Source organism: Photobacterium kagoshimensis, from assembly GCF_050337045.1.
Classification (GTDB): Bacteria; Pseudomonadota; Gammaproteobacteria; order Enterobacterales; family Vibrionaceae; genus Photobacterium; species Photobacterium kagoshimensis.
Window position 1 is genome coordinate 1 of sequence record NZ_JAKJSO010000024.1, and the last position, 57,671, is coordinate 57,671.

Annotated in this window: 53 protein-coding genes (1 of these 53 running past the window's edge); 20 read left to right on the forward strand and 33 right to left on the reverse strand. The window is 44.9% G+C overall.

Translation table 11 applies throughout. The features are described from left to right. Nucleotides 1–406 precede the first annotated feature (406 nt). The 5 genes from L4C35_RS19895 to L4C35_RS19915 are packed head-to-tail and all read right to left on the reverse strand — an operon-like array spanning nt 407 to nt 6,376. A complete protein-coding gene (locus L4C35_RS19895; RefSeq protein WP_428464540.1) occupies nt 407–1,417 on the reverse strand; it encodes an ABC transporter ATP-binding protein in 1,011 nt (336 codons plus the stop codon). 2 nt (nt 1,418–1,419) lie between these two features. After that, nucleotides 1,420–2,406, reverse strand: a complete 987-nt coding sequence (locus L4C35_RS19900) for an ABC transporter ATP-binding protein (RefSeq protein ID WP_428464541.1) — start codon at nt 2,404–2,406, stop codon at nt 1,420–1,422. Then, the gene (locus L4C35_RS19905; protein ID WP_428464542.1) at nt 2,407–4,254 is read right to left on the reverse strand and encodes an extracellular solute-binding protein; all 1,848 of its coding nucleotides are present in this window, start codon (nt 4,252–4,254) and stop codon (nt 2,407–2,409) included. It lies immediately after the preceding gene. Nucleotides 4,255–4,305: 51 nt separating this feature from the next. Then, on the reverse strand, nt 4,306–5,346 hold the full coding sequence (locus L4C35_RS19910; protein ID WP_428464543.1) for an ABC transporter permease: 1,041 nt from the start codon (nt 5,344–5,346) through the stop codon (nt 4,306–4,308). 4 nt (nt 5,347–5,350) lie between these two features. After that, entirely contained in the window at nt 5,351–6,376 is a 1,026-nt protein-coding gene (locus tag L4C35_RS19915) for an ABC transporter permease subunit (RefSeq protein ID WP_428464544.1), read from the reverse strand. A gap of 416 nt (nt 6,377–6,792) precedes the next feature. On the opposite strand from L4C35_RS19915, the gene L4C35_RS19920 reads away from it, so the two are divergent. Next, a complete protein-coding gene (locus L4C35_RS19920; protein WP_428464545.1) occupies nt 6,793–7,608 on the forward strand; it encodes a hypothetical protein in 816 nt (271 codons plus the stop codon). A gap of 18 nt (nt 7,609–7,626) precedes the next feature. Further along, nucleotides 7,627–11,223 carry a zinc-dependent metalloprotease gene (locus tag L4C35_RS19925; protein WP_428464546.1) on the forward strand — a complete coding sequence of 1,199 codons (3,597 nt, stop codon included), beginning with the start codon at nt 7,627–7,629 and terminating at the stop codon, nt 11,221–11,223. 76 nt (nt 11,224–11,299) lie between these two features. Here L4C35_RS19925 and gmhB read toward each other — a convergent pair whose 3' ends face one another. Beyond that, entirely contained in the window at nt 11,300–11,854 is a 555-nt protein-coding gene (gene gmhB, locus L4C35_RS19930; protein ID WP_048899960.1) for a D-glycero-beta-D-manno-heptose 1,7-bisphosphate 7-phosphatase, read from the reverse strand. A gap of 288 nt (nt 11,855–12,142) precedes the next feature. On the opposite strand from gmhB, the gene metN reads away from it, so the two are divergent. The 3 genes from metN to L4C35_RS19945 all read left to right on the forward strand — a co-directional run bounded on the left by metN (nt 12,143) and on the right by L4C35_RS19945 (nt 14,782). Then, nucleotides 12,143–13,177, forward strand: coding sequence for a methionine ABC transporter ATP-binding protein MetN (gene metN, locus L4C35_RS19935; protein ID WP_428464547.1), 1,035 nt, complete (start codon nt 12,143–12,145; stop codon nt 13,175–13,177). After that, complete coding sequence (locus L4C35_RS19940) at nt 13,167–13,853, forward strand: methionine ABC transporter permease (RefSeq protein WP_428464548.1); 687 nt, start codon at nt 13,167–13,169, stop codon at nt 13,851–13,853. The genes metN and L4C35_RS19940 overlap by 11 nt, the downstream gene beginning before the upstream one ends. Nucleotides 13,854–13,966: 113 nt before the next feature. Next, nucleotides 13,967–14,782, forward strand: coding sequence for a MetQ/NlpA family lipoprotein (locus tag L4C35_RS19945; RefSeq protein WP_428464549.1), 816 nt, complete (start codon nt 13,967–13,969; stop codon nt 14,780–14,782). 117 nt (nt 14,783–14,899) lie between these two features. Here L4C35_RS19945 and ykgO read toward each other — a convergent pair whose 3' ends face one another. Together ykgO and L4C35_RS19955 are read right to left on the reverse strand one after the other, a co-directional pair. Further along, entirely contained in the window at nt 14,900–15,043 is a 144-nt protein-coding gene (gene ykgO / locus L4C35_RS19950; RefSeq protein WP_048899969.1) for a type B 50S ribosomal protein L36, read from the reverse strand. A 4-nt stretch (nt 15,044–15,047) separates the two neighbouring features. Further along, nucleotides 15,048–15,308, reverse strand: coding sequence for a type B 50S ribosomal protein L31 (locus L4C35_RS19955; RefSeq protein WP_428464550.1), 261 nt, complete (start codon nt 15,306–15,308; stop codon nt 15,048–15,050). 142 nt (nt 15,309–15,450) lie between these two features. Here L4C35_RS19955 and tsaA point away from each other — a divergent pair, with 142 nt between their 5' ends. The 6 genes from tsaA to L4C35_RS19985 all read left to right on the forward strand — a co-directional run bounded on the left by tsaA (nt 15,451) and on the right by L4C35_RS19985 (nt 20,707). Continuing rightward, nucleotides 15,451–16,167, forward strand: a complete 717-nt coding sequence (gene tsaA / locus L4C35_RS19960) for a tRNA (N6-threonylcarbamoyladenosine(37)-N6)-methyltransferase TrmO (RefSeq protein WP_428464551.1) — start codon at nt 15,451–15,453, stop codon at nt 16,165–16,167. 61 nt (nt 16,168–16,228) lie between these two features. Next, nucleotides 16,229–17,944: a proline--tRNA ligase gene (locus L4C35_RS19965; RefSeq protein WP_428464552.1), complete on the forward strand. Its 1,716-nt coding sequence runs from the start codon at nt 16,229–16,231 to the stop codon at nt 17,942–17,944. A 135-nt stretch (nt 17,945–18,079) separates the two neighbouring features. Further along, nucleotides 18,080–19,204, forward strand: coding sequence for a patatin-like phospholipase family protein (locus L4C35_RS19970; protein WP_428464553.1), 1,125 nt, complete (start codon nt 18,080–18,082; stop codon nt 19,202–19,204). Nucleotides 19,205–19,297: 93 nt separating this feature from the next. Then, on the forward strand, nt 19,298–20,152 hold the full coding sequence (locus L4C35_RS19975; RefSeq protein WP_428464554.1) for a GGDEF domain-containing protein: 855 nt from the start codon (nt 19,298–19,300) through the stop codon (nt 20,150–20,152). A 160-nt stretch (nt 20,153–20,312) separates the two neighbouring features. Continuing rightward, nucleotides 20,313–20,516 (forward strand): YaeP family protein, encoded by a 204-nt coding sequence (locus L4C35_RS19980; protein ID WP_428464555.1) that lies wholly within the window; start codon nt 20,313–20,315, stop codon nt 20,514–20,516. Between the two features lie 2 nt (nt 20,517–20,518). Continuing rightward, nucleotides 20,519–20,707 (forward strand): DUF4250 domain-containing protein, encoded by a 189-nt coding sequence (locus L4C35_RS19985; protein WP_428464556.1) that lies wholly within the window; start codon nt 20,519–20,521, stop codon nt 20,705–20,707. Between the two features lie 109 nt (nt 20,708–20,816). Here L4C35_RS19985 and L4C35_RS19990 read toward each other — a convergent pair whose 3' ends face one another. The 20 genes from L4C35_RS19990 to rpsB form a co-directional block, all read right to left on the reverse strand. Further along, entirely contained in the window at nt 20,817–22,028 is a 1,212-nt protein-coding gene (locus tag L4C35_RS19990; RefSeq protein WP_428464557.1) for an aromatic amino acid transporter, read from the reverse strand. A gap of 311 nt (nt 22,029–22,339) precedes the next feature. Further along, nucleotides 22,340–22,648: a c-type cytochrome gene (locus tag L4C35_RS19995; RefSeq protein WP_428464558.1), complete on the reverse strand. Its 309-nt coding sequence runs from the start codon at nt 22,646–22,648 to the stop codon at nt 22,340–22,342. A 73-nt stretch (nt 22,649–22,721) separates the two neighbouring features. After that, on the reverse strand, nt 22,722–24,044 hold the full coding sequence (gene tilS, locus L4C35_RS20000; RefSeq protein ID WP_428464559.1) for a tRNA lysidine(34) synthetase TilS: 1,323 nt from the start codon (nt 24,042–24,044) through the stop codon (nt 22,722–22,724). A gap of 148 nt (nt 24,045–24,192) precedes the next feature. Next, nucleotides 24,193–25,152: an acetyl-CoA carboxylase carboxyl transferase subunit alpha gene (accA, locus tag L4C35_RS20005; protein ID WP_428464560.1), complete on the reverse strand. Its 960-nt coding sequence runs from the start codon at nt 25,150–25,152 to the stop codon at nt 24,193–24,195. Between the two features lie 48 nt (nt 25,153–25,200). After that, nucleotides 25,201–28,680 carry a DNA polymerase III subunit alpha gene (gene dnaE / locus L4C35_RS20010; protein ID WP_428464613.1) on the reverse strand — a complete coding sequence of 1,160 codons (3,480 nt, stop codon included), beginning with the start codon at nt 28,678–28,680 and terminating at the stop codon, nt 25,201–25,203. Nucleotides 28,681–28,793: 113 nt separating this feature from the next. After that, nucleotides 28,794–29,396 carry a ribonuclease HII gene (rnhB, locus tag L4C35_RS20015; protein WP_428464561.1) on the reverse strand — a complete coding sequence of 201 codons (603 nt, stop codon included), beginning with the start codon at nt 29,394–29,396 and terminating at the stop codon, nt 28,794–28,796. 2 nt (nt 29,397–29,398) lie between these two features. Next, a complete protein-coding gene (lpxB, locus tag L4C35_RS20020; RefSeq protein WP_428464562.1) occupies nt 29,399–30,559 on the reverse strand; it encodes a lipid-A-disaccharide synthase in 1,161 nt (386 codons plus the stop codon). Continuing rightward, nucleotides 30,559–31,347: an acyl-ACP--UDP-N-acetylglucosamine O-acyltransferase gene (gene lpxA / locus L4C35_RS20025; RefSeq protein WP_428464563.1), complete on the reverse strand. Its 789-nt coding sequence runs from the start codon at nt 31,345–31,347 to the stop codon at nt 30,559–30,561. The genes lpxB and lpxA overlap by 1 nt, the downstream gene beginning before the upstream one ends. Next, on the reverse strand, nt 31,347–31,799 hold the full coding sequence (fabZ, locus tag L4C35_RS20030) for a 3-hydroxyacyl-ACP dehydratase FabZ (protein ID WP_428464564.1): 453 nt from the start codon (nt 31,797–31,799) through the stop codon (nt 31,347–31,349). The genes lpxA and fabZ overlap by 1 nt, the downstream gene beginning before the upstream one ends. 192 nt (nt 31,800–31,991) lie before the next feature. Then, a complete protein-coding gene (lpxD, locus tag L4C35_RS20035; protein ID WP_428464565.1) occupies nt 31,992–33,017 on the reverse strand; it encodes a UDP-3-O-(3-hydroxymyristoyl)glucosamine N-acyltransferase in 1,026 nt (341 codons plus the stop codon). 108 nt (nt 33,018–33,125) lie between these two features. Continuing rightward, a complete protein-coding gene (locus L4C35_RS20040; protein WP_428464566.1) occupies nt 33,126–33,635 on the reverse strand; it encodes an OmpH family outer membrane protein in 510 nt (169 codons plus the stop codon). A gap of 19 nt (nt 33,636–33,654) precedes the next feature. Then, nucleotides 33,655–36,072: an outer membrane protein assembly factor BamA gene (bamA, locus tag L4C35_RS20045; protein WP_428464567.1), complete on the reverse strand. Its 2,418-nt coding sequence runs from the start codon at nt 36,070–36,072 to the stop codon at nt 33,655–33,657. Nucleotides 36,073–36,108: 36 nt separating this feature from the next. Then, nucleotides 36,109–37,464, reverse strand: a complete 1,356-nt coding sequence (rseP, locus tag L4C35_RS20050) for a sigma E protease regulator RseP (RefSeq protein ID WP_428464568.1) — start codon at nt 37,462–37,464, stop codon at nt 36,109–36,111. Continuing rightward, nucleotides 37,461–38,657, reverse strand: coding sequence for a 1-deoxy-D-xylulose-5-phosphate reductoisomerase (ispC, locus tag L4C35_RS20055; RefSeq protein WP_428464569.1), 1,197 nt, complete (start codon nt 38,655–38,657; stop codon nt 37,461–37,463). Before ispC ends, rseP begins: the two co-directional genes overlap by 4 nt. Before the next feature lie 65 nt (nt 38,658–38,722). Beyond that, nucleotides 38,723–39,565, reverse strand: a complete 843-nt coding sequence (locus tag L4C35_RS20060) for a phosphatidate cytidylyltransferase (RefSeq protein ID WP_428464570.1) — start codon at nt 39,563–39,565, stop codon at nt 38,723–38,725. A gap of 24 nt (nt 39,566–39,589) precedes the next feature. After that, entirely contained in the window at nt 39,590–40,354 is a 765-nt protein-coding gene (uppS, locus tag L4C35_RS20065; protein WP_428464571.1) for an undecaprenyl pyrophosphate synthase, read from the reverse strand. Nucleotides 40,355–40,430: 76 nt separating this feature from the next. Then, entirely contained in the window at nt 40,431–40,988 is a 558-nt protein-coding gene (gene frr / locus L4C35_RS20070) for a ribosome recycling factor (RefSeq protein ID WP_048899939.1), read from the reverse strand. Nucleotides 40,989–41,047: 59 nt separating this feature from the next. Further along, nucleotides 41,048–41,776 carry a UMP kinase gene (gene pyrH, locus L4C35_RS20075; RefSeq protein ID WP_428464572.1) on the reverse strand — a complete coding sequence of 243 codons (729 nt, stop codon included), beginning with the start codon at nt 41,774–41,776 and terminating at the stop codon, nt 41,048–41,050. A 92-nt stretch (nt 41,777–41,868) separates the two neighbouring features. Then, the gene (gene tsf / locus L4C35_RS20080; RefSeq protein WP_428464573.1) at nt 41,869–42,714 is read right to left on the reverse strand and encodes a translation elongation factor Ts; all 846 of its coding nucleotides are present in this window, start codon (nt 42,712–42,714) and stop codon (nt 41,869–41,871) included. A 119-nt stretch (nt 42,715–42,833) separates the two neighbouring features. Beyond that, complete coding sequence (gene rpsB / locus L4C35_RS20085) at nt 42,834–43,556, reverse strand: 30S ribosomal protein S2 (RefSeq protein WP_048899936.1); 723 nt, start codon at nt 43,554–43,556, stop codon at nt 42,834–42,836. A gap of 318 nt (nt 43,557–43,874) precedes the next feature. Here rpsB and map point away from each other — a divergent pair, with 318 nt between their 5' ends. The 3 genes from map (at nt 43,875) to L4C35_RS20100 (ending at nt 47,921) form a co-directional block, all read left to right on the forward strand. Then, nucleotides 43,875–44,705 carry a type I methionyl aminopeptidase gene (gene map / locus L4C35_RS20090; RefSeq protein ID WP_428464574.1) on the forward strand — a complete coding sequence of 277 codons (831 nt, stop codon included), beginning with the start codon at nt 43,875–43,877 and terminating at the stop codon, nt 44,703–44,705. 72 nt (nt 44,706–44,777) lie between these two features. Continuing rightward, on the forward strand, nt 44,778–47,393 hold the full coding sequence (gene glnD / locus L4C35_RS20095) for a bifunctional uridylyltransferase/uridylyl-removing protein GlnD (RefSeq protein WP_428464575.1): 2,616 nt from the start codon (nt 44,778–44,780) through the stop codon (nt 47,391–47,393). Nucleotides 47,394–47,540: 147 nt separating this feature from the next. After that, on the forward strand, nt 47,541–47,921 hold the full coding sequence (locus tag L4C35_RS20100; protein WP_428464576.1) for a DUF3461 family protein: 381 nt from the start codon (nt 47,541–47,543) through the stop codon (nt 47,919–47,921). A 67-nt stretch (nt 47,922–47,988) separates the two neighbouring features. Here the strand turns inward: L4C35_RS20100 and L4C35_RS20105 are convergent, their stop codons facing one another. The 3 genes from L4C35_RS20105 to L4C35_RS20115 form a co-directional block, all read right to left on the reverse strand. Continuing rightward, nucleotides 47,989–48,444, reverse strand: a complete 456-nt coding sequence (locus L4C35_RS20105; protein ID WP_428464577.1) for a flavodoxin — start codon at nt 48,442–48,444, stop codon at nt 47,989–47,991. 96 nt (nt 48,445–48,540) lie between these two features. Then, nucleotides 48,541–49,284, reverse strand: a complete 744-nt coding sequence (truC, locus tag L4C35_RS20110; RefSeq protein ID WP_428464578.1) for a tRNA pseudouridine(65) synthase TruC — start codon at nt 49,282–49,284, stop codon at nt 48,541–48,543. A 5-nt stretch (nt 49,285–49,289) separates the two neighbouring features. Then, on the reverse strand, nt 49,290–49,610 hold the full coding sequence (locus L4C35_RS20115) for a YqcC family protein (RefSeq protein ID WP_428464579.1): 321 nt from the start codon (nt 49,608–49,610) through the stop codon (nt 49,290–49,292). Between the two features lie 101 nt (nt 49,611–49,711). On the opposite strand from L4C35_RS20115, the gene L4C35_RS20120 reads away from it, so the two are divergent. From L4C35_RS20120 to L4C35_RS20135, 4 genes are all read left to right on the forward strand, one after another. After that, on the forward strand, nt 49,712–50,749 hold the full coding sequence (locus L4C35_RS20120) for a DUF3549 family protein (protein ID WP_428464614.1): 1,038 nt from the start codon (nt 49,712–49,714) through the stop codon (nt 50,747–50,749). A 40-nt stretch (nt 50,750–50,789) separates the two neighbouring features. Then, the gene (locus L4C35_RS20125; RefSeq protein ID WP_048899930.1) at nt 50,790–51,095 is read left to right on the forward strand and encodes a DUF3301 domain-containing protein; all 306 of its coding nucleotides are present in this window, start codon (nt 50,790–50,792) and stop codon (nt 51,093–51,095) included. Between the two features lie 1,964 nt (nt 51,096–53,059). Next, nucleotides 53,060–53,290: a DUF2789 domain-containing protein gene (locus tag L4C35_RS20130; RefSeq protein ID WP_428464580.1), complete on the forward strand. Its 231-nt coding sequence runs from the start codon at nt 53,060–53,062 to the stop codon at nt 53,288–53,290. A 36-nt stretch (nt 53,291–53,326) separates the two neighbouring features. Then, nucleotides 53,327–53,599 carry a hypothetical protein gene (locus L4C35_RS20135; RefSeq protein WP_428464581.1) on the forward strand — a complete coding sequence of 91 codons (273 nt, stop codon included), beginning with the start codon at nt 53,327–53,329 and terminating at the stop codon, nt 53,597–53,599. A 125-nt stretch (nt 53,600–53,724) separates the two neighbouring features. Here L4C35_RS20135 and L4C35_RS20140 read toward each other — a convergent pair whose 3' ends face one another. Both L4C35_RS20140 and syd read right to left on the reverse strand, forming a co-directional pair. After that, nucleotides 53,725–54,498 carry a Zn-ribbon-containing protein gene (locus L4C35_RS20140; protein WP_428464582.1) on the reverse strand — a complete coding sequence of 258 codons (774 nt, stop codon included), beginning with the start codon at nt 54,496–54,498 and terminating at the stop codon, nt 53,725–53,727. A 2-nt stretch (nt 54,499–54,500) separates the two neighbouring features. Beyond that, nucleotides 54,501–55,055, reverse strand: a complete 555-nt coding sequence (syd, locus tag L4C35_RS20145) for a SecY-interacting protein (protein WP_428464583.1) — start codon at nt 55,053–55,055, stop codon at nt 54,501–54,503. A 63-nt stretch (nt 55,056–55,118) separates the two neighbouring features. Between syd and queF the strand changes: the two genes are divergently transcribed. Then, complete coding sequence (gene queF / locus L4C35_RS20150) at nt 55,119–55,964, forward strand: NADPH-dependent 7-cyano-7-deazaguanine reductase QueF (protein WP_428464584.1); 846 nt, start codon at nt 55,119–55,121, stop codon at nt 55,962–55,964. 116 nt (nt 55,965–56,080) lie between these two features. Continuing rightward, on the forward strand, nt 56,081–57,671 hold the 5' portion of the coding sequence (locus L4C35_RS20155; protein WP_428464585.1) for a tetratricopeptide repeat protein. 689 nt of this gene lie beyond the right edge of the window; only the first 1,591 of its 2,280 coding nucleotides appear in the window; its start codon is at nt 56,081–56,083; its stop codon lies beyond the right edge, outside the window.

Sequence of the window (57,671 nt, forward strand, 5' to 3'; positions counted from 1 at the left end):
TAGGCCTGCCGCCAGCGTTCAATCTGAGCCATGATCAAACTCTTCAATTTAAAGTTTTTGATGGCTCAATGAATACTGATTGAATATCGATAACTAGAAGCTAGTCATGATATTCGAATTGACTGTGCCAAATAATAAGTAAACTTGTTATTTGTACTGGTCACTCAGTTCATTGATGCCAAATTCATTCTTACTTAAAAAGTAACAATGAACAGTTTTGACTATTCATTTCACGAGTGCCCACACAGATTGCATGGTCAAATTGTTAAAGAACATACTGACAAATCATTCAGGCTCACCGCCTTATTCCGTGTCAGTGAGGACGCATTATAGGGAGTTCCAAAAAGCTGACAACCCCTAAATTCAAAAAAAAACACCAACCGCACACATTTTAATCAAAAGCGATTTAATCTGTACTTAAAACCTCTAACGTCTCACTTTCAATCGAATCTTGTGCCAATGGAAAGTGACAAGCAACAGTATGATTCGTTGATAAATTCCGTTCTTCAGGCTGGTTTGTTAGGCATTTATCTGTGACGTAACGACAACGGGTATGAAATCGGCAGCCAGGAGGAGGGTTTATCGGCGAAGGCAGCTCACCTTCGAGCATTATTCTGGTTTTATTGCGTAGCCTTGGATTGGGTATCGGTATTGCCGACAATAGTGCTTGGGTATAAGGGTGAAGGGGCTGGCAATACACACTGGCTGTCGGGCCTGTTTCTACAATCTTTCCCAAGTACATTACGGCGACACGGTCTGATATATGCTTCACAACGGATAAATCATGGGCAATAAAGATAATAGATAAATGAAGTTCCTGTTGCAGAGCCAGCAGTAAATTGATGATTTGTGCCTGAACAGAAACATCTAACGCTGATACTGATTCATCACAAACTAACAGCTTCGGCTTTAATGCGATGGCACGAGCAATCCCGATACGTTGCTTTTGTCCACCTGAAAACTCATGGGGGTAACGTTCAGCAGCACTTTCAGACAAGCCCACTTTCACAAGTAGCTCTTTTACCCAAATCTTACGCTCATTGGCTGTGCCGATATTGTGAATAATGAAAGGTTCTTCGATAATCATACCAATCGTGTGGCGCGCGTTAAGTGACTCAGTTGGGTCTTGAAAGACAATTTGCATGTCTTGCCTTAATATCCGCATCTCCTTAACTGATAACGACGTGATATCTTTACCTTCAAAATATATCTGCCCAGCAGTTGGCTCAAATAATTTCAGTAAGGTTCGTCCTAAGGTGCTTTTACCGCACCCAGATTCTCCGACCAGCCCTAGTGTTTCGCCTTTTTTTAAACTAAGGCTAACCCCATCAACGGCTTTTACCGAATAGCCTTTTCGTAATATGCCGCCCCCCGAATGAAAGTGCTTTTCAAGGTTTTCAATCTTCAATAATTCCATCGTTAATGTACCTCTCGCCAATGATGGCAACTCACACGGTGTGTTTTGTCTAACAACTCCCAAGATGGTTGCTGAGATTCACACTTATTCGTCATAAATTGGCACCGCGTACAGAAACGACAACCGTCAGGCATTTCATCTAACTGGGGAACATTACCAGGGATAGTTTGTAACGGCTGCTTATGTCCGACATTCAACGTAGGCATCGATTGCAATAGCCCGCGGCTATACGGGTGTTTAGGCTGTTCAAATAATGTAAACACATCACTGACTTCAACCGCCCTCCCTGCATACATCACCACAACTTCATCACACATTTCTGCCACTACGCCTAAATCATGGGTGATAAATATGATCGCCATTCCTGTCTCTTGTTGTATCTCTCGCATCAAATCAAGGATCTGCGCTTGAACAGTAACGTCCAGAGCTGTGGTTGGCTCATCACAAATCAACACATCAGGCTGACAGGCTAACGCAATCGCAATCATCACCCGCTGGCGCATACCGCCAGATAAGTTGTGTGGATATTCATAAATGCGTTGCTCAGGTGACGGAATACCCACTTTGGTAAACATCGACAACGCGTAATCAAATCGCTGCCGTTTATTAAGCTCTGGTCGATGAAGCTCTAATACTTCGTTAATTTGCTTACCTATGGTGTGTACTGGGTTTAGAGCCGTCATGGGATCTTGAAAGATCATCGAGATACAGTTACCACGCATTTGGTAAAGATCTTGCGGCGGTAGTCCAAGCAAGTCAGTTCCATCAAAAATCACTTCCCCATTAACGACTTGCCCATAAGGTCGTGGTAAAAGACCCATTATCGACATGGCCGTCACGCTTTTACCACAACCTGACTCACCAACAATACCCAATGTTTTCCCCTTTTTTACCTCAAATGACACACCATCAAGTACTCTAACTACACCATTATCTGTCGTGAACTCAGTCACGAGATCACGCACTGATAAGACTACCGAGTCCGTCATTTACTCTTTCTCCGGTGCTAAGCGCTTATAGGTTTCATCAACAACCGTCATAGGTTCAAATGTCTTGCCTTTTTTCACTGCTGCTTTGGTATTTTTGTATTCTACAGGGTCGATCCAAAACGTACCGTAATCACGGAAAGTGCCCGTCGTAAACAAGAACTTGGTCAATTTTGTCATGGCAGGTTTCGGGTATTTCAACCAACGCCAGTAACCTTCACGGGTATAAGGCACCATATAGCCAGGAATAATGACGTTAGCCTCATTAACTAACAGCTGAATTTGACGGGAGATCGCTTTTTTCTTTTCAAGATCGAATTCAGAACGGTAAGACATGATGAGGGTATCTAGCTCTGGCGAACTAAAATTAGTGAAGTTGTTGTTTTGAACTTTATTGGCGTTATCTGAGTGGAAGTACTCCCAATAAGCAGGGATCTCAGATGTGCCCATTCGGTGAAATGATAACTGGTGTTTTTTCTCTAACACATATTTAAATGCTGACGAACCATCGACAAGGTTTAGTGTTAGTTCTAGCCCTGCCTCTTTTGCCTGCTCTTTTAAATACGCAATTCGTGGTGTGTGTTGGGCATAACCATAGGTCACAGCAAAGGTTAAACGCTCACCTTTACTATTAATACGAATACCATCCCCACCGACTTTATCAAAGCCTGCTTTCGCAAACTTCTGGGCCGCCAGTTCAGGTGCAAATTTCGGTGCAGTAATCGCATTATTGGTATAGTCACCATGGCCAACACCCACACCGTTAGGTAGGCGGGTGTAGTCATCCCGAAGTAACTTGGAAATCATGCCGTCAAAGTCGATAGCATGGGCTATCCCATCTCGAATAATAGGGTTATCAAGCTTATCCTTCGCGGTGTTAATCCAAATCCCCCCCGCCCCTTCTGGCACTTGGTTATAGCCCCAGAACTTATGGATATAGCCCTGCTGATAAGGTTTAGTGTTTGATTTTTCATGCCAAAGCGATGGGATCAGCAAGGCGAACGTGTCGATGTTACCTTTCTCAAAGTGCTTTTTAGCTATATCGTTATCACGGATGACCTTGATACTGATTTTTTCAACGTTATAACGATTCTGAAAGTAACGATTAGAGTATCCCCACCAATCTTGCCCTATGTGTTTAAACGTCAGTGATTTTCCTTTTTTCACTTTGTCTAAGTAATAAGGCCCAGCAGATGGCTCAGCTTTAAAATTGTATTTGCGAACAAAATTATCATCAATGCCATCATTATTTTTATCATCTTTTGGCTGATAGAAGTGCGCTGGTCGAGGTTGAAAGTTACTGTAAATCATCAAATCTTCACGGTTTCGCGGTTTTGTCGACACAACCGCAAACGTATGATCATCGTATTTCACGACTTCTTTAATTTGCTCGGTGTAATGCTGGTTATACCATGGGTCAATGATGTCTTTTGAACGCATCAGTGTCAGTACAAAGACGAAGTCATCCGCTGTTATCGCTTTACCATCAGACCACGTCGCTTTCGGGTTTATTTTAAAATACACCGTCTTGTTATCGTCACCGTATGCCCATTCATCGGTGATTTCAGGGATCCATTTATTCGTGACAGGGTGGCGAGTAACAGAGGCTGGGCGATTATCCACCAGCCATGAACGAAATGCCCCATTTGAATCAGGGCCGATCACACGAAATGTCTGAGGGAAACTTTGGATATAAGTCCGAAATTTGCCACCAAACTGTGCCTGTTCAGAGGCAAATAATGGCTCATTTGCATTTGATATCCAGGTCAGGTTGTCAGGTAATTGCGCTGCCTGCACATTAAAATGAAAAGCTGTCGCAGCCAGTGCGGCAGAAAGCGTTAAAAACTTCATCGTTATACATCCTTGTGTTAGTGATGAATCACATTTTTGTATCAGCCTGATTTAAATATAGCGGGTGTATTTTTTAGGATCGAACGCCTCACGTATCGCTTCACCAATGAAAGTCACCATGACTAAAACCAATACGATGGCCGTAACAACAGATACCACTATCCATGGTGAATCAAGGTTTGACTTTCCTTGCTGTAATAAATCGCCCCAGCTTGGCGTAGGCGGCATTAGCCCCAGACCTAAATAATCCAGCGCCGTCAACGCAGTAATATTTGCTGCAATCGTAAAAGGCGCGAGTGTCACTATCATTACCATGGTATTAGGTAAAATATGCTTAAACATGATACGTGCCGTAGATGCACCTAAAGCTCTCGCTGCCATCACATATTCTCGCGCTGATTCTTTATAAGTCATGGTTCGCATATACCACGTCATTCCCATCCAACCAAAGAGCACATTGATAGCAACAAAGAGTGAGAACGTTGGCTGAGTGATCGATACCAAAATCATGATGACGTATAAAAATGGCACCATCGACCATATTTCAATCACACGTTGAGCAATAAGATCAAACTTACCGCCCCAAAATCCCATCGCACAGCCAACCGCGACCCCTATGGTGTAAGAAATAAGCATGGTGCTTAATGCAAATCCCATTGCAATACGAAAGCCATATACCAAACGCGCGACAATATCTCGCCCTATAGTATCTGTTCCTAAATAATGTTTATCGGCGAAGCTCGGCTCTGTCGGTGGGAAATCGCCACTAAAATCTTGTTCATACGGATCCCACGGTATAATTGGTAACAGTACCCAATTACCTTCATTTTGCTGCTGATATAAGACTTGAAGTTCACGGTAATTCGCTTCTTTTGCATAACCTAATCCAAAGTCAGTCCCCGCACGAACATCACTCAAAACAGGGAAAGACCACTGCCCGTTATAGCTCACCATTAATGCTTTACTGTTAATAAACAATTCAGCGACTAAAGAAAAAACCAGCAAAAAAGACAAGGCAACAAAAGAGTAATAACCGCGTTTAATTTGCTTAAAGCGAAGTAACTTACGGCGAGTCAGAGGGTTAATATTCATGAATTTACGCTCCAAACTTCACACGAGGATCAACCATAGCAACACACATATCCGACAGTATGTTGCCTATCATTAGCATGACTGCGTTTATCGCGACTATCCCCATCACAACGGGGTAATCGCGTTCCATGATGGCTTCATAGCCAAGCAACCCTATCCCATCAATATTAAAAATAACCTCTATCAAAAAAGACCCTGTCATAAAGAAAAGTAACGAATTACCAAAGTGGCTCGCGATAGGGATCAAGCTGTTGCGTAAAGCATGTTTACGGACTGCGACTTTGAATGGCAGTCCTTTAGCGATCGCTGTACGGACATAGTCTGCCGATAGGTTTTCCATCAGGTTATTCTTCATCGTCATGGTTAGGGTGGCAAAATCACCAATGAGATAACAGATTAACGGCAGCACTGCATGCCACATGATGTCTTTGAACTGTTCAGCAAAGGTCTCATAATCATCAAAATCATCGCCGACAAAGCCCCCCATAGGAAACCACTCGAGGTGATAACTAAATAAGGTTATTAATAAAATACCAACCACGTAACCAGGTAAGGCATAGCCAATAAAGATCAAAATTGAGGAGGATGAATCAAATACGCTGCCATGGCGCATTGCTTTAAAATAACCGAGAGGAATGGAAATAAAGTAGCTGATAAAGAAAGTCATACCACCATAAAAAGCGGAGACAGGAATACGCTCAGCAATCATATCCCAAACAGGTTCGTAGTAGCGGGTCGATTCGCCAAAGTCAAAGACAACAAGCTTACTCAACCAATCGCTATACGCTTCAAACACCGGCTTGTCTAAGCCATAAAATGCATTCAGCTCGGCAATTTGATCATCGGAAAGTGCATTACTCCCCCCTACTGCTGTGCTTGTGGCTTGTACATCGCCTTTCGCTTGCATACTCGCAAGCAAGCGCTCAACGGGGCCGCCGGGCACAAATCGAGTAATGGTAAATATCAGTAGGGTTACACCCAGAAAAGTCGGGATCACCAACATTAATCGGCGTAAAAAATATGACAACATCGACGACACTCCTTGTCGTTATTTATTTTGTCGCTCTGTATTAGAGTTTAATACTATATTAAAACCAATAACAAGGCTTATTACTCCTATCCAATATTTTCAACATAGATCACTCACTATATCTTAGGTGATTTATAGCTAACAATGACTAATAAATCATTTAGTACCGTGTCAATATCAACTCAATAACGACCCAAAAGTAAAATAATGCGCCTATAGCTAATTAAGTCAAATCATCAATAAACCATCAGCTTCACTAATCTTATACGCTACCACAAACCTTAAATCCGACATTTAACCCATGCAATTCCACCAGCACCCAGAATAATCAATAAAATATCAAGATTGACCATGCCACCGGCAAAACTGTAACAATATAAAAAAAGTACCGTCAATAATATTATTAATGGATGAAAATGATGGACATAACAAATATAAAGAGGAAAAGAATCCCCAAAAGGTATAACCCCCTACTATTAATTGCAGGATTACTAGTGGTTAATCATAGTTACGCTGATATAAATAATATTAATGGTTATTTGTCTCTTACATACACCTCAAATTATGTAGATAAAGATGATCATCGCAGCATTAGAAATTTAAATTGGTCAGGAAACCTTAATTATAAATTAAATGAAAATACTATTTATATCGACTCTGGCGGCTATCGTGTTTATGAAGATGAAACAGGCACGTATTTAACCGACACGATTATTGGCATTAAAAACAGTCAATACTACCAATGGGGAGAAACCGGTAATATTGGTTATGCCGCTCAGTTTACTTTACCCACCTCTGAATTATCAGAAAAAGATAAGCTCTATACCGCACTTCGACTTTCTATGCCTATTACCAATAAATGGGATAGCATTAATTATTTTTTTACCCCAAGAGTCAAAAAGAACTTTCATAAATATAAAACAGCAGGAGACAAAAATTTAACCGAGTGGGTGGCATCTATCAATACAGGTGTAGGCTATAGCTGGCATGATTTCACCGTCAATCTTTCGCTACTTGGCGGAACGGCTTGGAGCTACCATGGTACACGCTATGACTGGAATTACTCAGGCGCTCTATCTGGTATATGGCAAATAACCCCTCACTTTTACACCGCGCTATCAACCTCTAACTCTGGCGTATATTTTGATGCAGAGCGTGGAACCGTTGGCGATATAGATATATTCAACCTAAACACGGCAAGCTATTCCATTGCTGTTGGGTATTCATTTTAAATACAAAAAGGAGTTTGTATGAAACGATCACTGGTCGCATCAAGTATTATTTCTGCGTTATTTCTCGTAGGATGTGGTGCTGATGATCAAAGCTATGATCTTGTTGAACGAGACCCTCACCAAGTAACTAAAAGGGAGATAAAAACAGATCAAGTCTACCTTTATATGCCGTCAATGGCGAAAGCACCACGTTATGCTGTTAGCATGGCGCCATTCATGCAAGGTCAGGAAAAACTGGTTCGCTTTTTCTATACCGAAGAAGGATTAGAAGTTCGTCAATTAAGCCCTGATGTCATTAGCCAAGCACAAATAAATAATAATGATTTTGGACGTTGGTCTGATGTTGACACTAATTTAAGCCCATTAATAAAATTGCCAGGGACTTATCAGGATTATCGTTGTAAAGAAGATGCCTACGATGACTGTACTAACCAAGAAGAGGAAAATACAGACGAAAATGTCAATTGGAAAGATAAAAAATTCTTCACGCCGGATTATACCAAACTCGCCGTATTAGAGCGTGACTGGGATGATTTATTTACCTATTCAACAGGATGTTATACCGCAGTAGGTCCAGCCCGACTGGCGACTGATTGGGAAGGTTATGAGTTAAAAGATGGTGCGCTGAATATTGAATTGGAACAAGATTATCAAATATCTAATCAGTGGAGCTGTCTCGTTAATGCTTTATTCCAAGGCGATGATGGTCTCGACTTTAATAACCTGACTTTTACGGTTTCAAACTTTTATTCGTTTGTCCCTCTGAATGCCGTGCAGAGTCAAGATTATGAGCCTGTGCTTTACCCTAAAGGTGATGAAGATACTTTTGGTATGTTTGCCTCACAAGTCTCTCGCCCCGACCACCTAGGGAACAACACCCAAGATGGTAATCGTATTCACTACATGCACCGCTTCAACCCGACACAAGGAAATGTCGATTATCACTTATCCGATAGCTTCGATATAAACCCAGCAACCCAGTTTTATAAACAAATCACCATAGATGTGATAGACAGGATCAATCCGCAACTAACCAAAGTTGGCGTACCGAGTATTACTTTGCATCAACCTTCGGGTAAGCGCTCTGGCGATCTACGCTACAACGTGATCAACCTTATCCACGAGCCGCTACAAAATGGCTTAGCCGGTTACGGTCCATCCGCAGTCAACCCTGTGACTGGTGAAATCGTCCATGCCCATGTTAACCAATACTCAGGTGTATTAGAGAGCATCGCTTACCGTTTATGGGATCGCATCGCGATCCAATATAACCAAGGCAATGTTAAACCAATGCCAAAACAGGAAAACGAGCAAGTATCAGCAACACCCGTTGCTTTATCCTATTCCGCTATTGATGGTACCCGCCTCGAAAGCAATGCTGATTTAATCGCATCGATCGCCACAAATACCTTACCACCAGCGGTACAAACACAGGCAAGTGAACCGATTGATAGCGCCTTAAAAGCCTTGAACGAGCTCAATCAGATCCCACAAGAGACACTTACCCCCCTAGATTTAGTCAAAATTAACGAACTCGAAAAGCGCCTATGGGCCGAACACAATATGTTTCCTGTTTCGAGCTTATGGTCGAGTACCACCGAAAAAATGCTGCCCACGATGGTCGTGGCAGGTCAGTCAATCGATTTTACCTCTGAAGATGCCTATGTATGGTTAGATAATGAGCGCACCCAACTAAAACGCTGGGACCAGCTAACCATAGAGCAACAGACACATGTCGGTCGTATTTTGGCTGGTATTTACTATGCAAAAACCTTGGTTCATGAAATAGGCCATAACCTAGGTTTACGCCATAACTTTCAAGGCAGTAATGATGACAGTAACTTTTTCACTAAACAGCAAGCTCATCATCACGGCCTAAAATACATCCCAGCGTACAGCTCTATCATGGACTATAACCCGTCGATGATGGATGCATTACCTGTCTTTGGCCTCTACGATAAAGCCGCATTGCGCTTTGCTTACAAACGCCAAGTTGAAGTGTCCACATTCGGTTCAGCATCAAAGGCCGATACCGTATCACCAGAATACTTTGACTTAACGGCCTATGATAAAGAACTGAAAACCGCTTTCTTTGCTGAAAATACTCACTTAGATCCACGCTTAAGCGATGGTGTTTTAAGTGCAGCCGTTAATGATGCCGTATTAGACGATAAGTGGAGTGATAAAGTCCCAGGCGATAAAGTGCTGCGTGAATTCAAATACTGTACCGATGGCAATGTCAGCTTAAATACCGACTGTAATCGCCATGACGAAGGTCGAAATCATAGTGAGATCAACAATTATAACTGGCAGCGTTACTACGAACATTTCTCGCTAAGTACCCACAGAAATAATCGTAAAAACTTTGATGAATCAACACTGAGTGATTACGCCATTGGCCGCGTCAACACCTTCATGAATTGGCGTGAAAACATTCAAATGTTCGATCGTATGTCACAATACATAGGTTGGAGCGACGCCGACCGTTTATTCATTGCCCAAACGGATCCTGTCTGTACCGGCCAAATGGAAATATGGCCAGTGTCAGATTTTAACTTCGATTACTTCTGTGGCATGGCGCAAGGCATTGATGAACTCAGAAATAACCTTGTGAATCTGGTGATTCAACCAGATCATCAGTGTGAAGTTCAAAATGCGGTTGGTGAAGTGAGTTACCGTACACTGAACGATGTCATTTACCAAAGTGCAGTACGCAGCCAGCTCGCTCAAGGGGAAGTACCACAAAGCTGCTTCCATCCAGCTATTGAGTCCTACTTAACCAGCCAAGGGCAAACACTGTTAGCTGAAGCGGGCAAAATGCTCAACAGCGGTAAAGCACCCAATGTGAACCCGAAGTTTAATTATGTCGGCATGTTTGATTACTACGGTTTCTGGCCCGATAAATTTGCCGCAATGGCTGCATTGTTAGAGCGAGATGGTATCCGTCGTACCACTGACCGCACTGACAGCGCCTTAGTCGATTTGCCTTACATTGTCCCAACAGGTGGCAACGGTTATATCAAATACGATATCTTTACAATCTTGCTTGATGATATCGCCCTTGGTACAAACAATGCTCAAACCATACTCGGTACTCAATTATTCAGAGACCGAGAAGGCAACGCAGTTGCACCACAAGGTGAGTTCACAGCGTTTGAGGTAAATACCAAAGTAGAAGCAGCCCCTTACTACGCCAAGAACCTCAAGCACTTCTATAACTTGCCTCACAAGGGTGAATACAGCCAAATTGAAGCGCTACTCAAGTTAGTGGTGCAATTTAGTGATAGCCAAACAGGTTACTACACCCAGGGTGACAAGCTGGCGCAATATGTTTCGCTACGCAGCAGTAACGATCATGTTAGCCAAGTTGAAACCTTTGTTCGTAAAAATGGCCAAAGCTATTATGCAAGTCCAGCCAATGGGTTAGCGCTACAGATGATCCAGTTCATCAAAGAACTGAACCAGCTTATTGATCCCAATATCGATAACAGCGCACTCGAGTTAAAGCACATCACACTGATTGAGTTTGATGATGCTAAGCAACAAGCTAAGTTGTTAAAACGCGCCAAACGTTACCAACAGGTGTTAGAAATTCTACCGCTCGATAACCGTTAAATAGCCCCATAATCCAAACGAAAACAGGTCGCCTAAGCGACCTGTTTTTTTTGAAGCTTAACGTAAAAAACTACGCTTACTTCGCTGCAACCCATGCTGGTACATCTGCGACGCTATCTAGCACAACCGATGCAAGGCTCTCGCCTTCTTCAGTCACAGGCTTACCTGTACGAACCAGAATTTTAGTGCCTACGTTGGCTGCTTGCGCCGCTTTCATGTCATCAGTTTTGTCACCGATCATGATTGAGTTTTCCATATCAATTTTTAGGAAATCTCGCGCAGAAATAAACATACCTGGGTTCGGTTTGCGACACTCACATGCTTGTAAGTAATCGCCTTGGCCTTCAGTTGGGTGGTGAGGACAGTAGTAAATACCATCAAACTCAACGCCATTATCAACAAAGTTCCAATCCATCCACTCTGTTAATGATAAGAATTCATCTTCAGTGTACATGCCACGTGCGATACCTGCTTGGTTCGTCACAAGCACTAACATGTAACCCATTTCTTTTAATTTCTTACATGCTTCGAAGACACCCTCGATGTATTCAAAATCATCTACAGTGTGAACATAACCGTGGTCAACATTAATGACACCATCACGATCGATAAAAACTGCTGGTTTGGCCAAAGGAAAGCCCTCTATATTTCATTTAGCTTGATTATGGCACGGCAGCAGTTGCGATTCATCTATTTACCGCTTCAAGGACCATAACAGCGCTAAGGATTACCGTTGGACTTTAAAAGCAGATTTCATTTAGACGTCTAGACGTAAAAATATCTATTGACTTAGCCATCCAGACTGCTAATCTCATTATCAACATAACGCGATTTAATTCAACTTTTCGCACAATCGCGTTACAAATACAATACGTATAACCGCAAAACGCATTATTTTATCTGGTATCTAGGAAGTTCGATGATAGAAATAAAACGAGTAGACAAAGTGTTTTATCAGGGAGAGTTAGAAATACATGCTCTGCGTGATATCAACCTTACCATTGAACAAGGTACCATCTTTGGTGTTATTGGCTCATCAGGTGCAGGTAAAAGTACACTGATCCGCTGTGTCAATTTACTTGAACGCCCAAGCAATGGCCAAGTGATTGTTGATGGTGTCGACCTAACCCAGCTGTCTAGCCAAGAGTTAACCCTTGCTCGTCGCAAGATCGGCATGATTTTTCAACATTTCAACCTGCTTTCATCGCGAACTGTATTTGATAATGTCGCCCTACCCCTTGAGCTAGCGAACAAATCAAAAGCAGATATCAAAACCAAAGTCACTGAGTTGCTTCAGCTTGTCGGCTTAGCGGATAAACACCACAGCTACCCAGCCAATCTAAGTGGCGGTCAAAAACAACGTGTCGCCATTGCCCGCGCACTGGCCTCAGATCCAAAAGTGCTACTGTGCGATGAAGCTACCAGCGCCCTAGACCCTGCAACAACGCACTCGATTCTCGATCTACTTAAAGAGATCAACAGCAAGCTAAAGCTCACTATTTTACTTATCACCCACGAAATGGATGTGGTCAAAAATATCTGCTCCAAAGTAGCGATTATTGGTGACGGTGAACTGGTAGAAAAAGGGCCTGTTGGCGATATTTTTGCTCACCCTAAAACAGATCTTGCCCGTGAGTTTATTCGCTCAACATTGGATCTCTCAATTCCTGAAGATTACAAAGCGCGTATGACACCAGAGCGCATTGAAGGCAGCTACCCACTGATCCGTTTAGAGTTTACAGGCGCTTCCGTCGATGCACCGCTGATCAGTCAAGTAGCACGTGAGTTCAATATTGATATCAGTATCTTGAGCTCAGACATGGACTACGCTGGCGGTGTCAAATTTGGCCTGATGCTGGCAGAGTTTTATGGAACGGAACAAGCAGCCGATAATGCGGTAGCCTTCCTTCGCGATCACAAAGTTAACGTAGAGGTGCTAGGTTATGTTGCTTGATACTATTGCTACTTGGTGGCAAACCAATGAACGTTTGGTTCAGCTATTAATCGAAGCATTAGGCCAAACCCTCACCATGGTATTGGCATCGGGATTGATTGGCTTTGTACTGGGTATTCCACTCGGTGTTGCACTGCACCTCACTAAAGATAATGGCCTAATGGCCAACCCTAAATTTAATAAAGTATTGGGCATAGTGGTCAACATTGGTCGCTCTATCCCATTCATTATTCTATTGGTCGCGATCATTCCATTTACTCGCTTTATTGTCGGCAGCTCAATCGGAACCGCTGCGGCAATCGTTCCGCTAACCGTCGGTGCCATTCCATTTATCGCTCGCTTAGTAGAAGGGGCATTACTGGAAGTGCCAACGGGGTTGGTTGAAGCCGCGCAAGCTATGGGCGCAAAACCCATTCAGATCATAACCAAAGTGCTTTTACCTGAAGCACTACCTGGCATCATTAACGCCGTGACCATCACCCTAGTCACACTAGTGAGTTACTCGGCAATGGCAGGTACGGTCGGAGGCGGTGGCTTAGGCGATGTCGGTATCCGTTACGGCTACCAGCGCTTTGATGGCACCGTGATGGCAATTACCGTGATCATGCTGGTTATCTTAGTCCAACTGATTCAGTCGATCGGGGATCACTTAGTCAAACGTGTCGACCATCGCTAATCTTAGTATCAGGTAATAAAAACGCATCACTCAAGCACAACATATTATGACAGCGAGTTAGCCAACTTAACTCGCTTAAAAAATCAGGGAATACCCCATAAAGGAGAAGTAACATGGCGTTTAATCTAAAGAACATTTTTGCCGTCGCAGGGTTAGCATCTGCACTTGTACTAACTGGCTGTGGTGAAAAAGAAGCCGCGGTTGATAATACCAAGATTAAAGTTGGGGTAATGGCAGGCTCGGAAGCGCAAGTGGCAGAAGTGGCCGCTAAAGAAGCCAAAGACAAATACGGGCTTGATGTTGAACTGATCACTTTTACCGATTACGTATCACCCAATGCAGCGCTTGAAGAAGGCTCTATTGATGTCAACGCATTCCAACATAAGCCTTATCTTGATCAGCAAATTACGGACCGTGGCTACAAATTCACAGTCGCTGGTAACACCTTTGTTTACCCAATTGCGGGTTACTCAAACAAAATTAAATCGGTTGATGAGCTTCAAGATGGCGATCAAGTAGCCGTTCCAAACGATCCAACTAACCTTGGTCGTTCACTGCTATTACTGCAACAACAAGGTTTACTAACACTGAAAGAAGGCTCTGGCCTAGCCGCAACAGTGCTTGATATTGTTGAGAATCCAAAGAACCTCAAAATTGTTGAACTAGAAGCGGCTCAACTGCCACGTTCGCTAGATGATGTGAAACTTGCCATTATCAACACCACTTACGCAAGCAGCATTAATCTAACGCCTGAACGTGACGGTGTATTTGTTGAAGATAAAGAGTCACCGTACGTAAACCTGATTGTTTCTCGCCAAGACAATGTTGATGCAGAAAACGTAAAAACATTTGTGAAAGCGTACCAATCAGAAGCGGTTTACACAGCAGCAAAAGACATATTCCAAGGCGGTGTGGTGAAAGGCTGGTAATCCACCTTCCTCTATATGCGTCACTAGAAACTCACTGACCGAATACAAAGCCCCTTTGCTAGGGGCTTTGTTGTATCTAATCTTTACTTTATATAACTCGCGACCCACAATAACGGGCTATTTTTTCTTACCACCGCTGCCTTGCACAGCCTTAAAGCGTGGATTTGATTTACAAATCACGTAAACACGACCTTTGCGCTTTACGATTTGGCAATCACGGTGGCGCATCTTGGCGCTTTTTAACGAACTTAATACTTTCATTGTTTTATCCTTTTACTGAACCAATTTGGCCAAAGCGACGGTTAAAGTTGGCCATACGCCCTTCAGCAGAAATCACACGCTGCTTACCGGTATAAAATGGGTGCGATTCCGACGATACATCCAAGGTGTAATACGGGTAATCTTTACCATCTTGCCAAGTAATGGTGCGATCGGTTTGGAGTGTTGATCCAATCAGAAAATATTTATCAACGCTGGTGTCGTGAAAAACGACGGTTCGGTATTCAGGATGGATACCCGATTTCATGATGCTATCCTTATTTTTGCTTTGATTTTAATGTTACATTATAACAATTGTTATAATGTAACATTTGATAGCTATTCTCAACAACTCCTTCTTTGTTTATTTATGATAGAGTTTCTCCACTCTCGTTAACTTGAATGCTTGTATGTCTGTTTCTATCGAACCTGTTGGTGTTATTCACTCCCCTTACAAAGAGAAATTTGCGGTGCCTCGCCAACCAGGGCTTGTACCCAGTGCGCGCGCTGAAATCGTATTACGAGGTGATGCCAATACCGCAGAAGCTGTTCGTGGTTTAGAGCAATTTAGCCATTTGTGGCTACTGTTTTTATTTGATCAGAATCTTGAAGCGGGATGGCGACCAACGGTTCGGCCACCTCGCCTTGGCGGTAATGAACGTATTGGTGTATTTGCCAGTCGAGCAACTTTTAGACCTAATGGCATAGGCATGTCTGCGGTAGAGTTGAAAGGGGTACGCCATCAAAATGGCAATGTGATCATTGAATTAGGCGGCGTTGATTTAGTTGATGGGACCCCTATCGTCGATATCAAGCCTTACATCCCGTATTCCGATAGCTTACCGGATGCACAAGGCGGATTTGCGGCTGAAGAACCCGATACTTTACCCGTGATCTTTACCGAGGCAGCGATTAAGCAACTCGATAAAGGCAAAGAGGCCTATCATCAAGCGGTGATCCGTGAAGTATTAGCGCAAGATCCTCGCCCTGCGTACAAAAAAGGGAAAACTGACAATAAACAATACGCCGTACATCTGTTTAACTATAATGTCAGGTTCAGCGTGAGTTTTGACGCCATTACCGTTACCGCATTAGAGCCAATTGATGACGAATCCTTTGGCGCGTAATGGATTAGCTGATAATATAGATCCCTTCACATAAATTTTTATCAACAAACGGATACCATCAATGCGTACCAGTAAATATCTTCTTTCTACCCTGAAGGAGACCCCAAATGACGCAGAAGTTATTAGCCACCAGCTGATGCTTCGTGCAGGTATGATCCGTAAGCTGGCTTCAGGTCTTTACACTTGGCTGCCTACTGGTCTGCGTGTTTTACGTAAGGTCGAGAACATCGTTCGCGAAGAAATCAACAATGCAGGTGCAGTTGAAACTTTGATGCCCGTTGTTCAGCCATTTGAACTTTGGGAAGAAACAGGTCGCTCAGAAAAAATGGGCCCTGAACTACTTCGCTTTACTGACCGTCACGCTCGTCCGTTTGTACTTAGCCCAACAGCTGAAGAGGTTATCACTAGCCTTGTACGTAACGAAGTTAGCTCTTACAAACAGCTTCCGCTAAACCTGTACCAAATCCAGACTAAATTCCGCGATGAACGCCGCCCTCGTTTTGGTGTAATGCGCGCACGTGAATTCTGCATGATGGACGCCTACAGCTTCGACATCGACAAAGATGGCCTGCAAAAGTCTTACGATGCAATGCACGATGCTTACTGTAAAGCGTTCGACCGTATGGGTCTTGAGTACCGTCCAGTTCTGGCTGACTCAGGCGCAATCGGTGGTAGTGGCTCTCAAGAGTTCCATGTACTGGCTGAGAGTGGCGAAGATTTGATCGCATTCTCAACAGAATCTGATTACGCAGCCAACATCGAAAAAGCAGAAGCACTTGCACCTGCTGCTGAATGTGCAGCGCCAACGCAAGAAATGACGCTTGTTGATACGCCAAATGCAAAAACGATTGCTGAACTTGTTGAGCAACACGGCCTGGCTATCGAGAAAACAGTTAAGACATTATTTGTTAAAGCATCTGATGAAGTTGATGCCGACATCGTTGCACTGATCATCCGTGGTGATCACGAGCTTAACGAAGTAAAAGCTGAAAACTTGAAAGAAGTTGCGGCTCCACTAGAGATGGCAACGGAAGAAGAAATTCGTGCACTGATCGGTGCAGGCCCAGGTTCACTAGGCCCTGTTGGCCTTGAACTACCCTTCATCGTTGACCGCACAGTTGCTGTAATGAGCGACTTTGGCGCAGGCGCTAACGTTGACGATAAGCACTACTTCGGTATCAACTGGGGTCGTGACGTTGAACTCGGTCAAGTTGAAGATCTACGTAACGTTGTTGAAGGCGACCCTAGCCCATGTGGTCAAGGTACCCTACAACTAAAACGTGGTATCGAAGTGGGTCATATCTTCCAATTAGGTACAGCCTACTCAGAAGCAATGAACTGTGGCGTGCTTGACGCTAACGGTAAACACTCAATCCTTGAGATGGGTTGTTACGGTATTGGTGTATCACGTGTTGTTGCATCAGCTATCGAGCAAAACTACGACGAAAACGGCATCATCTGGCCAGCAGCGATTGCACCTTTCCAAGTGTCTATCGTACCGATGAACATGGCGAAGTCTGCAGAAGTTAAAGAAGCCGCTGAAAAGCTATATGCTGATCTAACTGCAGCTGGTATCGAAGTGCTATTCGATGACCGTAAAGAACGCCCAGGTGTTATGTTTGCGGATCACGAGCTGATCGGTATCCCTCACACTATCGTTATCGGTAACCGTAGCCTTGAAAATGGCGAGATGGAATACAAAGACCGTAAAGACGGCAGCAAGGTCGGTGTACCTGTTGCAGAGATGGTTGAGTTTATTAAGCAAAAACTTGCTTAATCGCTGATAATTCCATATCAAAAAGCCTCCCTCGTTGGAGGCTTTTTTATTGGCTCGCATCCCGCCTTATTGAAAAAGGCTTATCCTGCCTGACAAGACCTTGTATAGTTAAACAAGAATAGTCAGGGTGTTGATATGGCAAAGGATAAGCCTAAAATCAGTTTATTACTCAGCGGTGGTGGTGCGCGCGCAGCGTATCAAGTCGGTGTACTCAAAGCCATTTCTGAATGGTATCCACGAGTGCATCACAGCCCGTTTTCAATCTACTGTGGTACATCTGCAGGGGCGATTAACGCCACCTCTATTGCCTGTTACGCGTCTTGTTTTCGCCTTGGCGTAAAAAAGTTAGAGTGGATTTGGGGGCGACTTCATAGCCGTCGAATCTTTAAATCAAGCCCGTTGGGAATGACAGGCTATCTCGCCCACCAGTGGTATGCTCGCATGCAAGCTCAGCACCACGAAAGACCACCGTTTGGGCTGCTCAACAACCGCCCGCTGCGTGAGTTACTTAACCAAGTTAACAACTATGACCGACTTGAAAAACAGATCATGGCGGGTAACTTAGAAGGGCTATCCATTACGGCCTCAAGTTACAAAAGCGGATTATCCGTTAGCTTTTTCCAAGGTCAACCCCACCTGACTGAATGGGATCGCGCCAAATCAAAAGGCCGTCGTGCCATGCTCAATACTGATCATTTAATGGCATCAGCTGCAATCCCTTTGGTTTTCCCCGCCAGTCGGATTGGTCGTCACTATTATGGCGATGGTTCTATTCACCAATTAGCCCCATTACGCCCTTCGCTTAAAATGGGCGCAGATAAGATTCTTATCATTAACTTAATCAACCAGAAAATAGAGCCATCAGATCACACCCAAACACCCGGGTTAGCCACCTTGGGGGGACATTTAATGGATACGATTTTTAGCGATACATTAACCGCAGACTTAGAACATCTCGATCGTACCAATCGCCTATTGCATACCTTACCAACGACGGCACAGAAAAAACTCGATATGAAGGTCGTCGATCATATCCACCTTTTCCCTAGTCAATCTTTTGAACCTCTTGCACAAGATAACTATTGCTACCTCCCCCCCATGACACGAGCACTGATGCGAATGATAGGGATCAGCCCACAAGACGATGCTGCTATCACCAGCTATATATTATTTGAACCCGCATACATCAAATCTCTTATTCAGCTTGGATATGAAGATGCGTTAAGACAAGAAGGCATACTCAGAAACTTTTTAAAATAGAATCAGTTAATTATTATCATATTTAACAACAAACAGTTGATCAGCGCTGAATTTTGCATATAGTATTTGCCCACACTTTATTTTGATGATGATATGGATCCAGTTCTTTGGGATAAATATGCTGATGCTTCACAGAAACCGAGAAGAAAACCTCTCGGGGCTGATGTACGCTTATTGATCCTACAGAAACTCCAAGGCAAGCTTGATTTATCACTGTTGTTTGAAATTTTCACCCGTGAAATGGAAAAGCAAATTGATATTCATCGGCTGATTTGGGAGTTAGAAGGAACGGCCACTCTGATCCGTCGAGGTAAAGCGACCGAGTTTCGTCAGACTTTTGTACTACGTTTTGGCGAGAATGAACTTGGTAAGCTCCAGTACTGTACCCCATACAAACTGGACAAAGATGAAATTAATTTACTTCACACCTACCACCGCCTTTTTGCTGGTCCATTAGCAAATGCCATTGAATACCGCCGCGTGAAAAACCTTGCTCTGCAGGATTACCTATCCGCTTTAGGTAACCGTACTAGCTTTGAGCAAGATATCCGCCATGCCATCGCATTAAGCGAACGCCGTAATGTCGGACTCGTTCTGATCATCTTTGATTTGGATAACTTCAAGCAGGTTAATGATCGCTTTGGGCATCTTGATGGTGACAAGGTGATACGCCGTTTTGCAACTATTTTGAAAGATGCCGTTCGCGCGACTGACCGTTGCTACCGTTTAGGTGGCGATGAATTTACCGCCTTATTGCAGCCCGCGACCTCAGAATCCGCGAGCAAAGTTGCCAATCGTATCCAGCAATTAATGAAACAAGACCAAACCTTACGCGCGCTTAATATCAGTGTCTCTTTAGGCTATGCGCATTATCAAAAAGGCGATACCTCAATATCCCTTATCGACCGAGCTGATCGTCAGCTATACCAACACAAACGTCAAAAATAACCACACCTAGCACGTCAACCGCCTTTTTAACCTGCTTTATTAATGTTGATCAAAGCCTCACCATTTACGATATACTAATCTGCAAATGTGAATCATTCGCTGAATGTACTCGTCTCTGATACCGGTACATTCAGCTAATGATTTAATTAAGGATGAACCAATGAAAGTACATGAGTGTTGCGAGCTGATCCGAATGAACTACGCCCAAATTGGTGGTGGTGAACTTGGCTATATCCCAAATGCCATTCACTGTGCGATTAAAGCGCTTGATTACGTTGCAGCGAATACTGAACTGCCCCAAGAAGTTCGTGAACGTGCCGCTTATGCTGCCGCTAACTTATTGATGAGTGACCATGAGGACTAATCATGAAATTAACCAACTTTGAAACCATGGATCCGGTGATGCTGATGAGCATCGTCAATATGAAGATCCGCGATGAGTTTGGTGATCTTGATAGTCTGGTAAAGTATTACGAAATCGATAAAGCACAGCTGGTTGCACGCTTAGCAAGTGCAGGGTTTGATTACTTGCCAGAAGCAAAACAATTTCGCTAAGGCGCTAGCCCCAAAAGACTCACAAATTTAGAGCAATAAAAAACGGAAGCCAAAGCTTCCGTTTTTTTATCATACTCATGTATGACTCATGTATTTACTTCGCGTTAATCTAGCCCTTAAAGACAGGCAGTAAATTTGCCATCGCCATTAAATGGAAAGCTGCAGTCAATACCCCGAACGCAATCACAACATAAACGGTCACATTGCCACCGGGTACGACAAACCCTTCTTGTGCTGGCATTTTTTGACGTAATGTTTTGGCCAATACTGCTGGGATAATACAACTCCAAATAGTAGCAGCCGCACCCGCAAGACCAATCGCGGCAACAAAACCAAACGGAGCGACTAACGAGAAAACCAATGGCGGAATAAACGTCACCCCCCAGGTTTTTAGTCGTCCTTGCTTCGTATCGGCAAAACCAAAAAAGTCCGCTAAATAATCAAACAGCCCCAAACCAACACCAATGAAAGATGAAACAATCGCAGCAATAGAAAAGATGTGCAGTGCTTGCTTAATGCTATTTGAATCTACCGCTGAAGCGAGTGCCGATATCAAGACATCAACACCACCACCAGCCGTTACAACTGGGCCAAACTCTTGGCGTGGTAAGTTACCAAAAATACAAAGTACCCAGCCTAAATAAAATGTAAGGGCAATTAGGGTGCCACCCAGAATCGCTTTTTGGGCACGGTATTCATCTTGGTAGTAATCACGCATTGTACTCACTGAATGGTGATAGCCAAATGATACTAACGCAACGGGCAACAGAGCCAGAGCATAGGTCGAATAAGATGCATCACCTTCGCCCTGCGCAAATAAGACAGGTACGCTGATATTCGAAGCCAATCCAGAAATCCCCAGCACAAAGCTGATGCCCATAAAGAGGATCAACACCGTAGAAATACGATCGACTGCGTGGGTCGAGTGTAAAACAAAGGCTGAACAGAGTGCGACAAACAGAACGGATGCTAATTCACGCGACATCCCCAGCATTTCGCTGAAGATCATGCCTGATGATGAAATGTAGGCATAAAGCAAAATGCCACCTACAAAATACAACGACAAGTTATTAATAAAATTAACCTTGTTGCTCAATACATCTTTGGCAACAGTATTAAATGAAGCTTTAAACTCATAATGCTTAAGTGCTTCTAGCAACAACCATCCTGAAAGGGTCATCATGATCATAGTGAAAGAAATGGCAACTACAGTCCATAACGTCCACGCACCAGCACCAGCGCTTGGCAACCCAAGCATGCCTGCTCCAACACAAACACTGGCGATAATACATGCGCCCCCAAGTGTGGATGGTTTACTCATAATGACTCCTAGACAAGATAACGACAGTACAACAATGTATCAGCGTGCTAGTACAATAATATCTTCTGTCATTTTTAGCAACTAGAGAATGACCAACTGAACAATTATTCATCACCTTATAGAAAGAATTATCACATCCGTTAATCACTACATTTTATCGGGTACTGCTGATATTCAACTGTAGCGGCCTCTGCCCCGATAAAGGTCACGGCTCTTACTCATTAAAAACGCCATGTTACCAATGAAAAAAACCGCTTGATCATCAAGTGATCAAGCGGCTTTTCAATTATTCAATATTACAGTTAAAGCAATTATTTCATTTGAGCAAAATATGCTGCTACGTTCACAATATCTGTATCGTTAAGCATTGAAGCTTGCGGCTGCATGACCATCGCCATACCACCTGTACGCTCTTTGTTTTTATAGGCTTTTAACGAATTAACCAGATATTGTTCATTTTGCCCTTTCAGGTTTGGGTAACCAGGTATAACCGCAATACCATCAGCGCCATGACACGCTGCGCAAATTGCGGCCTTTGCTTTCCCTGCTGCAGGATCACCAGCGAGAGCAGGCGCTGACATTACTGTGGCTAACAATGCAAGTGTAAGAACTTTCTTCATGAGGTCCTCTTTTATAGTTGTAGTTTCCTGCAGCTAATTGTGCCCACTTTACCAATCCATTGCACTTTTAATATCAATCGGATAACTCATTGTGCCAAGTGAGCTCACACTCTTGGCCTTCAAAACCATCTACCACAAATACCCCTGCAACCGCAGCTAACTGCTCACCATAATAGATCAATGGGGTACGACGACGGTTCCAACTGGGTACGCCATACTCTTGGAATAGTTTTTTCAGCTTACGCTTACCCACCCTACCAACAGGCTTTATATTCAGCCCTTCAGGGTTGAAACGAACCGAAACAACCTCATCGTTTTGAGGTAAACGTAGCTGACCGCGTTGGCTTGGTGCAAGCGTCACTCTACCTAACCCTTGTGGTAATTCACACGGTACAGAGCATGTGATAGGCAGCTGAACATCTTGGATATCTGGCCATTGTTGCACTAGGTATAAGCGCTGTTGATAACGTCGAATTTGGTGCTGTTGCCAATTCAGTTGTGGATTGGCATCTTGCTGGGCAAGTACTACCGAGCACCATACTTGATCCAGTTGGGCGTAAGATGGCATTGCAACGCCTTGTTGTTGTAGCCATTGTCGGATCAGCGCTTTACCTAATCGCTCTTGCTTAAGTTCACTCAGTGCTAAACTGCCATCAGCTGCTGTCGCTAGTGCCAACTTATCGGCTAAAAGTTCGTTGAGTAAGGCCTCTTGCTCACCACATAATGCGGCACTACGCGCTACCGCTTTACGCAGCCCAGGCCAGCGCTGAGCCAATAACGGTGTGATGTGATGACGCAAAAAATTACGATCAAATCGCACATCTTGGTTGCTGTCATCTTCAACCCACTCGAGTGCTTGGATCTTGGCGTATTGCTCTATATCTGCTCGGCTCACTTGCAGCAAGGGTCTTACATGATGACCTTTAGCAAACGAGGTTGATACAGGCATCGCCGCTAACCCCGCGGGCCCGCTCCCCCGCTTTAATGCCAACAATAATGTTTCCACCTGATCATCAGCATGTTGTGCTGTCAGCAATACATCATCTTGGTTCATGTAGTGAGCCAACGCTTGATAACGTGCATCACGCGCCAATTGCTCAAGGCTATCACCATGACTTTTTAATAAGGTCACTCGCTCGACATAACACTGAATGCCAACCTCTTGCGCCCAATTTTGACACTTATCCGCCCATTCATTGGCATGAACATTTAATCCATGATGGACATGAACAGCATCGCACTGATGATCGGGATGTAACGCAAGGTACTCTGCCATGACATCCAGCAGTACACGCGAATCAATACCACCGCTCAGGGCTAAAACAAAACGCTTAGACTTAGGGCCGTGCGACTGTAAGCAAGTATGAAGTTGACGATAGAGTGACGAGCGAGACATAACAACCATGATCGTTAAAGAGAAACACCGCGTCAGTATAACAATGACTATAAATAAGACGTACAAAGAAAGGGAAAACAACCATAAAAAATGGGGCTGCCTGATTAGGCTGCCCCATAACATGTATTTTTGCTTTCGCAATTCGCTATCAGCAGTAACCGTAGCTCATTAAGCGCTGGTAACGGCGTTCTAGCAAGGTTTCTGTATCTAATGCGTCAAGCTCATCTAATGTTGCTTTAAATTGTGCTTTTAGCTTCTCAGCCATTAGCGCAACATCACGATGGGCGCCACCTAGCGGCTCTTCGATAATATTATCGATTAGCTCTAACTCTTTTAGACGTTCAGCGGTAATACCCATCGCCTCAGCAGCTTGTGGGGCCTTATCTGAATCACGCCATAAAATAGATGCACAACCTTCAGGCGAGATCACTGAATACGTTGAGTATTGCAACATATTCACGCAATCCCCCACACCGATAGCCAATGCGCCACCAGAACCACCTTCGCCCACAACGTTACAAATGATAGGCACAGTCAGGCCTGCCATTGCTTTTAAGTTGGTCGCGATAGCTTCAGACTGACCACGCTCTTCTGCACCGACACCTGGGTATGCACCTGCCGTGTCGATGAAAGTGATGATCGGCATTTTAAAGCGCTCAGCCATTTTCATTAGACGAAGGGCTTTACGGTAACCTTCAGGTTTCGGCATACCAAAGTTACGCATTACTTTTTCTTTGGTTTCGCGACCTTTCTGATGACCAATGATCATCACAGGGCGACCATCAATACGAGCAATACCGCCCACTAACGCTTTATCGTCAGCAAAAGCACGATCGCCAGCCAGTTCATCGAACTCTTCAAAAATATGCTCAACGTAATCAAACGTGTATGGACGCTGAGGGTGACGTGCCATTTGGGCAACCTGCCACGCACCTAAGTCACTGAATACTTTCTTAGTCAGTTCTAGGCTTTTCTTTTCTAGTTGTTCAATTTCTTTATCCAGATCAACCGACGCAGATTCATCACGACGAGAAACATCACGTAATGCTTCAATCTTGGCTTCTAGTTCAGCAATTGGTTGTTCAAACTCAAGAAAGTTCAGGCTCATACCACTCAAAATCCTTTTGCCTATCATCGTAAGCGATCACAGACATTATTAATTAAACTCAAGCTCGACTTGCTTCTCACCCAGCAACCCTTTCAGATCAAGGATTAACTTATCACTAGGCGTTACACGCCATTCTGTGCCTAAGGTGAGTTTAGCGCGTGCGTTCGAGCGCTGATAATACACATTTACAGGTACTGTACCTGCCTTGTGTGGCTCCAGCACTTGGCTAAAGCGTGCAAAAAACTGTTCATCAATTTGCCCCTCGGTAACCGAGATGGCAAGACTTCTTAGGTGCTTTTCTCTTGCTTCTGAGATATCTAGCACTTCTCGCGCGGACATTTTAAGGCCACCATTGAAATCATCAAAGCTGACCTGTCCTGTTACGACCACAATTTTATCTTTTTCGATCAAATCAACGTAACGTTCTAATGCCTCTGAGAATAACATTACTTCCATTCGACCTGAACGGTCGTCTAATGAAATAACGCCAATTCGCGTGCCGCGTTTAGTGGTAAACACTTTCGCGCCTATCACCAAACCTGCCACAGTCGCTACTTTATCACGTCCCGTCGGATTCGCATCTTTCAAGCGCCAGGTTGTGTAGTGTTTTAGCTCGGATAAATACGCGTTTATCGGGTGGCCTGTTAAATACAAACCTAACGTTTCACGTTCACCCTCTAGCCATATTGCATCTGGCCACTCAGGAATATTAGCGTAAGCATGTTCCACCTCTTCAGGCGCTGCTGTAAGCACACCAAACATATCCGTTTGACCAAAAGATTCAGCCTGATGGTGTTGACTGGCGGCTTTGATGGCATCATCCAAGGTCGCCATCATCGCGGCGCGGTTCGGACCAAGGCGATCCATAGCGCCCGCTTTAATCAACTTTTCTAATACGCGTTTGTTTACTTTTTTGGTATCAATACGCGCACAGAAATCAAATAAGTCTTTGAAGTGGCCGCCTTTATTACGGGCCTCGATAATGTTATCGATAGGGCCTTCACCCACCCCTTTTACCGCGCCAATACCGTAAACAATGGCACCACTATCATCAACGTTGAAACGGTATAAGCCTTTGTTGACATCAGGTGGCAGCAGCTTCAGCTTCATGCGCAGGCATTCATCGACCAAGCCAATGACTTTATCGGTGTTATCCATATCGGCGGTCATTACCGCCGCCATGAACTCAGCAGGATAATGCGCCTTTAACCAAAGCGTTTGATAAGAAACCAATGCGTAAGCAGCTGAGTGAGATTTGTTAAAACCATAACCAGCAAACTTTTCTACCAAGTCGAAGATTTTCATCGCCAACTCGCCGTCGACGCCGTTCTTCACTGCCCCCTCTTCAAAGGTGGCACGCTGCTTCGCCATTTCCTCTGGCTTTTTCTTACCCATCGCACGACGTAACATATCGGCGCCACCCAAGGTGTAACCCGATAATACCTGTGCGATCTGCATAACCTGTTCTTGATACAGGATGATGCCGTAGGTTGGCTCAAGAATTTCTTTGAGTGACTCGTGCTGCCACTTTTCGTCAGGGTAAGATACCGCTTCTCGACCATGTTTACGGTCGATAAAGTTATCTACCATGCCTGATTGCAACGGACCCGGACGGAACAGAGCTACCAGTGCGATCATGTCTTCAAAGCAGTCAGGCTGAAGACGTTTGATCAGATCTTTCATGCCGCGGGATTCAAGCTGGAATACCGCCGTTGATTCAGAGCGTTGCAGCATCGCAAATGACTTAGCATCAGCCATAGGAATAGCGGCAATATTGACCGGCTCTTCACCATTAGCAACAAGACGCGGGTTAATCATACCCAACGCCCAGTCAATGATGGTTAACGTTCGCAAGCCCAAAAAGTCGAACTTAACCAAGCCTGCGGTTTCAACGTCATTCTTATCGAACTGAGTAACAGGGTTGCCACCTTCGGCATCACAGTACAAAGGCGCAAAGTCAGTGATCGTGGTGGGAGAAATTACAACACCACCAGCGTGCTTACCCGCATTTCGTGTCACACCTTCAAGAATGCGACACATATCAATCAGGGCTTTAACTTCTTCGTCAGCATTGTAGACTTCACCTAATTGCGGCTCTGCATCAAATGCCTTACTGAGCGTCATTCCAGGTTCAGCAGGGATCATCTTTGAGATACGATCCACAAAGCCGTAAGGGTGACCCAATACACGGCCAACATCGCGGATTACCGCTTTTGCCGCCATAGTACCGAAAGTAATGATCTGCGATACCGCATCACGGCCATACATTTCAGCAACGTGGTCGATAACCAAATCACGCTTATCCATACAAAAGTCGATATCAAAATCGGGCATGGAGACACGTTCAGGGTTCAAGAATCGTTCGAAAAGCAGATCGAATTCAAGTGGGTCTAAGTCGGTAATATCTAGTGCATACGCTACCAATGAGCCCGCACCTGAACCACGCCCAGGGCCAACTGGCACATCGTTATCTTTCGACCACTGGATGAACTCCATTACGATCAAGAAGTAACCTGGGAATCCCATTTGGTTGATTACGTCGAGCTCAATTTTTAGGCGCTCATCGTATTCAGGGCGACGCTTGATACGCTCTTCTTCATCAGGGAAGAGGAAAGCCAAACGGCGTTCTAACCCTTCTTCTGACACTTTGACCAAGAAGTCTTCAATGCTCATGTCACCCGTGGGGAAATTCGGCAGGAAGTACTCCCCAAGACGAACAGTCACATTACAACGCTTAGCAATTTCTACGCTATTTTCGAGCGCTTCGGGAATGTCTGAGAATAACTCACACATTTCTTCTTCACTGCGTAAATATTGCTGATCGCTGTACAGTTTAGGTCTATTAGGATCGACAATGGTGTAACCATCGTGGATACAGACGCGAATATCATGAGCATCAAACTGATCGGGGGTTAAAAAGCGAACATCATTGGTTGCCACTACAGGTAAATCTTGTTGCTCGGCAAGCTCCACCGCAAAGTGCAAATATGCTTCTTCGTCTGGACGCCCCGTACGCACTAACTCAAGATAATAATTATCTTCGAAATGTACTTGGTAAAACTCAACACAACGGTTAATCAGTGTTTGGTTGCCTTTCAACAAGGCTCTACCGACATCACCCGTTTTACCACCTGAGAGTAAAATTAACCCCTCTTTGTGCTCCACGAGCCACTCTTTATCGATCACCACTTGGTGCTGGTAATGACCGCGCTGATAGGCTTTCGAGATCAACATCGTCAGGTTTTGATACCCTTCGTTGTTAGACGCTAGAATGGTTAAATCACACAGCTCATCGCCCATCTCTTCCGATTTCACTTTGAAATCAGCACCAATAATCGGCTTCATGCCTGCACCGTGTGCTGCAAAGTAAAATTTCACCAAACCACACAGGTTAGTGAAGTCGGTCAAGGCCATTGCTGGCATGCCCATTTCAGCCACTTTTTTCACCAATGGCGGTACTTTCGACAAGCCGTCGACCATTGAAAAGTCACTGTGAATGCGTAAATGAATAAAGCGAGGTTCTGCCATGACAACCAGATCAGATAGGTAATTTCGTGAAGGACATTGTGCCAGAAAACACTGCAAGGGGCGCGTTTCTGACACAATTTTTTAGTGGGTGAATCAGTGCGTGTGCAACTCGACTAATCTATGCCCAATATGCGTTTAACAGGTTTAAAACTTTTACGATGCTGCTCGATAGCACCGTGCGCTTCCAATGCTTCAAAATGCGCTTTGGTCGGATAACCTTTGTGTTTGGCAAAACCGTATTGTGGATATTGTGCATCTAGCACTTCCATTTCACGGTCGCGGGTCACTTTAGCAATAATAGAAGCCGCGCTGATTTCTGCCACCCGTAAATCACCTTTAACCACCGCTTGAGCATCCATCGGCAATTGAGGAACTTTATTACCGTCAATCAGCACATAGTCAGGTTGAATGTGCAGACCTGCAACCGCACGCTGCATCGCGACCATAGTGGCTTGCAAAATATTCAGTTCATCGATTTCTGCAGGCTCACAACGGCCTAGTGACCATGCCAATGCTTTTTCTTTGATCTCATCAAACAGCACATTGCGTTTTTTTTCAGTCAGTTTTTTAGAGTCCGTTAGCCCTTCAATGGGGTTATTCGGATCTAAAATTACCGCAGCGGTGACCACTGCGCCAACGAGAGGGCCACGGCCCACCTCGTCTACCCCAGCAATACAGTTTGCTTGTGGGTACACAAAGGGTTCAAATTCTTTCATGATTAATCTGCTTGTTGAGGTGTCGCTTTGCCAATCAAGTTCAGCACAGCGTGAGCGGCTTTGTGATCGGCGTTACAACGAATACGTTGATGAAGCTGACTAAATTCAGCCATTAATTCGCTGTTATCGATACTGAGGTAATGATTCACTTGCTCGGCTAATTTTTCTGGCGTGCAGTTTTCTTGTAGCAACTCAGGAACCAGTTCTTTATCCGCAAGAATATTGGGTAAAGAAACATACTTGGTTTTCAGCATACGACGTGCAATCCATGCCGTAAGTGGCTTCACGATATAACCCACGACCATAGGACGCTTCACGAGCATACACTCAAGCGAAACAGTGCCAGAAGCAAGCAAGACAGCATCAGAGGCTATCATCACGTTTCGGGCGGTATCATCAACCAGTACGAAATTCAGCTCTGGTGCCGTTTCTCGCCACGCTTGCTCAAACTGTTGGCGGCGTTGTTCATTCACTAAAGCGACCACAAAACCCAAATCTGGATGTTGCTGCTGTAAACGCTGGCAGGTTTCGATAAATGGCGCAGCTATCATGCTCATTTCACCGCCGCGACTGCCCGGTAATACCGCGAGCCAACGCTTGCTGTTATCTAAGCCAAGTAATTCACGGGCAGCCCGCTGATCGGTCTGCAACGGAATCGCATCAGCCATAGTGTGACCAACAAACTCACACGGCACATTAAACTTATCATAAAACGCTTTTTCGAACGGTAAGAAGGCCAACACTAAGTTCGTCGCCGCTTCAATCTTGAAAATCCGCTTTTGACGCCACGCCCATACCGATGGACTGACATAGTGTACCGTTTTGATGCCGCTCTGTTTTAAATCTCGCTCTAAGCGAAGGTTAAAATCGGGCGCATCAATGCCAACAAAGACATCCGGTGGGTTATCAGTGAAGTGCTTCACCAATTCAGCTTTGATCTTAAATAGCCGAGGCAAGCGACCAAACACTTCAACAATCCCCATCACAGCCAGCTCTTCCATATCGAACAGCGCTTCACAGCCTGCCTCGATCATGCGAGGGCCAGCAACACCGACAAATTCAGCGTCTGGGTAATGTTCTTTAACCGCTTTAATAAAACCGGCACCTAAAATATCGCCGGAGATTTCCCCGGCGACAATACCTATTCGAAGAGGTTTAGCCATTAACGAATAATACCGCGAGTCGAGTTTTCAAACAGTTTGACGAATAAGCCAATCGATGGGAACTCTTGTGCCATCTCTTCTAATACTGGCTTCACTTCTGCTAAGGTTTTACCTGAACGGTAAATCTCTTTGTACGCACGGCGAATAGCATGAAGTTCTGGCTTTTCAAAACCACGACGCTTGAGGCCTTCGATATTAATACCAAATGGCTTCGCATGGTTACCTTGTGCCATCACATAGGGTGGGACATCTTGAACCACAATTGAACCACCACCGATGAAGCTATGTGCACCGACAGTACAGAACTGGTGAACAGGTGATAGTGCCGAGATAATTGCGTAATCTTCAACATTTACGTGACCGGCTAAGGTCGCGTTGTTACCCATGATAATGTTATCGCCGACAACACAGTCGTGAGCAATGTGGACGTTGACACAAAATAGGTTGTCGCTACCAACAGTAGTTACCCCCTTATCTTGTACTGTGCCACGGTGCATCTGCACACTTTCACGGATCACATTACGATCGCCGACAACAAGGCGAGTAGCTTCACCGCTATACTTCTTGTCTTGACACTCTTCACCAATTACTGCGAATGGGAAGATGCGGTTATCTTGACCAATGACCGTTGGGCCTTTAATCACAACATGAGACATCACTTCTGTGCCGTCACCAATTTCTACATCTTTAGTGATGTAGGTAAATGGACCAACAGTCACATTAGCGCCGATTTTAGCCCCTTCTTCAACTACCGCAGAAGGGTGAATTTGTGCCGTTTCGTGAATCATTAAAACTCTCGTCTTGCGCATTTTAGTTCAGCAGAGCAAACAACATCGCCGTCAACTTTTGCTACACCATTAAACATAGCAATACCACGACGCTCTTTCAGGTATTCCACTTCGATAATCAATTGGTCACCAGGGCCTACAGGCTTACGGAACTTGGCTTTATCGATACTCGCGAAGTAGTAAAGTTCATTCTCAGCAGGCGCACCAAAAGTTTTGAATGCAAGTAAGCCAGTCGCCTGAGCCATGGCTTCAAGGATCATGACACCTGGGAATACTGGCATTTTTGGAAAGTGGCCAGTAAATTGCGGCTCGTTCACTGAAACGTTTTTAATAGCCGTAAGTGTTTTGCCTTCGTCGTAATCTGTTACGCGATCGATCATTAAGAACGGGTAACGGTGAGGAAGAAGCTCTTGAATTTCAGTGATATTTAACGTTTTGTTCTCGCAAGTCAAAACTTGAATTCCTGTCAGTAAAGTGAAACACAAAGTAACGGTGTTACTTTGGTTATTCAATTCGCTGCTATTTCAAAGCTAAATTCAATGAATCAAAGCTAAAATAGCAAGGAAATGAAGTGTCCTACGTGTTGTTACCCGTAGAACACAATCGCACGTTGCCCATTTATATCGGCATACATGGCGAAGGCATTAGCCCTCGTCGTCTAATTTTTTCTCAACCGCACGTAAGCGTTTGTTCATTTCGTCAATTTTCATGACGCGAGCCGCTGTTTTACGCCACTCTTTATTTGGCTGCACAGGAATACCCGACGAGTAGAAGCCCGGCTCTGTAATTGGACGCATCACCATTGCCATACCAGCAACCGTCACACCATCACAAATTTCCATGTGACCATTGAACACGCTCGCACCGCCAATGAAACAGTTTTTACCTACCGTTAGGCTACCAGCCATTACGGTTGCACCCGCAATCGCGGTGTTTTCACCAATCGACACATTATGTGCAATTTGGCATTGGTTATCGATAATCGCACCATCGTGGATAATCGTGTCCTCTAACGCACCACGGTCGATCGTGGTACAAGCACCAATTTCGACACGGTTACCAATGCGTACAGAACCTAACTGAGGGATTTTGATCCAGTTTCCACGGTCATTCGCGTAACCGAAACCGTCTGAACCCAGCACAGTGCCTGATTGTACTAAACAATCGCGACCTAATGTCACGCGGTGGTAAACAGTTACATTGGCCCACAGTTTAGTATTTGCACCAATTTCCGCTTCTTTGCCAACAAAGCAACCCGCACCGATTTGCACGTTATCGCCCAGTTTAACACCGGATTCAATCACAGCATTGTGGCCAATCACCACGCCCTCACCCATCACAACATCAGCAGCGATTTGCGCAGACGCGGCAATCTCAGAAGCCGCTTTCGGTGTGGTATCAAGCAATTGTGCAACCAAAGCATAGCCAAGGTAAGGGTTAGCCATGACCAAAGCGTTACCTTCAAAGAATGGGCGATCGCCTTCTTGCAGCATAACGGCAGACGCTTTGCAATCAGCCAACTGTTTACGGTATTTACTGTTTGAAATAAATGTAATTTGACCGTCACCAGCCTGCTCTGTGCCAGCAATAGAATGAATTTCGACAGTGCCATCGCCATGAAGCTCTGCACCTAATTTGTCTGCTAATTCAGCAAGGGTAATTACAGTCATTAGTTACCTTATCGTTTTTGTTATACGCCACTATTAATGGTCAGAGACGACAAAGCTGCCATGCGTCAAACGCATAGCAGCTTAGGTTATCTGTGGCGCTTTAATCAATTATTTTACAGCAGAGATAACCTTGCTTGATAGGTCATCTTTCGGGTCAGCGTAAAGAACCGCTTGTGCATCAACAACGATGTCATAGCCTTCTTTTTTCGCCACAGTTTGAATTGCTGTACGAATTTTCATCACTAGTTTTTGCTCTTCTTCCGCGCCGCGACGACGTTGGTCTTCTTGAAGTGCTTTTGCTTTTAACTTGTAATCAGAATCTAGTGATGCAAGTTCACGTTGAATTTTAGTGCGGTCTGATTCGCTTAACAGCTCACCATCACGCTTCGCTTTATCAACTTTTGTTTTCATGCGATTTTCGATGCTACGAAGTTCATCGATACGATCTTTAAATTCGCTACGTAATTTTTCTGTCACATTATAGCGTTTAGCCAGCTGTTGCATGGCCTGACCTGTTGCTACGTAACCCACTTTTTGTGCCGCTTCTGCTGCTTGTGCATACATAGACGACGATAAAATTACTAGGCTAAGGCCTGCTGCTTTCATCCATTGTTTCAAAAGAGTTCTCCTCAAAAAATTAGAATGTCTGTCCGATTGTGAAGGTAAAGAATTCTTCTTGGTCGCCATCGTACTTCTTAAGCGGACGAGCAATCGAGAATACCAGTGGGCCCATTGGAGACATCCACTGAAGTGCGGCACCGTATGACGCACGAATTAATGATGGATCAGAGTAGTCATACAAGTACTTACCGTCAGTATCTTTCAGGTCGTACTCGGTATCCCACACTGAACCCGCATCCACAAACAGACTGGTACGAATTTGGTTCTTAAATTCTTCCGATGCAAATGGGGTTGGTACAATCAACTCCATGCTTGCTAATGCAATGGCATTACCACCCGCTGCATCTTTGGTACCTGTTGCACAGTTGTTGTTACCAGATGGACCACCACCTGAACAACCTTCAACATACACCGCTTTCGGACCTACAGTATTAGAGCGGAAGCCTCGCAAAGTACTAAAGCCACCCGCATAAAAGTTTTCATAGAACGGCATCAACTGATCGCTACCATTCTCCGTTTGGCCGTAACCATTACCATAGCCCACTTTACCACGTAGCAACACGGTGAAGTCATGGCCTTCATTCAATGGAATATATTGGCGCACATCGTACTGCACTTTAAAGTATTGCGCATCTGAACCTGGGATAGTCATACGGTATGACGCACGCTGGTGGTTACCCGCTGTTGGGAAATAACCACGGTTCAAGTTGTTACGCGACCATGAAACTGACCAATCAAAGTCATCCAATTCGATAATATTCTCACCACGGTCAAAACCATGGATCGCTTTAAATTTCTCGATTTGGTAATACTCACGGGTATTCGAAATCTTGTTGTGATCGTAACCCACACCAAACTCAAAGAAGTTTAGCTCATCAAATGGGAAACCCCAGGTCAGGCTGGCACCATAACTTTGGTTGGTATAGTCCGAGATGTTAGCGTTCGATGCTTCAAACTCGTTGTAGTAAACCTTACCACCCAAGCTGATACCATCTAATGTGAAATACGGATCACGGTAGTCTAAGCTGACATTCTTTTGGTATTTATTGGTCATCGCATTGATACCAAAGCGTGTACCTGTACCTAAGAAGTTATCTTGTTGTAGACCCGCCTGAAAACTAATACCCGATTCAGTACCATAACCAATACCGAAGTTCACGCTACCCGCGTTCGCTTCTTTTACGTTATAGGTCACATCCACTTGATCATCAGTCCCCGGCACACGGACGGTCTGAACATCAACGGTTTCAAAGAAACCAGTACGGCTCAAACGCTCTTTACCACGCTCAACCGATTTGGAGTTCAGCCAACTGCCTTCCATCTGACGCATTTCACGACGTAGTACTTCATCTTTGGTCGTTGTATTACCAGAGAATGCAATATTTCGTACGTATACACGCTTGCCCGATTCAACGTTAACTAACAGCGATACTTCGTTGGTGTCGTCGTCAAAATCTGGAATGGTCGTAACTTGTGGGTAGGCATAACCTGACTCACCCAGTTTACGTTTTATCGCTTCTTCAAGCGCGGTCACTTGTGCCCCGTTGTAGATGTCACCATCTTCAAAGGTCACCAGTTTATTGAGATCATCTTGACGGCCCGCGACTTCACCACGGAATTGCACGCCTTTAACCGTGTATTGATCACCTTCGTCAATTTTCAAGGTGATGTAGACACCCTTCTTATCTGGTGAAATCGATACTTGAGTCGACTCTAACTTGTACTTTAAGTAACCGTTATTTAAGTACTGAGAACGCAGCACTTCCATATCACCCGCAAGCACCTGCTTCTGGTACTTTTCATTAGCAAGGAAGTTCCACCACGGCACGTTAGCCTGTAGGTTAAATTTGCCGCGCAGTTCATCATCGGTAAACACTTCATTACCGATAAAGTTAATTTGCTTAATCGTTGCCGACACGCCTTCCGTAAACACAAACTTTAAATCAGCACGGTTACGTGGCAAAGGCGTTACAACCGCTTGTACTGTTGCGTTGTACTTACCTACGCTGTAGTAAAAGTCTTCTAGACCTTTCTCAATTTTACTCAGTGTGGTGCGATCTAAAGCTTCGCCTACCTGAATATTAGAAGCATTTAAGTTTTCTTTTAGCTGCTCTTCTTTGATCGCTTTATTGCCTGAGAACGAAATATTAGCAATGGTTGGACGCTCCAACACTTTGACTAATAATACGTCACCATCGCGATAAACTTTGATGTCTTCAAAGTTACCAGAAGCAAATAGCGCCTGAATAACATCAGCGATATCACGGTCGTCGACCTTATCACCAACACGTACGGGCATCTTCAATAATGCAGCACCTAACGTTACTCGTTGAAGACCTTCAAACCGAATATCGTCGACCACAAATTGTTCAGCACTCTGCGCCATACTACTGCTTAGCAGTAGCGATGCGACCAACAGTTTTTTCATCGCCATTACTGTTCTGATTATTCCTTGCTAAAAACGCATTTATTAAAGGCGGGTAAAATCATTGAATAGCGCTACGGCCATTAACGCAACCAAAATGGCTGAGCCCACTCTGTAGCCAATGTCCTGAACGCGTTCAGAGACAGGTCGGCGTGTTACAGCTTCAATAGCGAAGAACATCAAGTGTCCACCGTCTAATACTGGAAGCGGCAACAAATTCACAATACCTAAATTCACACTGATCAATGCTAGGAAGCCAAGGAAGTACACCAAGCCATAATCGGCCGTCATCCCTGCACCCTTAGCAATCGAAATAGGACCACTTAGGTTTTTAACAGCCACATCACCCGTTACAAGTTTAGTGACCATATCAAATGTTAGCGTGACTAATTGCCACGTTTTCTCAGCAGCTTTACCAACTGCCTCAACAGGGCCAAACTGCAAGTTAATACGGTAAGATTCCGGCCAAGGTTCAATCGTTGGCGCAAAACCTGCGTAGCCAATGGCTTCGCCGTCAGCTAGCGTTTTGGTTTTAGGTGTTAATGTAAGCGACACCAATTCTCCATCACGCTCGACCTCGATGATCAAAGCTTGCTCTGGGTGTGAGCGTACCGCATCCACCACTTGCTGCCATTTGTCTACGGCTTTACCGTCAATGGCAACAATACGATCATTTAACCGCATATCGGCAGCAATTGCTGCACCGTCATCGACAAGTTGTGAAATAGAGAGCGTAATCTCAGGGGTATAGGGTTTCATCCCTAAACTTGTCATTACTCGCTCTGTTTCTGGATCAAAGTACCAATACTCTAGATCCAACGTTCTTTCGACAATGGCACCAGCTTCAGGTTCCGTTGCCGTAATCACCATTTGCTTATCGCCAATATGCGAGATCATCGCCATATTCACGGATTCCCAATCAGCGGTTTTGATACCTGAAATAGACTTAAGTTCCATTCCAGATTCAATTCCTGCTTGGGCAGCAATAGATTGTGGCGCAACCTCACCGATAACAGGCTTAACCGCAGGTACGCCAATCAGGTAAACCACCCAGTAAGCAAAAATAGCAAAAATAAAGTTCGCAAACGGACCAGCGGCAACAATTGCACTGCGTTGCCACAATTTTTTATTATTGAATGCTTCATGACGACGTGATTCAGGCACATCATCGACACGCTCATCGAGCATTTTGACGTAGCCGCCCAACGGGATCATCGCTAGCGTATATTCGGTACCATCTTTGCCTTTCTTTTGCCAAATCGCCTTGCCAAAACCGATGGAGAAACGTTCAACAAATACACCACAACGACGAGCAACCCAAAAGTGACCAAACTCGTGGACTGCAATCAGTACACCAAGCGCAACAAGAAATGCGCCTAAATTCCATAAAATGCCTGTCATTTTGCTACCTTAGCAATCTCTTCCTGAGCTAAAAGTCGTGCCATTCTATCTAGCTCAATCACACTTTCCAAGTCAGTAGGTTCTGCCTTGGGTGCTGTTTCTAAGACTAAGTGATTGATTTTAGAAATATCAGTAAAACCAATGCGCTTATCCAAAAATGCGGCAACCGCTTCTTCATTCGCCGCATTCAATGCTGTTGTTGCCGCTTGACCACTGTAACATGCATCCATCGCCAGTTTCAGGCATGGATAACGGTCAAAATCAGGTTGCAAGAAGGTGAACTCACCCACTTGGCTAAAATCGAGTGGTGCAACACCCGCATCTACTCTTTCAGGATAGGACATCGCACAGGCAATCGGGGTTCTCATATCAGGTAACCCCATCTGCGCTAACACTGAGCCATCTGTGTATTGCACCATAGAGTGAATCACGGACTGAGGGTGAATAATCACCTGCATTTGCTCACGAGAGGCATTAAACAACCAACGTGCTTCAATGTACTCTAAGCCTTTGTTCATCATAGTGGCAGAATCCACCGAGATCTTCGGCCCCATCGACCAATTCGGGTGCGCTATCGCCATTTCTGGCGTGACTGCATCCAATTGTGCAATATCAGTGTAACGAAATGGGCCACCAGAGCCGGTCAGCAGTATCTTACTGATGCCGAACTCCGTTAGATCACAACGCCCCATTTTGCGCTGAATCTCGGCTGGCAAGCATTGAAAAATAGCATTGTGCTCGCTATCAACTGGCAGGAGTTCCGCACCGTACTCTTCGCAGGCATCAATAAACATCTGGCCCGACATCACTAAGGCTTCTTTATTAGCCAGTAAAATGCGCTTACCCGCTTTAACGCCAGCCATGGTCGGCATTAAACCCGCAGCACCAACAATCGCTGCCATCACGGTATCTATCTCATCTAGCGATGCAATCTCACACAAGCCTTGCTCACCCGCTAGTACTTGGGTTGTCATCTGGTGCGAGGCAAGGCGTTGCGCTAGCGTTGCAGCGGCAGCTTCGTCAGCCATCACGGCATACTGAGGTTGCCACTGACAACAAAGCTCAAACATCTTATCGCTGTTTGAGCCTGCACCTAATGCAACTACATCGAATAATTCAGGGTTTTGTGCTGCAACAGCCAGTGTGCTTGTTCCGATTGAACCGGTCGCACCTAAGATTGATAACTTACGCATACATCACTTCATTTGGCTTAGAAAAGGTAGCTACCAAGTAGCTACCTTTGAATGGGAGATAATAACTACCAAAGGTAGAATAGAGCAAAGACGGGAAGCGCGGCTGTTAGACTGTCGATACGGTCTAAGATACCACCGTGACCAGGTAAGATAGTGCCACTGTCTTTAATGCCAGCAACACGTTTAAACATGCTTTCAACTAAATCGCCAAGTACAGAGATAACCACTGTAACCATGGCAATAGCCAATAAAGTACCCACACTCGAAAACGGAATATTCATCAACGATGCACCGCTCCAAGCGATAAACATCGCTAATAAAGCGCCGCCTGCTAACCCTTCGATAGTCTTATTCGGACTCACCGATGGTGCCATTTTGTGCTTACCAAATCGCTTGCCGGTAAAATACGCACCGGTATCTGCTGCCCATACAATAAAGCATACCAGCATCACAAGTTGTGAGCCGTGATACGGAGATTCGGCGTAGTTAACTGCGCGAAGCAATAAAATGCCCCAAAAGAAAGGAAGCAGGGTTAATACCCCAAAGATACCTTTCAATAATGCGGACGATGACCATAGTTTGGCACTGCTTGGGTAGGTAATTGCCAACGTAGACGCCACCAACCACCAAATACCACCTACAGCTAATATCGCGCGATGTGAATCAGCCACGGCTGCCAGTGCGGTAACATCCGTTGGTATCGCCACCAAAGATGCACCAAAGATTAAGGTGAACAGGCTGACGATTTGTACGCGGGCGCTGCCATTAATAAATTGTGTCCATTCCCAAAAGCCCACCATAGTAATTGCGGCAAGCGCCACAATAAAAGCAGGAAAAGGTAGGAAGAAAATACCCGCAATAACCAAAGGCGCGAGAATCAATGCTGTTATAACTCGTTGCTTAAGCAAGCTGCATCCTCTTTAAAATCTTTTTTATTGTTGAAGCAATGCTTGAAGCTGCTCACCGGTGCAGCCAAAACGACGCTCACGATTAACAAACCATGCCATCGCATTCGCAAAGCTGTCTTCATCAAAATCTGGCCAGTGCTGCTCACAAAAATACATTTCAGCGTAAGCCATCTGCCACAACATGAAATTACTAATGCGGGATTCACCACTGGTACGAATCAATAAGTCAACATCAGGTAACCCTGCGGTGGTTAACCCTTCAGCTAACATATCTTCGGTAATATCTTCGGCCGTTAAACCGTGTTCAGCCACTTGAGCGGCAAGACGTTTAGTTGCTTGAAGAATGTCCCACTGACCACCGTAATTTGCCGCTATATTCAACACCATGCCAGTATTGTCTGCGGTGAGTGCTTCAGCGGCGGCGATTTTATCCTGTAAACGCTGACTAAAGCGCGAGGTATCACCGATGATTTTCAAGCGAATATTATTTTTGTGCAGACGTTTAACTTCACGACCTAAGACAGTCATGAACAATTCCATCAGTAATGAAACTTCCGCTTCAGGACGGCGCCAATTTTCACTACTAAACGCGAATAAGGTGACAACTTTAATGCCAAAACGATTAGCTACAGATACTGTTTTACGCACAGCCTCAACACCCGCTTTATGACCGAAAACGCGAGCTTTGCCCTGCGCTTTAGCCCAACGGCCATTGCCATCCATGATCACTGCAACATGCTTAGGAAGGCTATCGATGCTCAGTGGGGTGTCAGTTGTCGAATCCGACATAAATCTTCCTCAAAAAAAAACGCTGTGCTGCACGCACAGCGCCTTAACTTACATAAAGCTAATGAGCTGAGAAGAATTAAACTTCCATTAACTCTTTTTCTTTAACTTCTAGTACTGCATCGATGTTCTTCACTGCAACGTCTGTCAGCTTCTGAATTTCATCTTGTGCGCGGTGATCATCATCTTCTGAGATTTCTTTGTCTTTCAGAAGACCTTTAACGTCAGCGTTCGCATCACGACGGATGTTACGAACAGCAACACGACCTTGCTCAGCTTCTGCACGTACGATCTTAACAAGATCACGACGACGCTCTTCTGTTAGCGCAGGAAGTGGAACACGGATAACCGTACCCGCAGACATTGGGTTTAGACCCAAGTCAGACATCATGATTGCTTTTTCTACTTTAGGCGCTAATTCTTTATCGAATACAGTGATCGCCAGAGTACGAGAATCTTCAGCAACAACGTTTGCAAGTTGCTTAAGCGGCGTGTTGGCACCGTAGTATTCTACGTAGATAGTGTCTAGTAGGCTTGGGTGCGCACGACCTGTACGGATCTTAGCCAGTTGGTTTTTTAGCGCTTCAACGCTTTTTGCCATGCGCTCTTGCGCATCTTGTTTAATTGCATCAATCACGATTAATATCCTTGATTATTCGGTCACTATAAAGGGCCCTATAGAGCCCTTTACGAAAATTAGTCGTTAGTGATCAGAGTGCCTTCTTGCTCACCCATCACAACACGGCGAAGAGCGCCTGGCTTATTCATGTTAAATACACGAATAGGCATTGAGTGGTCACGAGCAAGAGTAAATGCAGCTAAGTCCATCACTTTCAGTTCTTTTTCAAGAACATCATTGTAGCCCAGCTTATCACAAAGAACAGCATCAGGGTTTTTAACTGGATCATCTGTGAACACACCGTCAACTTTCGTTGCTTTTAGCACCACGTCAGCTTCGATTTCGATGCCGCGTAGACACGCAGCTGAATCTGTTGTGAAGAATGGGTTACCTGTACCCGCAGAGAAGATCACTACACGGCCTTGACGTAACTGGCTGATTGCATCAGCCCAGTTGTAGTTGTCACATACGCCGTTTAGAGGAATTGCAGACATTACTCGAGCGTTCACATAGGCACGGTGAAGTGCGTCACGCATCGCAAGACCATTCATTACAGTTGCTAGCATGCCCATGTGGTCGCCCACAACTCGGTTCATACCCGCTTCAGCTAGACCAGCACCACGGAACAAGTTACCACCACCGATAACAAGGCCAACTTGAACACCCAGTTCAATCAGTTCTTTAATTTCTTGCGCCATACGGTCAAGAACTTGTGCGTCAATACCAAAACCTTCTTCGCCTTGTAGCGCTTCGCCACTCAGTTTAAGCAGAATTCGTTGATAAGTCGGTTTAGGGTTTGTGGTCATTAGGATTACCTTCCAGGCTTACAATTGAGATATGGAGTTGTAAAAAGACCGCAGCCTTGGCTACGGTCTTTGGAGTTCTTTTACAAGAAGGATTAACCCTTCTGTACTGCTGCTACTTCTTCAGCGAAGCTCATTTCTTGAGCTTTCTCGATACCTTCACCAACTTCAAGACGGATGAAGTTAGTTACTGTAGCGCCTTTAGCTTTCAGCATTTGACCAACAGTTTGAGATGGGTCCATGATGAATGCTTGACCAGTTAGAGAAACTTCGCCTGTGAATTTCTTCATACGGCCAACAACCATTTTCTCTGCGATCTCTTGAGGCTTGCCAGATTCAACAGCGATAGCTACTTGAATTGCTTTCTCTTTCTCAACTACGTCAGCTGGAACGTCTTCTGGGTTAACGAACTCAGGCTTAGATGCAGCAATGTGCATTGCAACGTGCTTGATAGTTTCTTCATCAGCATCACCAGCAACAACAACACCGATACGGTCGCCGTGACGGTAAGAACCAACTTTAGCGCCTTCGATGAATTCAACACGACGGATGCCGATGTTCTCACCGATTTTAGCTACTAGAGTAACACGTTGCTCTTCAAACTTAGCTTGAAGTGCTGCGATGTCTAGACGCTCAGCTAGCGCTGCATCTAGTACTTCGTTAGCGAATGCTAGGAAGTTAGTATCTTTAGCTACGAAGTCAGTTTGGCAGTTAACTTCTAGAAGAGCTGCAACACCGTCAGCATCTTTGATTAAGATAGTACCTTCAGCAGCAACGTTACCTGCTTTTTTAGCAGCCTTTGCAGCACCGCTCTTACGCATGTTTTCAATTGCTAGCTCGATGTCAGCATTTGCTTCTACAAGTGCTTTTTTACATTCCATCATGCCTGCGCCAGTACGTTCACGCAGTTCTTTAACTAGGGCAGCTGTAACTGTTGCCATTGTCATATCCTCAGTTTTAAATACTCGGTATAAAAATCAGGGGCCTAAGTAGGCCCCTGCTAACCATTCTTAGTTTACGCAAGGTAACTTAAGAAGCTCAAATAAAGGAGCTTTGGCTATTACTCAGCTACGTAGCCTTCTTCAGCTTGCGCTGCGATGTCTTGGTTACGTGCTTCTGTAACAGTTTTCGCTACCGCACCAGTGTAAAGCTGGATAGAACGGATTGCGTCATCGTTACCAGGGATAACGAAGTCTACGCCGTCTGGGTTAGAGTTAGTATCTACTACTGCAAATACTGGGATACCCAGGTTGTTAGCTTCTTTAATTGCGATGTGTTCGTGATCAGCATCGATTACGAACATAGCGTCTGGTAGACCAGCCATGTTCTTGATACCGCCAAGAGATTTCTCAAGCTTTTCCATTTCACGAGTACGCATTAGCGCTTCTTTCTTGGTTAGCTTGTCGAAAGTACCGTCTGTAGACTGAACTTCTAGATCTTTTAGACGTTTGATTGACTGACGAACAGTTTTCCAGTTAGTCAACATACCGCCTAACCAGCGGTTGTTTACGTAGAACTGGTCACAGCTTACTGCTGCTTCTTTGATTGATTCGCTGGCTGCGCGCTTAGTACCAACAAAAAGAACTTTACCTTTACGAGCTGCAATCTTGTTGATTTCAGCTAGAGCGTCGTTAAACATTGGTACAGTTTTTTCTAGGTTGATGATGTGTACTTTGTTACGAGCACCGAAAATGAATGGCTTCATTTTTGGGTTCCAGTAACGAGTTTGGTGACCGAAGTGAACACCAGCTTGAAGCATGTCGCGCATTGATACAGTTGCCATTGAATATTCCTCTATGGGGTTAGGCGTCCACATATCCCATCCTACCGACCCTCTTTCTGCATTTGCCTAGGCAAAATTGCAGCGGGCACCCCGGAGCATGTGTCGATATGTGTGAGTGATTAATAAAGTTTAGTGTAAACACAACCAACCCAGTGAAGTGCGAGGCTTCAACCTGAATTAGCACATTTACGGCGCGCTTTATACCATATAAAGCCACCAATAATCCAGCCAAATATGGTTCTAGCGCGAAACTTGGTTTTCATATTGCCCCCTCGCTGATAACATGAGAGGTAAACCGTAATTCGTAGAGAAGATTGAATGACTATCAAGATCAAAACGCAGGAAGAAATCGAAAAAATGCGCGTTGCAGGTCAACTGGCTGCTGACGTATTAGAGATGATTGAACCTCACGTAAAGCCGGGTGTGACAACAGAAGAGCTTGACCGCATCTGTCACGAGTTCATCACCAAAGAGCAAGGTGCTATCCCCGCTCCTTTGAACTACCACGGTTTCCCTAAATCTATCTGTACGTCAATCAACCACATCGTATGTCACGGTATTCCGGCTGAGAAAGATGGCAACGAAGGCCAAAAATTTGGTAAGCCTGCGATCCTTCAAGACGGCGACATCGTGAACATTGATATCACGGTTATCAAAGATGGCTACCACGGCGACACCTCAAAAATGTTTGAAGTGGGTGAAGTATCACTCGAGAACAAGCGTCTTTGCCGTGTAGCACAAGAAAGCCTGTACCTTGCAATTAAGAAAGTAAAACCTGGCGCAAAACTGGGTGAAATCGGTACAGCAATTCAAAAATTCATCAAAAATGGCAACAGCCGTTTCTCAATCGTTAAAGATTTTTGTGGTCATGGTATCGGTAACGAATTCCATGAAGAGCCTCAAGTAGTTCACTACAAAAACAACGACCGTACTGTACTGAAAGCGGGAATGTGTTTCACGATTGAACCGATGATCAACGCGGGCAAGTTTGGTTGTCTTGTCGATGACGAAGATGGTTGGACTGTCTACACCGTCGACGGTAAAAACTCGGCGCAGTGGGAACACACACTGCTGGTAACGGACACAGGTTGCGAAGTGTTAACCCTTCGCCAAGAGGAATCATTACCTCGCTTTGTAAACAACGCATAATCAAAAAAGCCGACGAGAACGTCGGCTTTTTTATGAGTACGACTCCACTCTTATCATACGGCATGGACGGCAATGACAGACTCTTTGGCTCACCCAAATCATGGTTGTAATCAGCAGCATTTACGCGATGAACTCGAACAGTTTGCAGAGCTGCAAAAAGAACAATTTCTCGAACAACGCCCAGTAACTGAGTTAGTGCATGCGCGCTCTCATTTTATTGATAGCCTGCTCCATCGATTATGGCGTCACTTTCAATTTCATGAGGTCCCAGGGCTAGCACTGATTGCGGTCGGTGGTTATGGTCGTGGCGAATTACACCCACTTTCTGACGTCGATATTCTCATTCTCAGCCAAACTGCACTAGATGAAGTAATGGGAGAGAAAATCAGTCAATACCTGACCTTGCTGTGGGATTTACGGCTCGACGTTGGCCATAGCGTGCGTACCATTGAGCAATGCATAGAAATTGGTGCAAACGATTTAACTGTCGCGACCAACCTACAAGAAGCACGTCAAATTTGTGGCTGCGAAGAGACTTTCATCGAGCTCGAAGAACGCGTGCATGCAGGTAACTTCTGGCCTAGTGAGACCTTTTATCAAGCCAAACTCGATGAACAAAAAAAGCGTCATGCTCGCTACCACGATACCACCTACAATTTAGAGCCTGATATTAAATCAAGCCCTGGAGGCCTACGCGATATTCACACTTTAAGTTGGATCGCCCGCCGTCATTTTGGTGCCACCAGCCTATTAGAGATGAGCCGCTTTGGTTTTTTAACCGATGCGGAATACCGTGAGCTGGTTGAGTGCCAAACCGCTCTGTGGCGGATCCGCTTTGCGCTACATATTGAGTTACGCCGCTACGACAACCGCCTTACCTTTGGCCACCAAGCCTCTGTGGCTGAAAACCTAGGGTTTATCGGTGAAGGCAACCGTGGCGTCGAAATGATGATGAAAGAGTTCTACCGCACCCTAAGACGGGTATTAGAACTCAATAAAATGCTGCTACAGCTATTTGATCAGGCCATTTTAAATAACGGTGAAGAACGCGCCGTTATCGCTTTGAGTGACGATTTCCAAATTCGTGGCCACTTAATTGAAGCCACCAAACCAGCACTCTTCCAAGCGCGTCCTGAAACCATTTTGGATATGTGTTTACACGTAGCGGCAAATTCCAGTATCGAAGGGATAGCCGCGCCAACACTGCGTCAGTTGCGTACTGCTCGCCGTCGCTTAAATGTGTTTTTAGTCGAGATCCCAGCGGCACGTGAAAAATTCATGGCCTTGGTTCGCCAGCCAAACGCCTTACAAAAAGCCTTTCGACTCATGCACCGTCACGGGGTGTTATCGTCTTATTTACCGCAGTGGAGCCAAATTGTTGGCCAAATGCAATTTGACTTATTTCATGTTTATACCGTCGATGAACACAGCATACGTGTGCTGAAAAACTTAAATAAGTTTAACGACCCCGAAAACCGAGAGCGTCACCCTATTTGCTGTGAGGTGTACCCTAGGATCATCAAAAAAGAACTGCTCCTAATCGCAGCCATCTTCCATGATATCGCCAAAGGACGTGGGGGGGACCACTCAGAATTAGGGGCAGTCGAAGCCTATGATTTTGGTATCCAACACGGCCTTTCTCGCCCAGAAGCAAACATCGTTTCTTGGTTAGTCAAACATCACCTGCTAATGTCGGTTACAGCACAACGTCGCGATATTTACGACCCCGAGGTTGTCACCGAATTTGCTAAAACAGTACGCGATGAAGAACGACTGGATTACCTCATTTGCTTAACCGTGGCCGATATTTGTGCCACCAACCAAGACTTATGGAATAGCTGGAAACGCACCCTGCTGGCTGAGCTGTATTACTCAACCCAAAAAGCGCTGCGTCGTGGGCTAGAGAACCCGCCCGATATTCGCGAACGTATTCGCCATAACCAACAATTAGCCTCTGCGTTATTGCGCAGTCAAAACTTTGCGCCACGCGAAATTGAAGTCTTGTGGCAGCGTTTTAAAGCCGATTACTTCTTACGCCATACGCACAAGCAACTGGCATGGCATGCCGAGGCAATGCTACACCATGACCATGAAAAACCGCTGATATTACTGAGTAAAAAAGCCACCCGAGGAGGCACGGAAGTCTTTGTTTATTGTAAAGATAAACCTAAACTTTTCTCTATAGTGGTTGCAGAGCTCGATAAGAAAAACCTGAGCGTTCACGATGCCCAAATTATGACCAGTAAAGATGGCTACGCACTTGATACCTTCATGGTGCTCGACCCGACGGGCAAAGCACTCAACGAAAACCGCCATAACACGGTACGCCGTGCATTAGTTAATGCACTGACTCACATGAAGTCAGATCGTAAGAAAAAGCGCGCACCGCGTAAGCTGCTGCACTTTAATGTGAAAACCAAAGTCGATTTCTTACCCACCAAAACAGGCAAGAAAACCATGATGGAATTGGTCGCGCTTGATATGCCTGGGCTACTCGCCAAAATTGGCGCCGTATTTGCCAAACTGCATATCAGCCTACAAGCCGCAAAGATCACCACTATCGGTGAGCGAGCTGAGGACTTTTTCATTGTGGTCAATGAGCATGGTAGCCAATTAACCGAAGAAGAACAGCAAGCATTAAAAAGTGAGCTCATCACCAAACTGGATCATCACGAAGAGTCCAAATAAACAGTTCGCCCTTACTGATCCCTGTCATCATTAAGGGCGATCTTGCCCACATATACCAGCCTCCCCGCAAGCGTTAACCCCACAAAGTTGCTACATTATTTAAACAAAACACACACTTCCTCTCCACATCCCAGATATGAGGCGCCTATGTACCCCAACCTCACCGGCATTGGTATCGAACTTCCAGAAACAATCGAACGCTATAGTCTTCGCCAAGAAGCGGCAAATGACATTTTAAAAATCTATTTTAAAAAGAAAAAAGGCGAGTTATTTGCGAAGAGCGTGAAATTTAAATTTCCCCGCCAACGTAAGTCCGTCGTGGTCAACAGTGGTAGTCGAGAATACAAAGAGATCACCGAAATCAATCGCAACCTCACTCATATTATTGATGAGCTTGATAAAATCACTAAACGTAAGCATGTTGAAGTCGATGTGAAGAAAAAAATCTTGAGTGATTTGCGCCATTTAGAGCAAGTAGTGAGCCATAAGATTGCCGAAATCGAAGCCGATTTAGAAAAGTTAAAATAATCGAAGAAATAAAAAAGCACATGCAGTTCCCCTGCCATGTGCTTATCTTTTCACTATGATCTTGTCGCTACGCAACCTGCTTAAGTAAGCCTCCTAACCATGGTAGGACAACATCAAGTGCATCAAAATTCACGCAAGCATCCACATCGAGCCGCGGTGCCACAGGCTTGGCTTGGAGTTGCTGCAACAGTTCATCAAACTGACGGCCACCACCACAAAAACGATCTTCACCATAACTTGAATCGCCCAACGCAATCACACCATACCGCATCGCTGGCATTAAGGGGAATTGATCACTTAGCGCCATAAACAATGGCAATAAGTTATCAGGGATTTCCCCCTGCCCTGTGGTCGATGAAATCACCAACACCATGTCTTGCTGGTAAGTCATAAAGTCGCTCAATTCAGGGTCGAGATACACTTGAGCTAAGTGACCACTCTCGTTTAATTTCGCGGTAACTTCTTCGGCAACATCTTCCGCACCACCAAATACCGAGCCAACAAACACACCGATTTTTGCCATTGCTTCCTCGCTTAGCCTTTCAGGCTCATTACATTCCTTTACTATTAGAGTGGTTGGCAATGGCAAAAGTTGCAAACAATTTAAGCGGTTGAGTGATTAAGAAGCCGACACACTCATCAAACTCATAGGCCAATCAAACGCAGTCATCACACGTAACCATGGCTCATCAACATTGGCTCGAATGTCTAACGCTTCACCTGTGATTGGGTGTTCAAACTGCAAGCGAGATGCATGTAACATCAGGCGATGACAATCGTAGTTTTCACGGAACATACGGTTATGGCGGCCGTCACCGTGGTTCACATCGCCAATAATGTGGTGGCTCAAATGGTGCATATGGCGACGCAGCTGGTGCTTACGACCCGTTTCAGGTTTCATTTCCACTAAACAGTAACGGCTGGTGCTATAGCGTCCAACGGGGATATTGGTTTCAACTGTGGCTAATGGCGCATAAGCCGTCACCGCCTCTTGGGCTTCTTGTTCTTCACTGGCATTTTTATCGGCGATTTTATCCAGCTCTTTTTTCAGCGGATAATCAAGCACAGCCGCTTCTTTGATCCAACCACGCACCACGGCATGGTAGGTTTTATGGATATCGCGACCAGCAAACAGTGGCATCATCTGCGCGGCAATTTCGCTCGATAGACCAAAAATCAGCACGCCTGAAGTCGGGCGATCAAGACGGTGTAAAGGGAAGACGTGCTGGCCAATTTGGTCTCGCAGGGTTTGCATCACAAACTGTGTTTCATGGCTATCGAGCCAAGAGCGGTGCACTAACATGCCTGCGGGCTTATTCACCGCCACTAGGTATTCATCTTGGAATAATATTTCGAGTTCCATTAGGCTCACTTCGCTTTCATTAAATTATCGAACTCATTGCACACCGCTAATATTCCTTCGTAGCCTTGCTCGTTCTTCATGGCTTCTTCAACATACGGTGCTATCTCAAACTGAGACGGCAAAGGGACATGTGAGGCAATTAACTGCGTCATTTTAGGAATAAAAATCCATTGCAGCCACTGAGCACATGACAAGGTATCTATCGCAAAAGGTTCTGCACTCGCCAGTGCTTGTGCACTTGGAGAACATGTCTCCCATTGTTGATTGTGCTGCATAGTGTGTTGCAGTTTATCCAGTAACCGTTGGCAATGGCGGTATTTATCCATTTCATTTATTCCAGCGCAATGAATTCAGGCGCGCAAGGATACCATCTCGCACGCAGAGTCCATATAATCAAAGAACCATTTAGGAGTAATCAAAGATGTCCATGGATAATTTTCATACCCTCACCCAACTATTAGACAATGCTGGCTGCCAATACAAAATATTTGACCTTGGCCGCCGCGTTAGCGAAATCGATGTTGAGCAATTTAAAGCCGTAGAAGAAAACCGCCAGCCTTATCCATGGCCATTGCAACAGCATGCTCATCTATCTATCTCTTTCTGGCAAGCAGGTAATACCCCTTGGATTTGGTTCTTACGCCTACCACTCGATGAACGTGGTTTATTAAAACAAGCGGCTGTGGGTGACTTCATCAAGTATGTGATTGAAGCGATGGGCGCAACGCTTAACAGCGAGCCAACCGAAGAAGAACAAGAGAAACTGGCAGCGAACCCTTATACCTTCAAGCCCAACGATGACAAGATGGCGATCTTTCATGCCCAACTTCGTCAGCGCTTATCGCTCTCTTCGAGTCAATACTATGAGCATGCTCAGCATTACTTAACCGGTGATTTAGGCTGGGAGCAATGGCAAGGCGTTGGTTTACAGGGTTTAGCTGATGTGTGCGCGCGCATGAAGCAAGAAAACAATACCACGCTGATCCGCAAAGGGATCAACAAGCTGCCTATGACACCACTTTACGCACTGCTTGGCTGTTTAGAGCACTGCGAACTGCCACAGAGCCTAGCAGAACGCTTACAAGAGCGCCTGACACTTGAATGTGCGCACGCCGAACCCGATCTGTTCCTGATTGCGGCCTTATTACGCGCGATGGCGGGTATTGATGCTCAGCAGCTAAGTGTAGCAATAAAAACTGTCTTGTCTCAGCCAGCTCTCTGCCATCCCGAAGTACTCGTTGCCATAGCGGGCCGCTGCTGGAATGGTTTAACACAAACAGACATTGCCGCCGAATTCTTACTACGCTTGGCCCAAACTAAAGATCAAACCTTATTTAATCAGCTATTCACCGATTTAGTCATGTTGCCTTTATTACGTGGCATCATGCTGCAAGTGCTTCATAGCCAAGCAAACCCTGAGCTTGTTGCTGCCATTACTCAGCTCCAACAGCACGCACGTAGTTAGTCGTCGTTGCGTACTTAGTACTGTTTACAAGGAAGATAATTTGACCAACTTATTTTGGATTGTCACCGTATCCTTTGGTTGTTTTCTGTTTTGGCAACAACGCCGCCAAACAGAACTGGCGCAGAAGTTCATAGAGCAACGCTGTGAGAAGTTAGGTTTACAGCTACTAAGTACAGCACGTGGTTCGCATAAACTACGCGATGAGCAACAGTGGCACTGGCATACCGTGTATTGGTTTGAGTTTTCAGCAGACGGACAAGATTACTATCAGGGCTACATTGTAATGAAAGGATTTAGGCCAATGCGTTTTTACGTGCCCCCCCACCACTTACCAGATGAGTATTAGCAGCCGTTGCTCAAATAGCAGATACAAAAAAAGCAGCCTAGGCTGCTTTTTTTGTAATACCAATCGATCAATCTCTGTCTGTCTTGGTATTGGGCACGTATCGCTCCCGCTCCTTCCCCAAAAAGAGCGGGCGCGACTTGCGTCGCGCCCTTAGGTCTTACTTGCAGCAATCCCGCTACTATGGTGCTCCCTGCATCCATCCTTTGAATCGCTGTAATCCGTCAGCGCAATCCTTAATTCTTCGTCCTGAAGTTGTCCTTTGGCCTTACCTTGACCCGTCGTCTCATCCTGATCCGACTCTCGTCTCCGTCCTGGAGGTGTCCTTTACTTCGTCCTGAAGTGTTCCTTTATGCCTCAATCCTAGAGGTGTCCCTGACTTCATCCTGAAGTGGTCTATTTGTCATCCTGACCAGCAAGTAATCCTTACTTACTATTACCGAATCCTTCGGTTTCCCTTCACAGTCCATGTACGATATATCGTCCTGATACACCGGCCTCATCCTGAGACTGCCCAAATCCTTGGCTATTTCCTGTTCCGTTCCGTCAGTTCCTTCCGACACCAATAAGATTACGCTGATCCCATCTAGATTGAACCCTTGTAAGAAAAAATATCTTGTTGCCTTGATAATAAGAAAACAACCAAACAACCTAAAGAACTTAAATAACAATGACTTATTCAAGCCAACTTCTATTTATTAGCACGCCATTCTCGCTTTATCCCACAGCTTTGTAAGAGATCTCGCACAAGGGGATCAGAGATTTATCTATATCTACTGATTAGCAAACAGTGGCAAAAAGGAAACGTCAACGAAAAAAGAGAGTCAATGAATGAACTAGAGGGTGCTGTTATAACAAGAAGAAGAGATACAAGCCTAAATGAGCACTTATAAATACTCACATGACATTGGTAGTGGCATAGCTAATTTGGCTAACTCTGTTCTGAATAGGAAATTTAAGCCCCATAAAAAGAACGGGCGCAACATTTCTGTTGCGCCCTTAGGTCTTACATGCAGCACTCCCGCTACTATGGTGCTCCCTGCATCAATCCATGATCAGCTTAGTTCCAAGCGTAATTCCTAATCTCTATCCTAGAGTTGTCCTTCGGTTGTTCCTTGACCCGTCGCCACATCCTATGTCGACTCTCGCTCCGTCCTGGAGGTATCCCTTACTTCATCCTGAAGTGATCCTTTATGCCTCTGTCCTAGAGGTGTTCCCTGACTTCGTCCTGAAGCGAATCCTTTATGCCTCTGTCCTAGAGGTGTTCCCTTGCTTCGTCCTGAAGCGAATCCTTTATGCCTCTGTCCTAGAGGTGTTCCCTGACTTCGTCCTGAAGCGAATCCTTTGTGTCTCTGTCCTAGAGATGTTCCCTAACTTCGTCCTGAAGCGAATCCTTTGTGTCCTTACAGCCAGCATCCTGCTCGCATTAACGTATCCGTTCGTTGTCCTTTCGCAGTCCTAGCGAGTAAGCACTCCGACTTACTTCCCTCATCCTAAGGTCGGTTCGTTCCAAAAACCGTTTCCAAGTTCCAATGCCAGTGTCCCTCTGACACGATAGATATTACGTGATTTAACTAACTCAACAACCCACCATATACCACCTTAGGGCTAATAACATGCCTATCACCACACCAGCATTAACATCAAGTCGTTGTTTAATATGAATTAATAACCAAAAGCACGCTAAAGCACACACATTTTTCTGTCTTTTTCCCACACGCTTGTAAGAGATCTCTCACAAGCAACAAGGTGTATATCTAAACGGCGCTAAAAGTAGGATCGTTAAAAGATCAGGAACAACATATATTCGATAATAAAAAACAACAATGGCCAGCATATTTACTCACAGAATAAACACTTTTATTACAACCATTATTGACCTAGTCATCAACACTCTTCCGCCTATACTTAGTGAATTAACCAAGGATCACTTTAGTTAGGTTTATTCCAACCAAAGAGGAAGTGCGATGGAAACCTTTAACCATAATCTCAGCCATCTGTTTAGTCAGTTAGGGCTCAATGACTCCCAAGCATTTATCGAGCAATTTCTAGCAAGCCACCGCTTAGAGCAGCATGAATCATTAACTGAGGCGGCTTTTTGGCAGCCCTCACAGAAGCGTTTTCTCAAAGAATCACAAGAACAGGATGCTGATTGGTGTGAAGTGATTGATCAATTAGATGCTTTACTACGAAAATAAACACTCAGTATTTAATAGCGACTCACAAGGAACACCATGTCAGAGATTAGCCAAGATTTAGAGCAGGCGATCCACTCGTTGATTGCAGAAGGAAAAGAGCCATCTGTTGCTTTAATTAAATCACGCCTAACCAGCCCACTGCCGATGCCATTGATCATTAAAGCGCTTCAGGCATGGAAGAAAAACGCCAAAGTACCCAAGATTGAAAAAACTTCGCCTACATTCACGGCGGAGCAACGTATTACAGAGCTTGAACAACAAGTCGCCGCATTAAGTGCCCGCCTCGCCGAGCTTGAAAGTAAAAACTAATCACCCACATTAAAAGCACCGGCTAAAATAAAAAAGGACGAAACATCGCTGTTTCGTCCTTCATCTTTATCGCATTATTTTATTCCACTCTACCGTGCAGATGCTGAATAAAAATCCAATCTAACCTACTGAAAGTCCCACGATAGATTTGAAACAATTCGGCAGTCATCACACTTAAAGTGGAAAAGATCATGGATCGGCTCATCAAGCGCCCAGTCACCGCCACATTTCGGACAAACCCGTTTCTGCTCGTCGGCTAAACTCTTTCCACCCACTTGATATTGGTAGTAATAGGTTGGGATCTTAGTAATGTATTCAATACGACCACGTAAGTCCCAACCACGTCGAAACAGGTCGCTATCAGCATCTTTAATTTCATGCAGTGTGGCATGTTCAGCTTTACAGCCCCCCGCCATTTGCACTTCATCACAGGCTTGCCATTCTGTTTGCCATTTAACAATCGATTTATGATCACCGTTTAATACCGGTGGTACACGGTATAATGGGATAGGCATTAACGTTTCACCACAACGCAGTGGCGAACAAGTATGAACGAAGGTGGTATAGATCACTTGCCATGACGGCGCAAAATTTTCAGCCGCCGCTTCGGAGTTAAGATCACGGCCGAGCACCTTTACTTTGGGCGCTAACAAACTCGCGTTTGATAAGCGATTTAAGCAGGCTTTCACGCTATCGCTATTAAACTGGGCATGAAGGCTATCGATTTCAGGGCACACTGCTCGCACGCGAAAGATCGCCTCATCCATCACAATCGGGAACTCACGGCCTAGCACTTGGCCGTTATAACGCAGCGCATCCATCAAGCCATTAATCGCCTGATCAACGGCCGATACTGTGGTGTTATCAAAACACTCAAAGCTCATTTCAACAACGTACATGCCTAACCCTCACGCACGATAGGTTCAAGCCGAGCCAAAAAGCTCTCCACATCCGCCGCCAGCACATCACGCTTATCTTTACCTAAGGTTTCGACAATAACTTGGCCTGTCATATTACAGATTGATATGACCTTATCTTCCGCGGCCAGTGCACCAATGAATACCGTCGGTTTTAGTTTTAAGCGACGCTGTGTGACTAGGTGGCCAAGAATGTTCTCTTGTAAGCGCAGGGTGTCATCTTCACTGAATGACTGCAGCAAATCAAATTCAAGATCGTCAAACTTTGCCGCCATATCACCACTGTATTGGCTGGCGTAAAACGCGACAATATCTTCATGGAGTGTCAGCTCAATTCCTTTCTCTACTGCGGCTAAGTCACCCATAGGTTCACGTGTTACTGCTTGCCACGTCACATCATCACCCGAATCATGTTGTACGCATGGCGAGTGAAGCCCAACTAAGTCCTCACTACGGGGAAATGTGTGCCCAGCATCGTGCCACGCTTTCATAAAACGGACCGAAAAATCAGATAATGCGTCCGTAACTGGATGATTCATTCGCAACCTCATTAAAGATTAAGTAAACTTTGGGTATTCTAATCCAAGAGTGTCCAAGACAGTATGAGCAAATATAAAGACGCGGCAGAATTAGCGGATTTAACGTTAGGTCAAAAAACTGAATACGCTGATAAATATGATCCTTCACTGCTGCAAGCCGTTCCACGTAGCCTTAATCGTGACGATCTCGCCCTTGGCGATGAACTGCCGTTCACTGGCTACGACATTTGGACACTCTATGAATTGTCATGGTTAAACGGTAAAGGCTTACCACAAGTGGCAATTGGTGAAGTACGCCTACCTGCCAACAGTCCAAACCTGATCGAATCTAAATCGTTCAAGCTTTATCTTAACAGCTTTAACCAAACCCGTTTTAACGACTGGCAAGAGATTGTTGAAACACTGCACAAAGATCTAAGCGCATGTGCAGGCCAAGACGTTGATGTCACCATTCAACCATTAACTGATTTTACCGATGAAGCCATCGTCAACTTCAGCGGTGAATGCATTGATGATCAAGATATTGAAATCACAGAATATGATTTTAATGCCGATCATTTAGAAGGTGCTGCAGAAGGCGACGTGGTAACAGAAGAACTGCATAGCCACCTGCTAAAATCCAACTGCCTGATCACGAATCAACCAGATTGGGGCAGCGTGCGTATTTCTTACAAAGGTAAGCAAATCAACCGCGAAAAACTACTGCGTTATCTTGTGTCATTCCGTAACCACAACGAATTCCACGAACAATGTGTTGAGCGTATTTTCAGCGATATCATGGCATTCTGCCAACCTGAATTATTAACCGTTTATGCCCGTTATACTCGTCGTGGTGGTCTGGATATTAACCCATACCGTACAAATCAGGGTAAAACACCAAGTAACAACTTCCGTCTTGCTCGTCAGTAATTCTAACTCTGCGATACAGATGTAAAATAAGTCCAGCAAAAGCATGCCCTTTGCTGGACTTGATTGCCTAAGCCAGTATATTAGACCACTGTGTTTACTGTGGTTTAAGAGATAATATGAATTTTTGCCGTTGGCTTTTTTGCGCTCTCCTTATTTGCCTCCTTCCTTTGAGCGCTTCAGCAAAAATCTACACAACGCCGATCCTTGCGGAAGCGCATGAGCTACTTCAGACCAGTCCAGAAAAATCACTCCGCATTACCGACCGTTATTTAAATCAACGCCGTATGAGTGAGCAAAAAGAAAGCTCTCGTGTGCATGTTAACGACGATGCTGATCACTCGGTGCGTACCCCGCTCAATACCGTTAACGCGATGCAAATTAAGGCGCGCGCGCACTCACTACTGAATCAACCAGATCGGGCGATTAACACCATCAAAAAAGCGATTAAACTCGCTCAAGAAAATGAACTCGAATTTACCATTATTGAAACCCAACTGATCTACTCAAAAATCTACTGGGAAAACCTCCAAAATAGCGTGTTAGCGCTAAAGCTGCTCGACAACATCGATAAAACGATCAGCCAATCAGAGCCACTTAAGCTCACTAAACAAGTGAAGGTATTGCAATACGAAACACTGCTGCAACGTGCTGTGATTGAATCGGCGGTAGGAACAGAAGAGAGAGCAGAAAAACTGTTTAGCAAAGCGAAACGCTTATTAACCAATTTAGATAACACCACAGCCTTGATCGAGTACCAGTTAACGCTTGGTCAACATTACTTGCAATACAATCATTATGATTTGGCTTTGGATCGCCTGCTAAGTGGCTACTGGCTGTCGGTTGAAGAAGATAATAAAGCGCAAACTGCAGTGGCGAATTTAGGGTTAGCAACTTTATTTGAACAACGCAGTGTGTTCGATAAAGCACTGGAACATGCAACCCAAGCGGGTGAGTTTTTCGAGCACTTTAAACGCACGCAACCTCTCGCTAAAACATTGGCTCTTATCGCTTCCATTTACGAACAACAAGGCCGCTACAACTTAGCCTTAGTGCATTACTTTAACGCCTTAGATCAAGAGAGCCAGCTAAAGCATGATGGCTGCTCATCACAACTGTACCTGAATATCGCACGGGTATACCTACAGTTATATAACTACCCGAAAGCCGAGCAGTACCTTCAGCAAGCACGCCAGATGGCGAAAAGATCGGGCAATGAAGCCTTAAATGCCGACACGCTACTGCTTGAAGGAAAGCTACAATTGGCCGAAGGGCACATTGTAAAGGCGATATCAACCTTACAATCAGGGCTGCTGGCGGCAAGTCGTATCGGCCAGCTCAATTTGCAACTACAAGGCGAAGTCATTTTATCCCAGGCCTTTGAACAAAATTCAGATTACTACAATGCCTTGCTCAGCCAGCGCCGCTACGAGCAACTGTTTGAACGCCAGCAAAAAACGCAGCTCAAAAGCAATGTTGAAGTCTTCAAGCAACAGCAGCGCATGATGGAACGTTCTTTAATGCTTGAAGAGCTAGAAAGACAGCAATTCGAAAGTGAAAAATCTCTTTACCAACAACAACAAGTGAGCATTTTTCTGATCAGTTTATTGCTGGTGGTCAGCATAGTATTATGGCGTCGTCATAGCGTGGCAAATATGCTGCAAAACCGCTTTAAACAACTGCGTACGGAGTTTTATACCCACCCTCGTA

What these genes read in the sequence shown, in the direction of transcription:
- L4C35_RS19895 (WP_428464540.1), bottom strand. Translation starts at nt 1,417, where the DNA reads ATGGAATTATTGAAGATTGAAAACCTTGAAAAGCACTTTCATTCGGGG.
- L4C35_RS19970 (WP_428464553.1), top strand. Translation starts at nt 18,080, where the DNA reads ATGGCAAAGGATAAGCCTAAAATCAGTTTATTACTCAGCGGTGGTGGT.
- rnhB (WP_428464561.1), bottom strand. Translation starts at nt 29,396, where the DNA reads ATGAAAGAATTTGAACCCTTTGTGTACCCACAAGCAAACTGTATTGCT.
- L4C35_RS19985 (WP_428464556.1), top strand. Translation starts at nt 20,519, where the DNA reads ATGAAATTAACCAACTTTGAAACCATGGATCCGGTGATGCTGATGAGC.
- L4C35_RS19925 (WP_428464546.1), top strand. Translation starts at nt 7,627, where the DNA reads ATGAAACGATCACTGGTCGCATCAAGTATTATTTCTGCGTTATTTCTC.
- accA (WP_428464560.1), bottom strand. Translation starts at nt 25,152, where the DNA reads ATGAGCCTGAACTTTCTTGAGTTTGAACAACCAATTGCTGAACTAGAA.
- L4C35_RS19915 (WP_428464544.1), bottom strand. Translation starts at nt 6,376, where the DNA reads ATGTTGTCATATTTTTTACGCCGATTAATGTTGGTGATCCCGACTTTT.
- ykgO (WP_048899969.1), bottom strand. Translation starts at nt 15,043, where the DNA reads ATGAAAGTATTAAGTTCGTTAAAAAGCGCCAAGATGCGCCACCGTGAT.
- L4C35_RS19940 (WP_428464548.1), top strand. Translation starts at nt 13,167, where the DNA reads ATGTTGCTTGATACTATTGCTACTTGGTGGCAAACCAATGAACGTTTG.
- rpsB (WP_048899936.1), bottom strand. Translation starts at nt 43,556, where the DNA reads ATGGCAACTGTATCAATGCGCGACATGCTTCAAGCTGGTGTTCACTTC.
- L4C35_RS19905 (WP_428464542.1), bottom strand. Translation starts at nt 4,254, where the DNA reads ATGAAGTTTTTAACGCTTTCTGCCGCACTGGCTGCGACAGCTTTTCAT.
- L4C35_RS20140 (WP_428464582.1), bottom strand. Translation starts at nt 54,498, where the DNA reads ATGTACGTTGTTGAAATGAGCTTTGAGTGTTTTGATAACACCACAGTA.
- L4C35_RS19990 (WP_428464557.1), bottom strand. Translation starts at nt 22,028, where the DNA reads ATGAGTAAACCATCCACACTTGGGGGCGCATGTATTATCGCCAGTGTT.
- L4C35_RS19920 (WP_428464545.1), top strand. Translation starts at nt 6,793, where the DNA reads ATGATGGACATAACAAATATAAAGAGGAAAAGAATCCCCAAAAGGTAT.
- L4C35_RS19980 (WP_428464555.1), top strand. Translation starts at nt 20,313, where the DNA reads ATGAAAGTACATGAGTGTTGCGAGCTGATCCGAATGAACTACGCCCAA.
- rseP (WP_428464568.1), bottom strand. Translation starts at nt 37,464, where the DNA reads ATGACAGGCATTTTATGGAATTTAGGCGCATTTCTTGTTGCGCTTGGT.
- dnaE (WP_428464613.1), bottom strand. Translation starts at nt 28,680, where the DNA reads ATGGCAGAACCTCGCTTTATTCATTTACGCATTCACAGTGACTTTTCA.
- L4C35_RS19975 (WP_428464554.1), top strand. Translation starts at nt 19,298, where the DNA reads ATGGATCCAGTTCTTTGGGATAAATATGCTGATGCTTCACAGAAACCG.
- lpxD (WP_428464565.1), bottom strand. Translation starts at nt 33,017, where the DNA reads ATGACTGTAATTACCCTTGCTGAATTAGCAGACAAATTAGGTGCAGAG.
- L4C35_RS19945 (WP_428464549.1), top strand. Translation starts at nt 13,967, where the DNA reads ATGGCGTTTAATCTAAAGAACATTTTTGCCGTCGCAGGGTTAGCATCT.
- lpxB (WP_428464562.1), bottom strand. Translation starts at nt 30,559, where the DNA reads ATGGCTAAACCTCTTCGAATAGGTATTGTCGCCGGGGAAATCTCCGGC.
- uppS (WP_428464571.1), bottom strand. Translation starts at nt 40,354, where the DNA reads ATGTCGGATTCGACAACTGACACCCCACTGAGCATCGATAGCCTTCCT.
- L4C35_RS19995 (WP_428464558.1), bottom strand. Translation starts at nt 22,648, where the DNA reads ATGAAGAAAGTTCTTACACTTGCATTGTTAGCCACAGTAATGTCAGCG.
- syd (WP_428464583.1), bottom strand. Translation starts at nt 55,055, where the DNA reads ATGAATCATCCAGTTACGGACGCATTATCTGATTTTTCGGTCCGTTTT.
- map (WP_428464574.1), top strand. Translation starts at nt 43,875, where the DNA reads ATGACTATCAAGATCAAAACGCAGGAAGAAATCGAAAAAATGCGCGTT.
- tsaA (WP_428464551.1), top strand. Translation starts at nt 15,451, where the DNA reads ATGTCTGTTTCTATCGAACCTGTTGGTGTTATTCACTCCCCTTACAAA.
- ispC (WP_428464569.1), bottom strand. Translation starts at nt 38,657, where the DNA reads ATGCGTAAGTTATCAATCTTAGGTGCGACCGGTTCAATCGGAACAAGC.
- glnD (WP_428464575.1), top strand. Translation starts at nt 44,778, where the DNA reads ATGACAGACTCTTTGGCTCACCCAAATCATGGTTGTAATCAGCAGCAT.
- tsf (WP_428464573.1), bottom strand. Translation starts at nt 42,714, where the DNA reads ATGGCAACAGTTACAGCTGCCCTAGTTAAAGAACTGCGTGAACGTACT.
- L4C35_RS19955 (WP_428464550.1), bottom strand. Translation starts at nt 15,308, where the DNA reads ATGAAATCGGGTATCCATCCTGAATACCGAACCGTCGTTTTTCACGAC.
- L4C35_RS20130 (WP_428464580.1), top strand. Translation starts at nt 53,060, where the DNA reads ATGGAAACCTTTAACCATAATCTCAGCCATCTGTTTAGTCAGTTAGGG.
- truC (WP_428464578.1), bottom strand. Translation starts at nt 49,284, where the DNA reads ATGGAACTCGAAATATTATTCCAAGATGAATACCTAGTGGCGGTGAAT.
- lpxA (WP_428464563.1), bottom strand. Translation starts at nt 31,347, where the DNA reads ATGATTCACGAAACGGCACAAATTCACCCTTCTGCGGTAGTTGAAGAA.
- L4C35_RS20120 (WP_428464614.1), top strand. Translation starts at nt 49,712, where the DNA reads ATGGATAATTTTCATACCCTCACCCAACTATTAGACAATGCTGGCTGC.
- queF (WP_428464584.1), top strand. Translation starts at nt 55,119, where the DNA reads ATGAGCAAATATAAAGACGCGGCAGAATTAGCGGATTTAACGTTAGGT.
- bamA (WP_428464567.1), bottom strand. Translation starts at nt 36,072, where the DNA reads ATGGCGATGAAAAAACTGTTGGTCGCATCGCTACTGCTAAGCAGTAGT.
- L4C35_RS19965 (WP_428464552.1), top strand. Translation starts at nt 16,229, where the DNA reads ATGCGTACCAGTAAATATCTTCTTTCTACCCTGAAGGAGACCCCAAAT.
- L4C35_RS20115 (WP_428464579.1), bottom strand. Translation starts at nt 49,610, where the DNA reads ATGGATAAATACCGCCATTGCCAACGGTTACTGGATAAACTGCAACAC.
- L4C35_RS20135 (WP_428464581.1), top strand. Translation starts at nt 53,327, where the DNA reads ATGTCAGAGATTAGCCAAGATTTAGAGCAGGCGATCCACTCGTTGATT.
- L4C35_RS19900 (WP_428464541.1), bottom strand. Translation starts at nt 2,406, where the DNA reads ATGACGGACTCGGTAGTCTTATCAGTGCGTGATCTCGTGACTGAGTTC.
- L4C35_RS19910 (WP_428464543.1), bottom strand. Translation starts at nt 5,346, where the DNA reads ATGAATATTAACCCTCTGACTCGCCGTAAGTTACTTCGCTTTAAGCAA.
- pyrH (WP_428464572.1), bottom strand. Translation starts at nt 41,776, where the DNA reads ATGACCACAAACCCTAAACCGACTTATCAACGAATTCTGCTTAAACTG.
- tilS (WP_428464559.1), bottom strand. Translation starts at nt 24,044, where the DNA reads ATGTCTCGCTCGTCACTCTATCGTCAACTTCATACTTGCTTACAGTCG.
- metN (WP_428464547.1), top strand. Translation starts at nt 12,143, where the DNA reads ATGATAGAAATAAAACGAGTAGACAAAGTGTTTTATCAGGGAGAGTTA.
- L4C35_RS20105 (WP_428464577.1), bottom strand. Translation starts at nt 48,444, where the DNA reads ATGGCAAAAATCGGTGTGTTTGTTGGCTCGGTATTTGGTGGTGCGGAA.
- L4C35_RS20100 (WP_428464576.1), top strand. Translation starts at nt 47,541, where the DNA reads ATGTACCCCAACCTCACCGGCATTGGTATCGAACTTCCAGAAACAATC.